Consider the following 56,073-nt stretch of genomic DNA (forward strand, 5'->3'; position numbering starts at 1 on the left):
GAAGAGCACCACCTGGCGCCACTGGCTGTCGGCGGCCTTGTCCAGCAGCAGGTCGGCGCCGTCCGGCAGCTTGCGCAGCTCCTCCGCGGCGAGATGCTCCTGGATCGACCGGTGCGCGAAGACGAACCGGCCCGTCTCGGTCACGTCGGTCAGCAGGCCCGAACGGCCGATGACCTCGTCGACCAGCGCCCGGGGCTCGGGCGGCGCGTCGAGGTCGGGCGCCAGCGCGGTGGCGAAGTCGACGAGCGCGCGCCGGTCGAACTCGTCGAACCCGGCCGGCGAGCGCGCGGTGGCCAGTGCGAACTCGCGCAGCAGGCGGTACTTGTCGCCGACCGGGAAGCGCAGCGCGCCGCCGCCGGGGTCGCGCTTGAACCGGTGCCGGTCGAGCATCTCCTCGATCATCGTCTGGTACAGCTTCGCGATCGAGCTGGGGATCTCGTAGTAGTCCTTGCGGGCGTACAGGCCGACGGACATCGCGAGCACCAGTGGCGTGCGGTGCAGGTCGAGCGTGCCCGAGGCGCGTACCGCCTGGAGGAAGCTCTCCGGCCCGCTCGCCGCCTTGAACTTGGGGCGCAGCGCGTTGAGGTAGCTGAAGATCTCCGAGTCGCGCAGCGGGGCGAGCGTGCACACCCGGCGGGCGATGGCCGGCACCCACTCGTCCTCGATCATCCGGAAGTTCTGCCGCCGGCAGGTGACCACCACGCGGGCCAGGTGGGTGGGGCGTTCGCGGTCGTGGTCGCGCAGAAACCGGTGGACCGCCTCCAGCACCGCGTCGTACCGGTCGGCCGTGACCTCGTCGAGGCCGTCGAGCATGACCAGGACCCGCTGGCGTTCCAGCAGGTAGGCGAGCAGCCGCACCGCGTCCGCCCGGGTCATGCCGCAGTCGGACACCAGGATGTCGTCGACCAGGAAGTCGGCGAGGCCGCCACCGCGCCCGAGGTAGCGGGCGAGCTTGCGGAGCGGCACGAGGAACGGCACCTCCGCCCGGCCCGGCCGCCGGCCGCGCAGCCAGTGCCGGGCGCGCAGCGCGCCGACGCCGTACGCCTTGAGCAATGTGGACTTGCCGGAGCCGGGCTCGCCCTCGATCACCATGTTGCCGGCGGCCCGGTCGGCGAGCACCTCGGTGGCGACCGCGCGTACCTCCCGGTCGCCCTCCGGTTCGTGGAAGGAGAGCGACACGAACGTGCGGGTGAGGTCAAGATCCTCCTTGTCGTCCAGGTAGGGGTTGTCGTAGACGCCCCAGGTGCGGACGAACCACGCCGCGTACCTGCGCTCTGGCCGCCCGGCCCGGAGCAGCGCGCCCCGCCAGGCCCGCCCGATCGCCCGCCGGACCGGCCCGACCATGGCCACCACGATCGTCGCGACGACGCCCAGCAACGCCAGAATCTCGCTGGCACCCCATTTCGACACGGTCCACGTGCTATCGGATCCTGTCGTCACTGGCAACCAACTGTCGGCCTTGTGTCAGGCCGGCGTTCGTACGGCGGAAGTAAATATGCCCTAACCTCCGGAATCGATGAGCCCCAAGACCCTGCTGGCTGGCAAGCGGGGGCTGCCCGCCCACGTCACCGTGTACCTGTTCGTCATCGTCCCGTTCCTCGCCCTGCTCGCGGCCGTGCCGATCGCGTGGGGCTGGGGACTGTCCTGGGTGGACGTCGCGCTCGCCGCCGCCTGGTACACCTTCACCTGCCTCGGTGTCACCGTGGGCTTCCACCGGTACTTCACGCACGGCGCCTTCAAGGCTGGCCGCCCGATGCGGGTGGCGCTCGCGGTCGCCGGCAGCCTCGCCGTGCAGGGGCCGATCCTGCACTGGGTGGCCGACCACCGGCGGCACCACGCGTTCTCCGACAAGGAGGGCGACCCGCACTCGCCGTGGCTGTTCGGCACGTCGGCGGGGGCGCTGGCCCGCGGCTTCTGGCACGCCCACCTCGGCTGGATCCTCGACCGCGACCTGACCAACCAGGAACGCTTCGCGCCCGACCTGCTCGCCGATCGCGACCTCCGCCTGGTACACCGCCTCTTCGGCCCGCTGACGGTGGTCACGCTGATCGCGCCCGCGGTGATGGGCGGGCTGATCACGTGGTCGTGGTGGGGCGCGGTGACCGCGTTCTTCTGGGCCGGCCTGGTGCGGGTGACGCTGCTGCACCACGTCACCTGGTCGGTCAACTCGGTGTGCCACATGATCGGCGAGCGCCCCTTCGCCGCCCGCGACCGCTCGGCCAACTTCTGGCCGCTCGCGATCCTCAGCATGGGCGAGTCGTGGCACAACCTCCACCACGCCGACCCGACCTGCGCCCGCCACGGCGTACGCCCCTGGGAGATCGACATCTCCGCGCGGGTGATCTGGCTCTTCGAGAAGGTGGGCTGGGTCCGCGACGTCCGCTGGCCGTCCCGCCCCCGCCTGGCGCGGATCCGCCGGGGCGCGGCCACGCCGGCCTAGCGGAGGCCCGCCGCGGCCAGGCGCTCCGGGAGGGTGGCCAGGCGGTCGACCGGCTCGGCGCTGAAGACGAAGCGGATGTGCCGTGCCGCCACCGCGTCGCCCCAGCCGGTCATCGCGGTCGCGGCCACCGCGCCGTCGCGGAGCAGCCGGCGCGAGGCCTCGGCCGGGTCGACGCCCATCGCCACGGTGTCGAGCAGCAGCGACCAGCCGCCCGCCGGGCGTACCAGAGGAAGACCCGCAAGGCCGGTGAGGATGGTGTCGCGACGGCGCTGGAGCTCGGCGGCGGCCGCCGTCACGTGGGTGTGGTCGCCGCGGAGGACGGCGGTCGCGGCCGCGCGGGCGATGCCCACCGGGGTGGTGGTGTTGTAGACGTGAGCCCAGCCGACGTGCTCCACAAGGGAGCGTGGGCCGGCGACCCAGCCGACTCGCCAGCCGATCATGCGGAACTCCTTCGACAGCGACCCGATCACCAGCGTGCGCTCGGCCATGCCCGGCTCGCGCACCGGGTGGACGAACGGGCGCCCGTCGAAGAGCAGCCGCTCCATCGCGCCGTCGTAGACGAGCAGCAGGTCGCGCTCGCGGCAGAGGTCGCACACCGCCCGCCACTCCTCCTCGTCGAGCACCGCGCCGGAGGGCATCGAGGGGCTCATCAGGAGCAGCGCGCGGGTGGCCGGCCCGACCGCCGCGCGCAGCGCGTCGAGGTCGAGGCGCCACTCGCCGCCCACCACCCGGTACGGCGCGAAGCGCGGCACCCCGCCGACCAGCCGCACCCGGTTGACCAGGCCGGCGTAGGTGGGGTCGCCGAGCACCACCTCGTCGCCCGGGTCGATGGTGGCCAGCAGGCAGTCGAGCGCCGCCTCGGTGCCGCCGCTGGTCACGACGATCTCCTCGGCCGGGTCGTAGTGGTGGCCGGTGCGGTCGACGAGCAGGTCGGCGATCGCCGCCCGCAGGTCGAGGTCACCGGTGAACGGAAGCCACGAGTTCGCCGGCGGGGTGGAGAGCGCCGCCGCGGTGACCGGCACCGCCTCGGGCGGCAGGGGCAGGTCGGTGTCGAGGTTTTCCAGGCGCAGCACCGGCCACCGGGCGGTCACCCGGTCGGCGTTGCGCGCGACCCGGTCGATCCCGAACCCCACGATGTCCGTCATCCGGCGCGCCGGTCTGACTCCTGTACTAGTCACAGTGACTACTATAGTGCGCATGAACGACACGCCCGCAAGCCGGATCGCGGCAAATATCCGCATCCTCCGTGAGTCGCGTGGCCTGTCGGTTGTCGCGCTGGCCGAGCGGAGCGGCGTCGGCCGGGCCACGCTGACCAACCTGGAGGCCGGGCGCGGCAACCCCACGATCGACACGCTCTACGCGCTCGCCGACGCGCTCGGCGCCGCGCTGGGCGACCTCATCGGCGAGCCGGCGCGCACGCGGGTCGAGGTGGTCCGCGCCGGTCACGGCACCCGCGTGGAGGGTGCGGTCTCCGCCCGCCTCCTCGATCGGGTACGCGGCCAGCGGCTCGCCGAGCTCTACGAGGTGGAGTTCGCCACCACCGCCCGCCACGCCGACCCCCACCCGGCCGGCGTGACCGAGTCGCTGCTCGTGGTGGCGGGGCGCCTGCGCGTCGGCCCGGTGGCCGAGCCGGCGGAGCTGGGGCCGGGCGACTTCATCCGGTTTCCCGGCGACGTCCCCCACGTGTACCAGGCGATCGGCGGCCCGGCGCACGGCGTTCTTGTCATGGCGCACCCGTAGCCTGTGGGCGTGAGCGCCATCGCCGACCGTCGCATGAGGAGCGCCCTGCTGACCTCCTTCGCGGCGCCCGCCGACGTCGTCCGGTGGTTCGGGGCGGTGCAGGCGCAGGACTTCGGGCTGGCCAAGTGGTCGCTGGGCGAGCGCCTGCCCGGGGTCACCGACGCGGAGGTGCAGCGCTCCTTCGACGCGGGCGAGTTCCTGCGCACCCACGTGCTGCGGCCGACGTGGCACTTCGTGGCGCCGGAGGACATCCGGTGGCTGCTGCGCCTGACCGCCCCGCGGGTGCACGCCACCAACGCGCACGTCTACCGCCAGGTCGGCCTCGACGCGGGCGCCTTCGCCACGGCACACGGGCTGCTCACCGAGGCGCTCGCCGGCGGCGGCTACCGCACGCGCAAGGAGCTGGCCGGCGTCGTCGGCGCGGCGGGCCTGCCGAGCACCGGCTTCGGGCTCGGATACCTGCTGATGCACGCCGAGCTCGACGGCCTCGTTTGCAGCGGCCCGGCGCGCGGCAAGGAGCAGACCTACGCGCTGCTGGAGGAGCGCGTGCCGCCCGCGCCCGAGCGCGACCCGGACGAGGCGCTGGCCGACCTCGTCACCCGCTACTTCACCAGCCACGGCCCGGCCACCACCAGAGACCTCATGTGGTGGTCCAGCCTCACCCGCGCCGACATCGCGCGGGGCGTGGCGCTGGCCGGCGACCGCCTGCGCCACGAGGTCGTCGACGGCGTGTCCTACTGGTCCGGCTGGCACGAGACCGCGCCGCCCGGGTCACCCACCGTCCACTTGGTACAGGGCTACGACGAGTACCTCGTGGCGTTCACCGAGAGCAAGCACGTGGTCCGCCCGCTCCCGCCGGCCACCTCCGTGCCCAATAGCGTGCTGCTGCTCGACGGGCTCGTAGCCGGCCACTGGCGGCGCACCTCCACAAAGGACACCCTGCAGATCGAGGCGCTGCTCCACCGCGCGCTCACCCCGGCCGAGTCGGCGGCACTCGACGCCGCCGCGGCCCGGCAGGCGGCCTACCTCGACCTCCTTCCGAGCGTCGCCACCCGGTTGCTTGACGAGCCTGGCTAATAGGGTTAGCTTTGCCGCTATGAAGCGTAGTCACCGGGCCGGGCTCTCCACCGCGGCCGTGGTCGAGGCCGCGCGCACCATCATCGACGAGCAGGGCGCGGACGCGCTCACCCTGGCGGCGGTGGCCCAGCGCACCGGCGTCGCCGCCCCCTCGCTGTACAAGCACGTGGGCAGCCTCGCCGAGCTGCGTACCCTGGTCGGCGCGCGCGTGCTGGAGGAGATGACCGAACGCTTCACCCGCGCCGTGCTCGGCCGCTCCGGCGACGACGCGGTCGAGGCGCTGATGCACGCCTACCGCGACTACGTGCGGGAGCACCCCGCCCGCTACGCCACCGCCCCCGCCGACGCCCTGCACGACCCCCGCACCGCCGCGCCGGGGCGGCGGCTGCTGGAGGTGTTTCTGGCCGTGCTGCGCGGCTACGGCCTGACCGACTCGGCCGCGATACACACGACCCGCTGCCTGCGCGCGGTGGTGCACGGCTTCGCGTCGATCGAGGCGAGCGGTGGCTTCGGCCTCCCGGAAGACCTGGACGAGACGTACGCCCAGCTGATCCGCATGACGGTCGCCAGCCTGCCCCGCTGAGCCAGGCCGGCGCCGCCGGCCAACGTCCGTGGCCACCGCGTCAGGCCGGCACGGGCACCGGCCTGGGCAGGCGCGTAGCCAGCGCGGCCCCGATCCCAGCCACCGCCGCCAGCAGCAGAAACGCCCCCGCCATGCCGTGATCCATCAACGCCGCCGCGGCCGCGATGCCGGCCACCGGTCCGGTGTTCATCGCGGTCTGCTGTAGGCCGCCCACCACGCCGGCCGCCTCCACCGGCGCGTGCCCCACGACGGTCGCGGTCGCCACCACCATCACGGCGCCCAGCCCCGCGCCGAGCAACACCAGGCCGGCGCCCACCAGGACCGCCCGTTCCGCGCGGGCCAGCGACGCGATGCCCGCCGCCGCGGTGAGCAGCGCCCCCACCGCGACCGGCCGTGCCCCGTGCCGCCGCATCAGCCGGCTCGCCGCGGGCGAGGCCACGATCATCGCGGCGGTCAGGCCGAGCCCAAGCAGTCCACTGTGGAGCGGGTCGAGGCCGAGCCCGTCCTGGACCAGATACGTGGCCGCGAACAGTGTCCCGAAGGCCGCCCCGGACGCGCACGCCAGCACCCCGAGCGCGACCGGCACCGCCGGCACCCGCAGCACGGCCGGCGGCACGAGTGGATTGGCCGAGCGCCGCTCGTGCCGCCCGAACGCCACCGCGCATCCGAGCCCCGCCGCCAGCGCCGGCCACCGCAGCGGCGGGTGGACGATCGCGAGCACCAGCCCGGCGAGCGTAGCCGCGTAGAGGGCGGCGCCCAGGACGTCGGGGCCGCCACGCCCGGTCGGGGACGCGGCCGGCACCGCGAGCGCGAGCGCCGCCACCACCGCCGCCGGCACCACGCCGAGCAGGAAGACCGCGCGCCAGCCGAGCAGGCCGACCACCGCGCCGCCGAGCACCGGTCCGGCGGCGCCCGCGGCCGCGATCGCGCTGGTACGCAGCGCGATGGCCGAGCCGAGCCGCGCCGCGGGGTAGGCCGTGCGGAGCAGGCCGAGCGTCGCCGGCTGGAGCAGCGCGCCGAACGCACCCTGCGCCACCCGCAGCGCCACCACCCACCCGATGCCCGGCGCGAGGCCGATGGCGGCGGACGAGGCGGCGAAGCCGAGGATGCCGGTGAGCAGGAGGCGGCGGTGCCCGTACAGGTCGCCGAGGCGGCCGCCGACCACCAGCAGGCCGGCGACCGCGATGAGGTACCCGGTGCTGCTCCACTGCACCTGCGCGAACGTGGCGTCCAGGTCGCGCCGCAGCGTGGGGTACGCGACGGTGAGCACGGTGCCGTCCAGCGCGACGAGCATCGCGCCCGCGACGCTGACCGCGAGCGTGACCCTCGGCCGGCTCACCGCGGCGCCGGCCCGACGTGGGCGTCGACCGCCGCGCGCAGCAGCGGATCCACGTCGTCGAGGCCGGTGGCGAGCTGGAGGCTCCCCCAGGTCGAGAGCTGGGCGAGGCCGTGCAGGTTGGCCCACAGCGCGCCCGCCGCCACCCGCGCCGCGGCCCCGCTCTCGCCGCGCGCCTGCCCGACCAGCTCCACCAGCACGTCGAAGAGCGGCAGCCTCGTCTCCCGCAGGCCCAGCCGGTTGCTCTCCAGCAGGTCGTGCCGGAACATCAGCTCGAACATGCCGCGGTTCGTCGACGCGTACTCCAGGTAGGCCCGCCCGAGCGCCAGCAGCCGCGCGTGCGGCGTGCCGCCACCCGCCAGCAGGCGGGCGACCCGCTCCCCCAGCTCCTGGAACCCTTGGCGGGCGATCGCGGACAGCAGCGACAGGTGAGTGGGGAAGTAACGCCGCGGCGCGCCGTGCGACACCCCCGCCCGGCGAGCGATCTCGCGCAGCCGGAGCACCGAACTCCCCTCGCGACTGACCATCTCCACCCCGGCCGCGACAAGCCGCGCGCGCAGGTCCTCCTCCGTCATAGACACTGTCTACCAGCCTAGGTAGACAGTGTCTACAGCCGGCCTTCGTGCGCGTCTCTGGGATCGCTGTCCTGTATCGCCCGCAATCGAGCGGGCGATCACTAGATGCTTCCGGTTTGCGCGCGCTCAGTGCATTCCAGTCATGACGGCCTCACGGGATGAACGCGGTCCGGACGTCGGGCCGGACCCGGCCCTTGATTGATGATCTTGTGAAAACTAGCGGTAAGGCTGGTCAGAGTGCATGCAGCGTGGTCGGCCGGTTGTCAGGGCGCCTATTGGCCCGGTGCGCGGGCTGCTGCGGCGGTCAACCGGTCGGTGTAGATCCGGTATGCCTTGCGGTCGGCGGAGGTCGCGCCGTCGGTGTCGAGCATGGCCGCGGTGCGGATCGCGCCACGGCTGACGCCGTGTTCGCGGGCCAGAGCGGCGATGCTGGCACCGGCGCGGAAGGCGTCGCGTGCCTGGTCAGTCGCGCCGAGTTGGGCAAGGCGAGGGCGTCGGCCGGGCATGCTGCCGTTGACCCAGGCGGCGAGGCCGTCGCGGGTGAGTTCGTTCCGCGGTGATGGATCGGAGCTCCGGTGCAGAGGGCCGCGCGACGGTCCGTGGGCGTTGCTATGCGGAGGCTCTCAGGGGCTCGAGGGCGGCCAGGATGAGGTCGAGGCCGAAGATGAACTCCTCTGCCGGGTCGTAGCCGGCAGCGACGAGCGCCGCGGCGGACTCGTTGAGGTAGGGGAACTCGTCAGGAGGAAGCTGGGGCAGGAAGACGTCCTCGGTCATGTCCGCGAGCTCATCGGCGGTGTCGAACGGCAGGCTGGCTTCTTGCAGGGCGAAACCGTAGACATAGCAGTCGAGCAACCAGTTGGCGTGCGTCGCCATCAAGACCGAGAAGCCAGCCCTCCGCAGGCAGGCGGTGACCGCTTCGCGGTGGCGGAGGTTCGCGGGCCCCGGCGATGTCCGCGACTCCATCAGGCCGATCGCCCACGGGTGGCGTGCGAGAACCTGTCGGGCGGATACCGCCCGCCGTCGCATCGCTGACTGCCAGTCGGTCTCTTCGGGCGGGAGTTCGATCTCCTCGAACACGATGTCGATCATGGCGTCCAGCAACTCCCCCTTGTTCGCCACGTAGTGGTAGAGCGACATCGCGCCCGCGCCGAGCGCGCCAGCCAGCCGGCGCATGCTCAGCCCGTCGACCCCCTCGCGGTCGGCGAGCCGGATCGCCTCGACCACCACCCGTTGCTTGCTCAGCCCCGCGTCTGACGCGACCTGGCGTTGTTCCCTCGCAGACAAGGGTCTCCTCGCTCCCTCGAACGGCTTGACAATCGTACAGCGTACGCCCATAGTACAGTGTACGACGTACGGTGTACGAGGCGGCGAGAGTCGCAGCTCGGACGCGGGGAGGCGTCTGTGGAAACCGAACAGCGATCGAATGCCGGAGCACGCCTGGCGCCGGGAGCCGAGTCCGGCCGGGGCGGCGACGATGCGGGCCGCCGTAGCTGAAGCCTCTGGTGTCGGTCGCGAAGCGCCAGGACCTGCTCACCCCGGCCGACCTCCTCGCGACCGGGCAGGTCACGCCGGTCATCGACCGCACCTACCCCCTCGACGAAGCAGCCGACGCCCTCCGCTACGTCGGGGCCGGCCACACCCGAGGGAAGGTCGTCGTCACCGTCTGACAACCGGACCGACGAGAACGACCCAACCCGTGCGTATGCACGCCCAGACCTGCCGGCACTCCGGCGGACGGACCGCTCCTCTCGAAAGAAGAACCGATGACCATCTGAACGAACACCCCGAACCTGCTCGACAACCCGCCATCCGACTGAAACGAAGGAGTAAAAGATGAGATCACCGCAGAACACCGCCACCCCGCTAGCCCGCAGTTGGTTCGTTCGAGGCCGGCTCGTCGGCGCCGCGGCGATCGCGTTCGCGGTGTCGGTGGCGATAGAGAACGCGGTGCTGGCGGGAACGGGCGCGCCGACCTTCGGCGCTCCGATCGAGGAAGTGCTGGCATACTACGCGGCCAACCGCGACTCGGTCGCGATCGCGTCCGGTCTGGTGGCCCTGTACCTGCCGCTGCTGCTCGTGTTCGTGACGGGCCTGCACGGTCTCGTGGAGCGGCGCGGCGGAGCGGGCGCCGACGGGTCGCGGCTCGCCTTGGCCGCTGGCGCGGCGCTGTCGGCCATCTTCGTGCTTGTCAACGTCCTACAGATCGGGCTCGCGCTCTCCGCCGGCGGGCTCGCCGAGCCGACGCCCGCGTTCGAGCTCGTCTGGCAGGTTCACGCGGCGGCGTTCGCGCTGGCGCTGCCGACGCTCGGCACCACCTTCATCGGCGCGGCCCTCGCCGCGCACGCGAGCGGGCTGACTCCGGCTTGGCAGCGCCTGCTGGGCCTGGTGGGCGGGAGCCTGCTGCTCGCCGTGGGGCTCGGCAACCTCGCGATCGCCGACGGCTCGGCGCTGATCTTCGTTGGGCTCCTAGGGTTCGCCGCCTGGCTCGTCTGGCTGCTCGCGACCGGCGTGCGCCTCGTCCGATCGTGACCGAGATGAGGGCGGCGCCGAGGTCGCGCACGCGGGCGAGGACTCCGTGGAGGGCTGAGATGTGTTGGATCGGACATCCGCCACCGACCGCGGACGCGTCAGTCAAGGTCGCCGGGGCGGAGGCGGAAGACCTGGAGGCGGAGGCCGTAGTACTTCTCCGTCTCGCCGACCCACTGCATGCCGATGCGGCGGGCTGTCGCGCCGGCCCGTTCGTTGGCGGGGCGGGCGACCGCGAAGACCTCGTCGGAGCCCTCGTCGAACGCCCACTGGGCGAGGCGGCGGCCGGCCTCGGCCGCGTAGCCCTGGCCCCACGCGTCGGGGCGCAGGGTCCAGCCCATCTCCAGGTCTTCGCCGCCGGGCGGGAGCGGGAGCAGGACGGCGCCGCCGATCACCTGCTTGTCCTCGACGCGCTCGATCGCCCACCGGCCGGCCGGGGTGAACAGGCGCTGGTCCTCGGCCATCCACTGCTGGAGGATCAGCCGCATCGCGCCGAGGTCGCTGACCGTGTCCATGGCCGGGCTGAGCCAGCGCGCCACCCCGCCCTCGCCGTAGACGGCCAGCGCCGCCTCGGCGTCGTCGACCTCCCAGGGGCGCAGGGTCAGTCGCTCGGTTGACATCAGACGTCCGGCCACCTGGCAACTCTATCCACGGCGCGGCACACCGTGACACGGCGGCAGCGGAGCGCACCGAGCGTTCACCGGAGCGTCGCACGAACACTACGAAGGGGGCAGAAGATGTCCGGTTTATCTAGTTGCTTCGTGCCGCTGTCGCACATCACGAATGGATAACGCAGAAACACGGCCTACGCTAGGGCGTCATGGCCAACCGCGACTCCCACAACCTCCGCTCCGTTCTCGCCGTCCGCGGGTTCCGGAGACTCCTGGGTGTGCGGCTCTCCAGCCAGCTCGCGGATGGCCTCTTCCAGGCTGCCCTCGCCGGCAGCGTGCTCTTCAACCCGGACAAGCAGACCAGCGCGATGGCGATCGCCGCCGGGTCGGCGCTGCTCGTCACGCCGTACTCGCTGATCGGTCCGTTCGTCGGCGTCTTCCTCGACCGGTGGAGCCGCCGCCAACTGGTGGTCTTCACCAACCTGCTCCGGGCCGCTTTGGTGCTGCCCGCGGCGTACCTGATCCACGGGGGTAACAACGGCATCGCGTTCGTGGTGGTGGCGTTCGCGATCATCGGGCTCAACCGCTTCCTGCTGGCCGGCCTCTCCGCGGCGGTACCGCATGTCGTCGAGGATCGACGCCTGGTCACCGCCAACTCGCTCTCCGGCACACTCGGGTCGATCTGCTTCTCCGCCGGCCTCGGCATCGCGTTCGTCCTGCTCAACTTCTTGCTCTCCGCCGGAGACTCCGGCTACGCGGCGATGGCGCTGGTCGCACCCATCGGGTACGTGGCGTCCTCGGTGCTCGCGTGGCGCTCGTTCCGCGTCGACGCGCTCGGGCCCGACCATGCCACCGCCCCCGCGCGGGCGCCGGTGCACTCGGCGATCGGCGACGTGCTGAGCGGCATGCGCGACGGCCTCGTGCACCTGGCGAGCCGACGCGGCGCGGCCTACACGATGGCCGCCAAGGCGGGTTTCCGGGTGCTCTTCGGCGTGCTGACGCTCGCCATGCTGCTGCTCTACCGCCACTACTTCGTCACCGACGACGACGTGCACGACTCGATCACCGGGCTGGCGTTCGTGGTGGTGGCCGGCACCTTGGGCGTATTGGTCGCCGCGCTGATCACGCCGCCGGTGACGCGGCGCATCGGCGGGTGGCGCTGGGTGGCGGGCCTGATCGCGGCGATCGCGATCGCGCTGCCGCTGACCGTGTCGTCGTTCACCCAGCCGCTGCTGGTGGTGGCCGTCTTCTGGATCAACATCGCCGCGCAGGGCACCAAGATCGTGGTGGACACGTCGATCCAGCACGAGTGCGACGACGACTACCGCGGCCGGGTCTTCGCGGTCAACGACACGACCTACAACCTGAGCTACGTGCTGGGCCTCTTCATCGCCGCGCTCACGCTGCCCGGCGACGGGCACTCGCCGACAGCCGTGTTCGTGGTCGCGGCCGGGTTCGCGGTGATCGCCGGCTGGTACGCCGTGGTGGCCGGCCGGTGGGCGCGCCGGGTCGGCGACGACATCGCCCAGCCCGAGCCCGCCCCCGTGCCCACGCCGATCGGCTAGTGCGGCGCCGGTCGGCCGCCGCACACCCGGGCCGGCTTCGCCGGCCCGGGTGTGCGGCACCGCACTAGGCGGTGAACATCGCCGCGTGCTCACGCACCCAGTCGGCGAACGTGCGCGCCGGACGGCCCGTCACCTTCTCGACCGTGGGCAGCACCGTGTAGCCGGCCTCCGGCGGGTTGGTCCGCATCGCGAGGAAGAACGCGATGTCCTCCTCCCCGAAGCCGGCCTCCCGCCACCCCGCGACGACCTCGTCGGTGCTCAGCTCCACGTACCGGATCTCCCGTCCCAGCACCTCGCCGACCACCCGCACCTTCTCCGCCGTGGTGAACACCTCCGGTCCGGTCAGCCAGTAGTCCTGGCCGCCGTGGCCATCGCCGGTCAGCGCGACCGCGGCGACCGCGGCGATGTCCGCGTCGTGCACCATCGCGCTCCGCGCGTCCGGAAAGCCCTCGCGGACCACGCCCTCGGTGCGGACGGAGTCGGCCCACTCGAGCGTGTTCGACATGAACTCGACCGGCGACAGCCACGTCCACGCCACCCCACTGGCCTCGATCGCCTCCTCGAGCGGGCTCTTGGCGACGTCGCCGCGTAACACGGTGACCTTGGGGATCCCCGCCTCCCGCAGCGCGTCCACGATCGGGGCGGGGTCCGCCCCGTACACGTTGATCAGGTGGGCGGCCCGCACCCCCTGGAACGCCGCGGGCAGGGTGGCGGGCTGGGTGAGGTCGCCGGCGACCGCCTCGGCGCCGGCCGGGAGCTGGGCCTTCGCGGGGTCGCGGGTGAGCGCGCGGACCTTCTCCCCGGCGGCGAGGAGCTGCTCGACCAGGGGCTTGCCGACATTGCCGGTCGCACCGGCCACGAGAATCGTCATGCACCGACGCTAGAAACAATCGCGGCCAACTCCTGTCCGCGATCGGTGGCAGGATCGAAAACATGTTGGAGACGTCGGCCCGCCTGCTGCGCCTGCTCGGGCTGCTCCAGGCGCACCGCGACTGGTCGGGCACCGCGCTTGCCGAGCGCCTCCGCGTCAGCCCACGGACCGTGCGGCGCGACGTCGACAAGCTGCGCCTGCTGGGATACCCGATAAACGCGACGGGCGGGGTGGGCGGCGGCTACCAGCTGGCCGCCGGCGCGACCCTGCCGCCCCTGCTCCTCGACGACGAGGAGGCGATCGCCGTGGCGGTGGGGCTGCGCACGGCGGCGGCCAGCGGGGTGACCGGCATCGCCGAGACGTCGGTGCGCGCGCTGGCCAAGCTCGACCAGGTGCTCCCGTCGCGGCTGCGCCACAAGGTCGGCACGCTCGGCGCCGCCGTGGTCACCACGCCCACGCTCGGCCCCACCGCCGATCCCGCGGTGCTGACCGCGGTGGCCGCGGCGATCCGCGACCACCTGCGTGTCCGCTTCGACTACAAGGGCGCGGTCCGCGACGTGGAGCCCTACCGCCTCGTCCACAATGGACCCCGGTGGTACCTGGTGGCGTGGGACACGGAGCGGGCCGACTGGCGCACGTTTCGGGTGGACCGGCTCACGCCGCGGGTGCCCACCGGCCCGCGCTTCACGCCGCGCCCGCTGCCCGCCGACGACCTCGCCCGCTACCTCTCGCTCGGCGTCACCACCAGCCCATACCGGTGGCAGGCCGTGCTCGTCATGCACGCGCCGGTCGGCGAGGTCGCCGACGAGGTGCCACCGTCGATCGGCGTGGTGGAGCCGATCGACGGCGACACGTGCACTGTGCGGATCGGGTCGGACGACCTCGACCAGCTGGCGGTGTGGACGGCGGCGTTCGGGTTCGAGTTCGAGGTACGCGAGCCGCCCGAGCTCGCCGCACACCTGGCGCGGCTCACCGGCCGTCTCGACCGGGCGGCGCGGCGGTCCGGTCAGGAGCCGGTGTAGAGGACCGCGTCGACCTCGATGTCGAACCCGCTGAGCGCCACCGGCAGGGTCGTGCGCACCGGCGGCACCGGGCCCTTGAAGTACTGGGCGAAGATCGTGTTCATCTCGGCGAAGTCGTTCCACTCGCGCAGGTAGACGCCGACCCGCACGGCGTGGTCGAGGTCGCTGCCGGCCGCCTCCGCCACCCGTGCCAGGTTGCCGAACGCGGCGTGCGCCTGCTCCGCGAACGCCCCGCGCACCCAGCTGCCGTCCGGGAGGCGGGGCACCGCACCGGCGAGGTACACGAAATCTCCGGCGACGACCGCCTGGGAGAAGGGGCCGCCGGACGGCGCCGCGTTGTCGGTCGAGATCGCGCGCATGGTCTCATCCCTCATTCCTGGTTCGCGGAAACTGCTCGGTCAGGCCCTCCGGACCGACCAAGGGCTGGCCGAGGAGGTCGCGCAGGGCCTTGTCGCGCCGGTCCAGCGCCGCCCGCTGCGCCTCGGTCAGGGGTACCCACGGGGGCGGCGGCTCGGGCAGCGACGGCGGGAGGAGCCGGCCGGCGACGTAGGTGGCGACGCACCGCAGCCGCTCCGGCGCCCGGCGCACCTGCCCGTTCGCGTCGACCACCGGAAACGGTCCCTCGTCCACCGCGAACACCGCCACGTCCGCCGGCGCGCCCACGGCGAGGGTCCCCACGCCGCCGGGCAGCCGCAGCGCCGCGGCCGGGGCGGCGGTGGCGGCCTCGACGACGTCGTGCAGCGGCACGCCGACCGCGCGCAGCTTCGCCATCGTGGTGGGCAGGTCGAACACCGGCCCGTACCGGCACCGGGTGTGCAGGTCCGTCGACACGGTGTGCGGGGCCAGACCGGCGGCCAGCTGCTCCTCCAGCACGTCGAAGGCGAACCCACCCGCCCCGTGCCCGACGTCGAACAGCACACCCCGCGCGTACGCCTCGCGGACCACCGGCCCGGCGCCGACCGCGGCCGTGCCGCTGGCGCAGTGGGTGAGGATGTCGCCGGGCCGCAGCAGTGGGAGCACGTCCTCGGGGCCCGGTGGACCGGCGGCGACGTGCACCATCACCGGCGGGCCGACGGCGAGCGCGCGTTCGAGGGGGCGTAGCCCGTTGGCGCCCACGGTCTCGCGGTCGATCCGCACCTTGACGCCCACGACGAAGTCTGGGTGCCGGGCGACCGCGTCCCGCGCCGCGTCGACGTCCACGTGCGCCAGGTCGGTGGACTCCCCGGTGCGGCCGGTCAGGCCCAGCCCGGAGATGTTCAGCAGCGCCGGCACCCGTACCCGGTAGGACGAGACCGCGGTCCGCAGCGCGTCGATCCCCCAGGCCCCCGCGGAGCCGGCGTCCACCCAGGTGGTGACGCCGGAGTGCCAGGCGACCGGATCGGGGTGGACGCCCCAGTAGGTGGCACCCGGGTGTACGTGCGTGTGCAGGTCGACCAGCCCCGGCGTGACGAGGTGGCCGGTCACGTCGACGACCTCGCGGGCCTCGTGCGGCGCCAACCCGGGCGCGACGGCGGCGATCCGCCCGCCCCGGACCGCCACGTCGTAGCGGCCGACGTGCCCGCCGCCCACGTCGACGACGTGCCCTCCGGTCAGCAGCAGATCCTGGATGGCCGGCCCCCTAAGATCAGTCCGGGGATCTTATCGGAGGTGCGGGTGCCACTCGACAAGGGTTTCTGGGAATCCGACAGTCCCGTTGGTCAGTCCCTCTTCGGCGGTACGTTCGGGTGGCCGCTGCTCGTGGCCCGGTCCGGCACGGTCGACCGCAACATCGCCACCATCGCCGCCTACACGCGGCGGCACGGCGTCGCGCACGCCCCGCACGGCAAGACGACGATGGCGCCCACGCTCTGGCGGGCCCAACTGGACGCCGGCGCGTGGGGCATCACGGTGGCGACCGCGGACCAGGCGCGGGTGTGCCGCGAGTTCGGGGTGCCGCGGGTCCTGCTCGCCAACCAGCTCCTCGACCCCGCCGCGCTGCGCTGGGCCGCCGCCGAGACCGACGCCGGCTTCGACCTCTACTTCCAGGTGGACTCCCTGGAGGGCGTCGCGGCCGCCGCCGCCACGCGCGGCACCCGGCCGCTCCAGGTCCTCGTCGAGATCGGGTACCAGGGCGGCCGGACCGGTTGCCGCACCGAGTCGGCGGCCCTGGCGGTGGCCGGCGCGGTCGCCGCCTCGCCCCGCCTCACGCTGGCGGGGGTGACCGGCTACGAGGGCGGCCTGCCGGACCCGGCGGCGGTCGCCGCGTTCGTCGACCTGCTCCGGACCGCCGCGGTCGCGCTCGCCCACCTGCTGCCGCCGTCGGTGATCGTGTCCGCCGGCGGCAGCGTCTGGTTCGACGTGGTCGCCGAACGCCTACCCGGCGACTGGCTGCCCGGCCACGAGGTGGTGCCGGTGCTGCGCAGCGGCGCCTACGTCACCCACGACGACGGCTACTACCGGGAGCACACACCGTTCAACCGGGTGCCCGGCGAAGGCGGGCTGGAGGCGGCGCTGGAGCTGTGGGCCCAGGTCATCTCGACGCCCGAGCCCGGTCTGGCCATCGTCGGGATGGGCAAGCGCGACGCCCCGTTCGACGAAGGGCTGCCGGTGCCCCTCGCGGTGCGCCGCGCGGGCGGCGCCGCGCCACCGGCCGCCGGCCTGACCGTGACCCGGCTGATGGACCAGCACGCGTTCCTCGCCGTGGACGGCGCCGCGCTGGCGCCGGGCGACCTGGTCCGCTTCGGCATCTCCCACCCGTGCACCGCGTTCGACAAATGGCGCGCGATCCCCCTCATCGACGACGCCGACGTGGTCGTCGACGTCATGCGGACGTACTTCTGACGCCCGCCTTCGCGGTCTCCCGGTGCGTGGCCAGGATCGAGCCGGCCAGGATCAGCGCGAACGCCACACCGGTGAGTGGCGTGATCTCCTCGCCGAGTACCGCCGCGCCGAGGACCACGGCCACGGCCGGGTTGACGAAGGTGATGACCGTGGCGCGTACGCCGCCGACCTCCGCGATCAGCGCGAAGAACAGCACGAACGCCAGCGCGGTGCAGGCGACCGCCAGCGCCAGCACGGCCAGTACCGGGCCCAGGGTCACCGTGCGCGCCAGGTCGGGCAGATCCGGGGCGGCCACCGGCGCGAACATGAGCGCGCCGATCGCCAGCGACATCGCCGCGACGCCGTACGGGGGCGCGTCGCCGAGCCAGCGTTCGACGATGAGCGGCCCGGTGGCGTAGCAGACGACCACGCCGATCAGCTCCACCATCGGGAAGACGCCGCCGGCGCCGACCTGGAAGCCGAGCAGGAGCGCGACCCCCGCGAAGCCGGCGAGCAGGCCGCCGACCCGGCTCGGGGTCAGGTGCTCGTCGCGGTTGGTGGCCCGGGCGAGGACCGCGGCGACCAGCGGCACGCCCGCGATGACCAGGCCGGTGAACGCGCTGTCCACGTGCCGCTCGGCGTCGGAGAGCAACAGCCACGGCAGGGCGACCTCGATGACCGTGTAGGCCAGCAGCGGCAGCCAGGGGCGCAGCGACGCGCGGATCTCCTTGCGGGCGAGCGCGACGGGCAGCAGCAGTAGCGCGCCGAGCCCGGTGCGGAGAAAGACGAGCTCGGCGGGGCCGATCTCGCGGACCGCGACCTTGATCAGCAGATAGGGGACACCCCAGATCACGCACATGGCCGCGAAGAGGACCCACCCACGACGACTCATGGCACGAGAATCAGGCCAGGCGGCGCACCGGGTCTTGAACGCTGTTGCGGTACGCGGCCGGAGTAACCCCCGTCACGCGCTTGAACCAGCGGGTCAGGTGGGCCTGGTCGGCGAAGCCGACGGCGCCCGCGACCTGTGCCGGGCTCACGCCGGCGGCGAGCAGGTCGCGAGCCGCGCAGACGCGTTCGAGCACGAGCCAGGTGTGCGGCGGAAACCCGGTCGCCTCCCGGAAGACGCGCAGCATGTGGAACGGCGACAGCTCCACACCCGCCGCCAGCTCCCGGAGCGTGGGCGGGCAGCGCAGGTCGGCGGCGAGCCGGTCGCGGATCGCGGCGATCTTCCGCGCGGCGGCCGGGTCCGAGGCGCGGACCGGCTTCGGCCCGGCGCGTTCCCGGCCGTGCCGCCGGATGACGGCCTCGAACGCCCACGCGAGCTTCGACTGGGCGGCGAGCGGGTCGGCGCCGGCCGTGAGCGCCTCGTGCGCGGCGCGGATCAGGTGCACGGCGCGCGCGTCGTGGACGACCGCGTCGGGAAACGCGGGCCGGGTCGCCCGGCCGTCGAGCAGCATGGCCTCGCTGGGGTACAGCACCCGGTAGGACCAGCCACCCTCCGCGGCGGCGCGGCCGTCGTGCGGCTCGTCCGGCTCGAGGATGGCCAGGCTCCCCACGCCCGCGCGGTGCGTCTCGCCGCGGTAACGGAACTGCTCCACGCCGGCGACCGCCACCCCGATGGCGAACGTGGCGTGGGTGTGCCGGGTGAACACGTGGCGCCGGTATGACGCGGTGAGCAGGTCGAGCGCGAAGCGGCCGTCGTCGACCCTCGTCCAGGTGGCCGACTCCGTCATGCCGCGACGCTATACCCGGGTGGTGAGCACCGCCGCGCGGCTGACCGCGGCGCCAGCCGACCACTCCGTTCCGTCAGGACGGTTGAGGACGCCGCGGGTGACCCGCTTGGCGATCGCGGTGACGAGGCGGCGGGGGCGGCGCGGGCTGAGGTGGGCACCGAGCGCAGCGCCAGGCTGAAGTTGAGCACGAACGTCTTGGCGGCCGCGTAGGACGCGAAGTAGGGCGACGGCTGGAAGCCGGCCGTGGAGCCCACGTTGATCACCCCACCGTCGCCGCGGGCCAGCATCGCCGGCACGAGCAGCCGGGTGAGGGCGACGACGGACACCACATTGACCATCAGCTGGTCGGTGTCGCGGCCGGCCGGGATCTCCTCGAACCGCCCGGCCGTGCCGATTTCATCGGCCGCCGGTTGACGTCGCATCGCGATTAGCGGTCCTTCATCCAGGCATTTCCGCAAGGCTGCGGGAAAAGCGCGGATCCCGCGCCGAAATACGTATTTCGACCCCGCTGGTTCGACCCTCTCATGCGGCCACTGAGGCAGCTCTCATCCCTAGCCCGCCTCCGTGGGGTGAGCGTGGCCCGCCGTTCCGGCCGATCGGGCCCCCAGGCGGTCCGCCGTGCGTACGTTGGCGGGATGTCTGACGCCGCACCACCGATCGTCGTCGGCTTCGACGAGTCCGACGGTGCCCGCGCGGCCCTGCGTTGGGCGATGGACGAGGGTGCCCGCGGCGGCGCGCCCGTCGACCTGGTGTACGCGTTCGACTGGCCGGTGATGGACGGTGCCGCGAGCCTGGCCCCGGCGGTCTGGCCCGACTACGGCGCCCGTGACGAGGCGGGCAAGGCCGTCACCGCCGCCGTGGCGCAGACGCACGAGCGCCACCCCGACGTGGCGGTGACCGGCGCGGTGGTGGCCGGCGCCGCCACCGCCGTGCTGGTGGAACGCTCGCACCGGGCCCGCCTCGTGGTGCTCGGCGGGCGCGGCGCCGGCGGGTTCGCCGGGCAGTTGGTCGGTTCGACGAGCGTCAGCGTTTCGGCGCACGCGCGCTGCCCGGTCGTCGTCGTACGCGGGCGGGAGCCGGCCGCCGGCGCCCCGGTCGTGGTCGGTGTCGACGGGTCCGACCAGGCGCTGCTGGCGGTGGAGTTCGCGTTCGCCGCCGCGGCCGGCCGGGGCACGAGCCTCCAGGTGGTGCGCGCCGGAGATCAGCCCGCCCACGTCGACGCCGCACGGGCGGAGACCGCGGGGCTCGTCAGCGCCTGGCGGGACACGTACCCCCAGGTCCCGGCGAGCGTCCACGTCGTGGCCGGCTCGGCCGCGGCGGCGCTGGTCGAGGCGAGCGGCGGCGCGCAGCTCGTCGCGGTCGGGTCGCGGGGCCGGGGTGGCTTCCGCGGCCTGCTGCTGGGCTCGGTGAGCCAGCAGCTGCTGTACCACGCCGACTGCCCGGTCGCCGTCGTCCGCGCACTGCCGACCTGAGCCGACCCCGACACCTCCGGCAACGCGCCACAGCCGTGTCCGCGCGCTGCCGACCTGAGGGCACGCGCCGCGGCTCAGGTGTTGCGGCGACGCAGGGTGAGGTATCCGGCGAGGGCGACCACCGCCCACACCGCCGCCACCGCCGTCTGGAGCGTCAGGGCCCCGGGCGCCAGCCCGTCGACCGTCGCCCGTGCGGTGGGCAGCAGCGGCGGGGCCAGCCACGGCACCGGCGAGTCCTTCGTGCCCACGACGAAGGCGAGCGCCGTGCAGCCGGTCAGCACCGCTAGCCCGCGGGCGGCGTTGCCCACCGCGGCCCGGCTGGCCAGCGCGCCCAGCAGCACCGCGGGCGGCACCAGCAGCAGGTGCGCCCACACACCCGTGACCACGCCGGACGCCACCGAAGGGCCGGTGATGCCGCCGAGCGGCCACGGCAGCGCCAGCGCGATCGCGACCAGGACGAGCGCCGGCACCAGCGCGGCGAGCAGGCCCGCGGCGGTCTCCCGGGCCAGCCCTCGGGCGGCCACTGTGGACAGCTGGCGCTGGGTGTCCGGCTCGACGTTGAAGAGGATCTGGGTCTGCCAGGCCACCACCGGGAAGAGGACCGCGGCGGAGAACCCGTACGCCTCGGCGGCCTGCGCCTTCCCGCCGCCGTAGATGACGCCGAGCACGACCAGGAGGATGAGCAGCGGGGCGAGGGCGCGGCCGGTGCGCAGGAACGCGGCGAGCCGCAGGCGGACGAGAGCGCTCATGACGGCGTACGCACCCCCAGCACCCGGTGGCCGGCGGCGCGCAGGTCGACCAGGGCGGCGTCGACGTCGGCGACCGCGACGGCCACCTCGATGACGCACTCGACGGCGTCCACAATGGGCGACGAGAGCACGCCGTCGGCCAGCTCCCACGTCCGCACGTCGGGCAGGGAGGAGACCTCGCCGAGGTGGTCGCTGATCAGCACCCGCCCGCCGCGCGCCAGCACCTCCGTCACGACCATCGGGATCTCCAGCCGGGTGGCCGCGTCCAGCCCCTCCCACGGCTCGTCCAGGATCAGCAGGTCGGGCCGGTGCACAAGGCCCTGGATCAGGCCGACCTTCTGCGCGGAGCCCTTGGACAGCTCGGCCAGCGGGTGGTCGAGCAACCCGTCGAGGTGCAGCCTGGCCGACCAGTCACCCACCGCGCGGAGAGCGTCGGCCGGCGCCAGGCCGTGGACCGCGGCCATCCCCATCAGGTACCGGCGGGCGGTGAACGGCTGGTCGGCCGGGAACCGCTCCGGCACGTACCCGACGCGGGGCGGCCGGTCGCGGACCGCGCCCCGCTGCGGGCGCAGCAGCCCGGCGGCGAGCTTGAGCAGCGTCGACTTGCCCACGCCGTTGCGGCCGACCACCGCGACCGCCTCGCCCGCCGCCACCGACGCCTCGACGCCGCGCAACACCCACGGCTCACCCCGGCGGTATCGGAGCCACACTCCGTCCAGTCGCACCGCTCGATGGTGCCACGAGCAAGACGATCTTGCCCCGACCGTGGCCCTTCTCCAGTTCGCGATGGGCTTGGGCCGCCTGTTCCAGTGGATACGTATGCCGGACGTGGAAGCGCAGCTCGCCCTTGGCGTAGAGCTCCGCGAGCGACGCGAGCCGCTCCGCGGACCGCACCCCCTCGACCACCCGGACGCCCAGCTCGGCGGCCCGGCCGTGCTCGACCAGCGTGATGATCCGCCGGCGGTCGGCCACCAGCGCCAGCGACGCCTCCAGCGCCTCCCCGCCCGCGCCGTCGAGCGCCGCGGTCGCACCGCCGAGCGCGCGCAGCCGCTCGACCAGGCCGTCGCCGTACGCGACCGGCGTCGCCCCCAGCTCGCGCAGGTAGTCGTGGTTGTCCGGCGCCGCCGTGCCGATCACCCGCGCGCCGGCCCGCACCGCGAGCTGCACCGCCATCGTGCCGACCGCGCCGGCCGCTCCGTGTACCACCAGGGTGTCGTCTTGGGAAAGGGCGAGCGCCTCGAGCGCGAGTGACGCGGTCTGCGCGCCCGCCGTGAAGCCGCCGGCCACCTCCCACGGCATCGTCTCCGGCTTGGGCGTCACGTGGCCGGCCGGCACCACCACGTACTCCGCGTAGGCCTGCACCTGGCCGAAGCCCAGCACCTCGTCGCCGGCGGACACCCCCGTGGCGCCCGCCCCGACCTCGTCGACCACACCGGCGAACTCGTTGCCCGGGATCCGCGGCAGCGGCGACGTCACGCCGGGTGGCGTCCAGCCAGCCCGCACCGCCAGGTCGTAGGGCTGCACGCCGGCCGCCCGCACGCGCACCCGCACCTCGCCGGCACCCGGCCGCGGAGTGTCCACCTCGGACACCCGCAGCACCTCGGGCCCACCGAACTCACTGAATATCGCCGCTCTCATGGGATCGAGTCTCGAACCTCAACCCCGCTAGAGGTCAATCACCCGCGCTCTATGAGGTGGCCCACAACGGCCGGGCCGAACATCGCGGCGCCGGACGCGTCGCGCCGCGGGTCGACCTCGGGCAGCGTCACCGGCTCGCCGCTCCCGCTGGCCGCCGCCGGCCGCGGCCCCACCCAGGCGAGGGCGAGCCGCCGCTCACCCTTGAGGAACCGCTGGGCGCGCACGCCGCCGGTCGCCCTTCCCTTGGTGGGGTACGCCGAGAGCGGAGTGACCTTCACGCTGCCGCCCGCGGACGTGACCACCATCGGGTCGCCGTGGTCGGGGTCGTCGGTGCGCACCGCGCCGAAGAACACCGCGTGCGAGCCGGCCGTGAGGTTGATGCCCGCCATGCCGCCGCCCTTGAGGCCCTGCGGCCGGACGAGGCTCGCCGGGTAGTAGAGCAGCGAGGCGTCGGAGCTGACGAACGCGAGCACCTCGGCCCCGTCGGTGAGCCAGGTGGCGCCGACCACCTCGTCTTCCTCGCGGAGCGTGATCACCTCGAACTCGTCGGAGCGCACCGGCCACTCCGGCGCGCACACCTTCACCACGCCCTGCTTGGTGCCGAGCGCGAGGCCCGGCGAGCCCTCACCGGTCAGCGGGGCGAGGCCGATCACCGTCTCCCCCGCGCGCAGCGGCACGAGCTCCGAGGCGGACATGCCGCCGCTCAGCGAGACCGTGCCGGTCTGCTCGGGCAGCACCGGCAGCGGCAACACGTCGGTCTTGAACGCCCGCCCGTGGCTGGTCACCAGCAGCACGAGGCCGCGGGCGGTGGTGTGCACCACCGCCCGCACGCTGTCGTGCTTGACCCGGCCGCGGCGGCTGCGCCCCTCGGGCGCCTCCTCCGACTCGACCGCGGTGCGGGCCACCAGGCCGCTCGCCGACAGGATCACCTGGCACGGGTCGTCGCCGACCTCCAGGGGCCCGGACGGCACCGACGCGGCGAGCGTCTCCTTCAGGTCGCCGTCGATCAGCGTGGTGCGCCGCTCGGCGGTGAACTCCTTCGCCACCGCGGCGAGCTCGTCGGAGACGACCTTCTTGAGCACCTGGTCGTCGTCGAGGATCGCGGACAGCTCGGCGATCTCGGCGCGCAGCTTCTCTCCCTCGGCCTCCAGCTCGATCCGGTCGAACTTGGTGAGCCGGCGCAGCGGGGTGTCCAGGATGTACGTCGCCTGGATCTCGGAGAGCTTGAACTGGCTCATCAGCGCGTCCTTGGCCGCCTGCGCGTTTTCGCTCGCCCGGATCAGCCGCACCACCTTGTCGATGTCGATCAGCGCGATGAGCAGGCCGTCGACGAGGTGGAGGCGCTCCTGCCGCTTGCGCCGCCGGTATGTCGTGCGCCGCGTGACCACCTCGTACCGGTGGGCGAGGAACACCTCCAGCAGCGCCTTGAGGCCCAGCGTCTGCGGCTGGCCGTCGACGAGCACGAGGTTGTTGACGCCGAACGACGACTCCAGCGGCGTCAGCCGGTAGAGGTCGGCGAGCAGCGCCTGCGGGTTGACGCCCACCTTGCACTCGATGACCAGCCGGGTGCCGGCCTCGCGGTCGGTGAGGTCTTTGACGTCGGCGATGCCCTGAAGCCGCTTGGTGCGGTTGACCTCCTCGGTGATCCGCTCGATCACCTTCTCGGCGCCCACACCGTACGGCAGCTCGGTCACCGTGATCGCCTGCCGCCCGCGGCTCCCCTCGAGCGGCCCGATCTCCACCTTGCCGCGCATGCGCACCACACCGCGGCCGGTCTCGTACGCCTTGCGCACCTCGTCGAGGCCGAGCAGCAGCCCGCCGGTCGGCAGGTCGGGCCCGGGCACGAACGTCATCAGCTTGTCGAGCGTCGCGTCCGGATGCTTGATCAGCCACCGCGCGGCCGCGACCACCTCACCCAGGTTGTGCGGGATCATGTTGGTGGCCATGCCGACCGCGATGCCCGAGGTGCCGTTGACGAGCAGGTTGGGGAAGGCAGCCGGCAGCACGGTGGGCTGCTCCAGCGAGCCGTCGTAGTTGGGGTAGAAGTCGACCGTGCCCTCGCCGAGCTCCCCGACGAGCAGCATCGCCTCCCGCGACATCCGCGCCTCGGTGTACCGCGAGGCGGCCGGGCCGTCGTCCGGGCTCCCGAAGTTTCCGTGCCCGTCGACGAGGGGGGCGTTGAGCGAGAAGTCCTGCGCCATCCGCACCAGGGCGTCGTAGATCGCCCCGTCGCCGTGAGGATGGTACTTTCCCATGACATCGCCGACAATTCGTGCACTCTTCACATGAGGCCGCTCGGGGCGGTGGCCCTGCTCGTACATCGAGTAGAGGATGCGGCGGTGCACCGGCTTGAGGCCGTCGCGGGCGTCCGGGAGGGCGCGGGAGTGGATGACCGAGACCGCGTACTCCAGATAGGAGTCTTCGACCTCCTGGACCAGCGGGTTGTCCAGGACGTTCGCGCCGGCCTGGTCGAACGCGGACAGGTCCACAGTGGACCCTTTGTCCTTGCGGCGTGCCATGTGCTTGCGTCTCCCTCTACGCGTCGATGGCGTCGCGGTCGACGCGCGCCGCCTGGTCGATCAGCCACGCGCGGCGCGGCGGCACCGCGTCGCCCATCAGCAGGTCGAGCACCCGCTCGGCCGCGTCGACGTCTTGCATCGTGATGCGGCGGACCGAGCGGGTGGCCGGGTTCATCGTGGTGTCCCACAGCTCGTCGGCGTCCATCTCGCCGAGGCCCTTGAACCGGGGCACCGGCGTGACCACCTGCTTGCCGGCCTTCTCCAGCTTGGCGACCGTGCTCTCCATCTCCGCCTGCGTGTACGTGTAGATCGTCTTCGGGTCGCGGCCCTTGGTGGTCACCTTGTGCAGGGGCGGCATGGCGGCGAAGAGACGGCCGGCCTCGATGGCCGGGCGCATGTAGCGGGCGAAGAGCGTGATCAGCAGCGTGCGGATGTGTGAGCCGTCGACGTCGGCGTCGGCCATGATGAGGATGCGGCCGTAGCGCAGCGAGCCGAGGTCGAAGGTGCGGCCCGAGCCGGCGCCGAGCACCTGCACGATCGCCGAGCACTCCGCGTTGTCGAGCACCTGCTGGAGGTTGGCCTTCTGCACGTTGAGGATCTTGCCGCGGATCGGGAGCAGCGCCTGGTACTCGGACGAACGGGCCAGCCGGGCGGTGCCGAGCGCGCTGTCGCCCTCGACGATGAACAGCTCGCTGCGTGCGACGCCGCTGGAGCGGCAGTCGACCAGCTTCGCCGGCATGGACGCGCCTTCCAGGGCGGTCTTGCGGCGGGCGGCGTCCTTCTGCTGCTTTTGGGTGAGGCGCACCCGGGCGGCGTCGACGATCTTTTGCAGGACGGTGCGCGCCTCGGCCTTGGTCTTGCGCGCGTCGACCCAGCCCTTCAGGTGTTGCTCGACCACGCCCTGGATGACCCGGGTGATGCCGGCGGTGGAGAGCTCGTCCTTGGTCTGCGAGGTGAACTGCGGCTCGGGGATGCGCACGTGCACGACCGCGGTCATGCCTTCGAGCACGTCGTCGAGGACCGGCGGCTCCTCCTTGGGCTTGAGCAGGCCGCGGGTATTGCGCACGGCCTCGACCAGCGCGCGAGTGGCGGCCCGCTCGAAGCCCTTGCGGTGGGTGCCGCCGTGCACGTTGCGGATGGTGTTGGTGAAGCACTCGACCGTGCGCTCGTAACCGGTGCCCCAGCGCAGCGCGACCTCGACCTCGGCCTTGCGCTCCACGTTGGACTGCATCACGCCGTTTTCGTCGGCGGCGTTCTCCCGGTACGAGCCTGAGCCGTGGATCAGGACGGTGCCGCAGACCGGGCGGTCGCCGGCCGGCGCGAGGAACTCCACCATGTCGGAGAGCCCGTTGGGGAAGTGGTAGGTGTCCTTGCCGCCGGCGTGCTTGAGCACGTACGTCACGGTGGGCACCAGGAACGCGGTGTGGCGCACCTTGGCGCGCACCGCCTCCACGTCGAGCGCCGCGCCGGTCTCGAAGTAGCGCGGGTCGTGCCAGTAGCGGATGGACGTGCCGGTGGGCTTGCCGGCGCGCAGCCGGCCGGTGACCCGCAGCCCGCTCTCCGGGGTGAACGGCGCGTCCGGGCCGTCGCCGTCGAAGACGCCGGGCTCGCCGTAGCGGAACGACATCTCGTGCACCTTGCCGTCGCGGCGGACGGTGACGTCGAAGCGGCTGGCCAGCGCGTTGACCGCGGAGGCGCCGACGCCGTGCAGGCCGCCGGAGGTCTTGTAGCCCGAGCCGCCGAACTTGCCACCCGCGTGCAGCCGGGTCAGGACGAGCTCGACGCCGGACAGGCCGGAGCGGGCGTGGACGTCGGTGGGGATGCCCCGCCCGTCGTCGTCGACCTGCACCGACCCGTCCTCGTGCAGCGTCACCTCCACCTTGGTGGCGTGGCCGGCCACGCCCTCGTCGGTGGAGTTGTCGAGGATCTCGTTGACCAGGTGGTTGACCCCGCGGCTGTCGGTCGAGCCGATGTACATGCCGGGGCGCTTACGGACGGCGTCGAGCCCCTCGAGGTGCGTGAGGTCGTCCGCGCCATAGAGGGTCTCGGTCACCTTGCTGCTCCCGGATCGTGCGGCTATGTCGCGGCCAGCGTAACGGCCGGCCCCGACAACACCCGTCACGAACCGCCAGTGACGGCCACCACCTGCCCGTTGACCCCGGTGTTCGCGGCCGAGCCGAGGTACACCACGGCGTTGGCGACCTCGGCCGCGTCCAGCAGCCGCCCCAGCGGGCTCAGCGCCGCGTAGGCCTCACCCACCGCGTCCACGATGTGCGTATTCGTCTCGGTACGTATCAGGCCGAGCATGGCCACATTGGACAGGATGTCGCCGTCCCGGCCCAGGTTGAACGCGACCGAGCGGCTGAACCCGTGCAGGGCCGCCTTGGCCGCGCCGTAGTACTCGCCGCCGGCCATGCCGTCGGTGGCGATGCTGGAGGAGACGTGCACCAACCGGCCGAACCGGCGCTCCCGCATCGCCGGTGCGACCGCCCGGGTGAGCCGGATGGCGCCCTCGATGTTGGACCGCACCATGGCCAGCCAGCCGTCGTCGGCCAGCCCTTCGAACGGGCCTTCCCACAGCGTGTCGCCGCCCCAGTGGACGGCGTTGTTGACCAGCACGTCGATCCGCCCGGTGCGGTCCAGCACCGCGCGGACCAGGTCGGTCGCCGAGTCCGGCTCGTCCAGCGCGTACCGGACCGCCTCCGCGCCGGTCTCCTTGGCCAGCTCCTCGGCCGCCGCTTTCGCCGAGTGGTAGGTCAGCACCACGTCCGCGCCCTCGGCGGCGAAGCCGCGGGCGACGTACCGCCCGATGCCTCCGGTGGCGCCCGTCACGACGACGGTGCGCCCAGCGAGTCCCAGATCCATGTCGTTTCCCCTTTCGGTCTCCCCCCAACCTCGCCGCCGCCGGACGCGGTAGGGAGGCCGGCGTGAGGGTGGCCCCGCGGGGGACACCCTCCGCCCGCCGGCCGTCGATAGGCTCGAAGGCATGAGTGAGCTGGGCGATTACCTCCGCGGCCGCCGCGAAGCCGTCACCCCGGCCGAGGTCGGGCTTCCGGAAGGACCCCGCCGCCGGACCCCGGGCCTGCGCCGGGCCGAGCTCGCCACGCTGGCCGGGGTGAGCATCGAGTACCTGACGCGGCTGGAGCAGGGGCGTGACCGCCACCCGTCGCCGCAGGTGCTGGGCGCGCTCGCGGACGCGCTCCGGCTCGACGTCGACGAGCGCTTCCACCTGCACCTGCTGGCCAAGCCCGGCGGCGGGCCGATCTGCTCCGCACGGGCCACGCCGGCGAGCACGGTGCGGCCGACCGTGCGGGCGCTGCTCGACCGGCTGGAGCCGGCGCCGGCCTACGTCGTCAACCGGCTCGGCACGCTCATCGCCCACACCGAGGGGTACCGGCGGCTGGCCGGCCCGGTCGGGCTGCTCGACGGCGACCCGCCCAGCCTGCACCGCTTCCTGTTCACCGACCCGCGGGCCCGCACCGCGTACCCGGACTGGGAGCGCCGGGCCGACGAGGCCGCGGCGGCGCTGCGCTTCGAGTCACGCGGCGGCGGCGACGAGCACACGCGGGAGCTGGTCGACTGGCTGAGTGTGGCGGCGGGCGCGGCGTTCATCCAGCGGCTGGAGCGGCCGCCGGCGCTGGCCCGCAGCCGCGGGGTCCACCACCTGGTCCACCCGGACGGCGGCGAGCTGCGCTTGGCGTACGAGACGCTCGACCTCCCGGCCGGCGACTACCAGCAGCTCGTCGTGTACCTGCCGGCGGACGAGGCGACGGAGGCCGCACTCGACAAGATCACCGGCCGCCGGCCGGGGGCACTCCGACCCGTGGCGTGACAGCGACCACTTTTTGGTAGCAGCTTGTTTTTGGGAGTTACTCTCATTTCATGGCTTCTATCAAGTCACGCTGGTGGGCGCTGGCCGCGCTCGCCCTCGCCACGCTCGCGATCGGGCTCGACGCCACCGTGCTGAGCGTGGCGCTGCCGACCCTGTCCCGCGACCTCGACGCGTCGACCGGCGACCTACAGTGGTTCACCAACGCGTACCTGCTGGTCATGGCGGCCGCCCTGCTGCCGGCCGGCATGCTCGGCGACCGGTTCGGGCGCAAGCGGATGCTGCTCGGCGCGCTCGTGCTCTTCGGCGCCGCCTCGGCCGCGTGCGCATACGCCACCTCGACCGGCCAGCTCGTCGCCGCGCGGGCGTTCCTCGGCCTCGGCGCGGCGGTGCTCATGCCGCTCACCGCGGCCGTGCTGACCGTGCTCTTCACGCCGGACGAACGCCCCCGCGCGCTGACCGTGTGGGTCACCGCGAACGCGCTGGGCATCCCGCTCGGCCCGCTGGTCGGCGGCTGGCTGCTGGACAACTTCTGGTGGGGGTCGGTCTTCCTGATCAACCTGCCGCTCGTGGCGGTCGCGCTGCTCGCGGTCGGCACGCTGGTCCCCGAGTCGCGGGCCGACGAACGCCGCCGCTTCGACCTCGCCGGCGTGGCGCTCTCCACGGTCGGGCTCGTCACGCTCGTCTACGGCGTGATCGAGGCCGGCGAGCGCGGCTGGGGCGACACCCGCTCGCTGCTCATGATGGTCACCGGCGCCGTGGTGCTGGTGGCGTTCGGAGTCTGGCAGCGCCGCGCCCGCCAGCCGCTCGTCGACCTCGCGCTGTTCCGTTCGCGCGGCTTCACCTGGGGCGCGATCCTCGCCACGGTCGCGACGTTCACGATGTTCGGGCTGCTGTTCACGCTCCCCCAGTTCTTCGGCACGGTGTACGGCACGGACGCGTTCGGCACCGGCCTGCGCCTGCTCCCGGTCATCGGCGGGCTCATGGTCGGCGCCCGGGTGGCCGGCCGGGTCGCCGAGCGTGCCGGCGCCAAGGCGGTGGTCGCGGCCGGCCTCGCCGTGATGGCCGTCGCGCTCGCCGCCGGCGCCACCACGAGCGCGGACACCGGGTACGGCTACGTCGCCGCGTGGGTGTCCGTGGCCGGCCTGGGCCTCGGCTTCGCGATGCCGCCCGCCATGAACGCCGCCCTCGGCGCGCTCGAGGCCGACCGCAGCGGCGTCGGCTCCGGCCTCATCCAGGCGATGCGGCAGGTCGGCAGCGCGATCGGGGTCGCGGTGCTCGGCACCGTGCTCAACGCGGCCTACCGCGACGGGCTGCCCGCCGGCACCGAGGACGCGGTGCGCAAGAGCGCCGCCGGCGGCGTCGAGGTGGCCAGCCGGCTCGGCTCGCCCACGCTGCTGGAATCGGTGCGCACGGCGTTCGTTCACGGGATGGACGCCACGCTCGCCCTCTCCGCGGCACTGGCGGCGGCCGGCGCGGTGCTCGCGCTCGTCTTCCTGCCGGCGCGGCCCGCGCCAGGAGCGCCCCGCGACGGCGAGGCGGCCCGGGAGCCGGCAGAATCGACGGCATGACGGCTGCTTCCGACCTAGGCGACCGTAGGAATCCCGGCCTGCGCGAACGCAAGAAGGCCAAGACGCGTGCCGCCATCCAGCGGCACGCGTTGCGGCTCTTCCAGGAGAAGGGGTACGCGGCGACGACCGTCGACCAGATCGCCGAGGCGGCCGAGATCTCGCCGAGCACGTTCTTCCGCTACTTCCCCACCAAGGAAGACGTCGTCCTGCTCGACGGCTGGGACCCGATGTTCGTCGCGTCCGTCCTCGCCCAGCCACCCGAGATGGGCCCGGTGGCCGCCATCCGCGCCGCGATCCGCGAGGTCGTCGCGCGCATGTCCGCCGAGGAATGGGAGGCCGAGCGGGGGCGCCAGGAGCTGGTCCGCATGGTGCCCGAGCTGCGGACCCGGCTGCTACAGCAGTACGTGGACGCGATCGACCTGCTGGCCGGCGCCATCGCCGAACGGGCCGGCCTGCCGGCCGACGACTTCGCGGTGCGCGCCATGGCCGGCGCGGTGATCGGCGTGTCGCTGGCCGCCGTCCCGCACGTGCTGGGCGGCACCCACGATCTGATCGACTACGACCGCGTCGACGAGGCGCTCGCCCTGCTGGAGGCCGGGCTGCCGCTGCCGGGCAAGGCGTAGCCGGCGCGGCTTGTCGCTAGGACGCCTGGCGGACGGGCATGTCGGCCAGCCACACGCCGGCCAGGTCGCTGAGGGGCACGTCGAGGGCCTGGCTGAGGCAGACCACGGTGCCGAACGCCGGCGCGGGAAGGCGGCCCGCCTCGATCTTGCGCAGGGTCTCAGGGGAGATGCCGGCCGCCACGGCCACCTCGGCGAGGCTGCGGCTGGCCCGCGCGGCGCGGAGGGCGGCGCCGAGGCGCTGGCCGGCTGCGATCTGTGCGGCCGTGAGCGGTTGGCGAACCATGGCAGCAGGATAGCCCCCCGTAGCCGCCCCGACCGGGCGTGGTATAAAAATACCGCACAGGGGAGAGGGAGGTTGTCGTGATCGAGCTCAAGTCCGCCGAGGAGATCGGCCGGATGGCGGTGGCCGGCCAGTTCGTCGGCGAGCTGCTCGCCGAGCTGAGCGGCGTCGCCGCGGTCGGCGTCAACCTGATGGACCTCGAACACCACGCCCGCCGCCGGATCAAGGAGCGCGGCGCCGAGTCCTGCTACTGGGACTACGCCCCTTCGTTCGGCCGCGGCCCGTTCCGCAACGTGCTGTGCCTGTCGGTCAACGACGCGGTGCTGCACGGCCTGCCGCACGACTACGTCCTGCGGGACGGCGACCTGCTCAGCATCGACATGGCGGCCGGCATCGACGGCTGGGTCGCCGACTCCGCGCTCTCCGTCGTCGTCGGCACCCCCGACCCGGCCGACCTGAAGCTGATCGAGGCCACCGAGGTCGCGCTGGCGGCCGGCATCGCCGCCGCCCGGCCCGGCGGCCGGCTCGGCGACGTCTCCGCCGCGATCGGCGAGGTCGCCCATTCGTACGGCTACCGCGTCAACGCCGAGTTCGGCGGCCACGGCATCGGCCGCACCATGCACGAGGCCCCGCACGTCGCCAACGACGGCCGACCCCACCGCGGCATGAAGCTCGAACCCGGCCTCACCATCGCCATCGAGCCCTGGTTCTGCCGCTCCACCGACAAGATCAGGTACGACCGCGACGGCTGGACGATCCGCTCCGCCGACGGCTCCCGCACCGCCCACTCCGAGCACACGGTCGCCGTCACCGCCTCCGGGCCCCAGGTGCTGACCCGACGCCCCGATCACGGCGCCACGGCGGCCGACCCCACCAAGAAGCCCGCGACAGCGTCCTGAGCTGCGCCGTATGCGAAGTTCGCCTGGTGGCCGCCCGCTGGATCGGTGGTGTCCGCTGGCGTGACAGTCGGGCCGGATCCACCCGTGGCAGGGCATCCTCGCCGGGCTGGCGCTCGCCTTCGGCCTCACGCTGCTCATCGAGCTCGGCCGCTACCTGATGGGTCGCCGCGCGCGCACCAGGGCCAAGCAGACCGCCTAGAGGGCGGATCGGGTCTTGACGAGTGTGCGGTGGGGCCGCAATAGTTAATCAACTTGCCTAACGGTTGGACGACGGAGGGGTTGATGACGCGGCTGGCCGGCTCCTCCAAGCTGCTCCGGGCGATGAACGAGAGCGCCACGCTCGCGCTCCTGCTCGACCGGGGCACGCTCACCCGGGGCGACCTGCGCGAGCTCACCGGCCTCTCCAAACCCACGACGTCCGAGGTCATGCGGCGCCTCACCGACGCCGGCCTGGCCGTCGTGGTCGGCCACACGAGCGGTGGGCCGGGCCCGAGCGCCGAGATCTACGCGGCCAACCCGGCCGCCGGCCACGCCATCGCGATCTCGGTACGGGAGACGCAGCGCCCCCACCTCGCCGCCGTCCTCTGTGACCTGGCCGGCGCCGAGGTGGCCCGGTCCGAGGTCGCCGTGCCGACCGACCCGCTGCCGGCGGTGGCGGGGCTCGTCGACGACCTGGCCCGCCAGGCGGGTCTCGTGCCGGGCAGCGTGCGGCTCGTCCAGCTCGCCCTCCCCGGCTCGTACGACGCGGCCGCCGGCGTCATCCGGCACATCGACGTGCCCGGGTGGGACCGCCCGGGGCTGGTCGCCGACCTCGCCATCCGGCTCGGCGCCACCGTGGCGGCGGACAACGACGTCAACCTGGCCGCCATCGCCGAGCGCCACCACGGGGTGGCCGGCGACGCGGAGAGCTTCGCGCTGGTGTGGTTCTCCGGCGGCCTCGGCCTCGCCATCGACCTGGGCGGCACGCTGCTGCGCGGATCGCGTGGCGGGGCCGGTGAGATCGGGTACATGCCGGTCGGCCTCGGCCGCGGTGCCGACCGCACCGACCTGACCGACCTGGTCGGCGGCCCGGCGGTGCTCGCGCTCGCCGCGGCACACGGCATCGACGCACCGACCCCGGAGGCGGCGGTGGCCGCGGCTTCCGCTCCGTTCCTCGACGCGCTCGCCGAGCGCATCGCCTACGGGCTCGCCGCCGTCGCGGCCGTGCTCGACCCGCCCCTCATCGTGCTCGCCGGCGACGTCGGGCGGGCCGGCGGCGCGGCGCTCGCCGACCGGGTCACCGCCGCGCTGCACGCCAACACGCCGCTCGACACCGCGATCGCCGTCACCGGTGTCGCCGACGACCCCGTGCTGCTCGGCGCCCAGGTCGCCGCGCAGCAGGCCCTCCGCGAACAGATCATCACCACCCTCCGGGACACCGCCCCGGCCGCATAGAAATCCCCCCATCCCGCCGGATCACCCCCACCGGAAGGAGCGCTCCACCATGCCCTCATTTAGTCGAAAAATGATGGTAATTGCCGCCATAACGCTTGTCTCCGCCTGCACACCGGGCGAGACCGAGAAGCCGGTCGCCTCTCCCGGCACCGAGGCCTCCGGCACCGTCGAGTTCTGGCACTTCTTCACCGACCGCGAGGCCAAGGCGATCGACACGATCGTGGCCGACTTCAAGGCCGCCCACCCGAAGATCGAGGTCGTGGTCAAGTCCGGCCAGGACGACACCAAGATGCTCCAGGCCATCGGCGCCGGCCAGGGCCCCGACGTCGGCCTGTCCTACTCCACCGACACGGTCGGCAAGTTCTGCGCCAGCGGCGCCTGGCTCGACCTCAAGCAGTACATCGAGCGCGACGGCGTCGACCTCGGCAAGCTCCCGCCGACGGTGCGCAGCTACACCGAGTTCAAGGGCCGGCGGTGCGCGATGCCGTTCCTCGCCGACACCTACGGCTTCTACTACAACAGGACGCTCCTCACCGAGGCCGGCATCGCCGCCCCGCCCAAGACGCTGACCGAGCTCACCGACGCGGCCAAGAAGCTCACCAAGCGCAAGCCGGACGGCACGATCGAACGGGCCGGCTTCCTGCCGCTGTTCGGCTTCTACGAACACTCCCCCTCGCACCTCGGGCCGGCGGTCGGCGCCAAGTGGCTCAACGACGACGGCACCAGCGCGATCGGCTCCGACCCGGCCTGGCTCGAGCTGCTCAAGTGGCAGAAGGACCTCGTCGACTGGTACGGCTACGACAAGCTGGAAAAGTTCCGGGCGAGCCTGGGCGACGAGTGGTCCGCCGACAACGCGTTCCACAAAGGACAGGTCGCGATGATGGTCGACGGCGAGTACCGGATCGCCTTCCTGCGCGACCAGGCCAAGGACGTCAAGTTCGGCACCGCGCCGCTGCCGGTCAGCGACGCCCACCCGGACTGGTACGGCGGCGGCTACGTCACCGGCAACGTCATCGGCGTCTCCAAGACGGCCAAGAACCCGGAGGCCGCGTGGGAGCTGATCCGCTACCTCACCACCGACACCGGCGCGATCGTCAAGCTGGCCAACCTCATCAAGAACGTGCCGAGCACCACCGACGCGCTCGCCGCACCCGGGGACCTGGGCAACGACCCGGACTTCAAGGTGTTCCTCGACATCTTCGCCCACCCGCACACGTCGACCACCCCGCCCAGCGCGGTCGGCCCCGCCTACGAGGAGGCGCTGTCCACGTTCCTCCAGAAGTACCAGGCCGGTAAGGGCGGCGACCCCGGCCCGGGTCTCAAGGACGTCGACAAGCAGATCAACCAGCTCGTCCAGCTCGCCGGCTGAGATGACGACCCTCGCTCGACGCCGCAGGCGGGACCGGCTCACCGTGCTGAGCTTCATGGCGCCGGTCCTGCTCGGCTTGCTCGTCTTCCTGGTGTACCCGCTCGTCGCCAGCGTGTACTTCTCGTTCACCACGTTCGACCTGGTGAACGCGCCGCGCTGGGTGGGGCTGCGCAACTGGGAGCACCTCTTCCAGGACCCCAACGTGCGCACGGCGGCGGGCAACACGCTGTGGCTCGTCGCGGTGCTCGTGCCGGCGCGGATGCTCGGCGCGCTCACCACCGGCATGCTGCTGGCCCGGTTCAAGCGCGGCGCCGGCCTGTACCGGACGCTCTTCTACCTGCCCGCGCTCGCCCCGCCGGTGGCGGCGACGCTCGCGTTCGTCTTCCTCTTCAAACCCGGCACCGGCCCGGTCAACTCGCTGCTGGCCGACATCGGCGTCCAGGGTCCACTGTGGTTCAACTCGCCGGATTGGGCCAAGCCGTCGCTCGTCCTGTTGGGGCTGTGGGGGATCGGCGACCTGATGATCATTTTCCTGGCCGCGCTGCTCGACGTGCCGAAGGAGCAGTACGAGGCCGCCTCGCTCGACGGCGCCAACGCGGCGCACCAGTTCCGGTACGTGACGCTGCCGAACATCGCGCCGGTGGTGCTCTTCGCCGCGGTGACCGGGGTGATCCAGACGTTGCAGTACTTCACCCAGGCGGCCGTGGCGGCCAGCGTCGCCTCCGGGCAGGCCACCACCGGCGGCGGGATCTCCTCCACGTTCGGCTACCCGGAAGGGTCCACATTCACCTATCCACTGTGGCTGTACGTGGCCGGCTTCCGGTACGGCGCGCTCGGCTACGCCAACACCCTCGCGGTCGTGCTCTTCGTCGTCGCGGCCGCCGTGACGGTGGTGCTGCTGCGCCGGTTCCGGAGCTTCCTATGAGGCTGGCTTTCGTAGCCCGGCACTCGATCGCGATCGCGCTCGGCGCGATGTTCCTCTGCCCGATCGTGTTCCTCGCATTGACGTCCTTCATGTCCAGCGACCAGTCGCTCACCTCGAACCTCTGGCCCACGTCGTGGCATCCGGGAAACTACGTCGAGGTGTTCCAGCGCACCCCGCTCCCCCGCTACCTGCTCAACACCGCGCTCTACGCCACCGGCGCCACGCTCTTAATGCTGCTGGCCAGCGTGCCGGCCGCGTACGCGCTCGCCAAGCTGCGGTGGCGCGGCCGGACGACGGTCTTCGTGGCGATCGTGTGCATGATGATGCTGCCACCGCAGGTGACCACCGTCCCGCTGTACCTGATGTGGGCCGACTACGGGCTCACCGGCTCGCTGTGGCCGCTGGTGCTGCCGATGCTGCTCGGCGACGCGTTCTCCATCTTCCTGCTGCGGCAGTTTCTGCTCACGATCCCGGACGAGTACCTCGACGCGGCCCGGGTGGACGGCTGCGGCGAGTGGCGGACGCTGCTGCGCGTGGTGCTGCCGATGGCCCGGCCCGGCATCGCCGCCGCGGCCATGTTCCAGTTCTTCTACGCCTGGAACGACTACTACGGCCCGCTCCTCTACACCAGCGAGAACGAGTCCGCGTGGACGCTCTCGCTGGGGCTGGCCTCGTTTCGCACGCTCCACGCCGTCCAGTGGAACATCGTCTCGGCGGCCACACTGCTCACCATGGTGCCCATCGTCGTCGTCTTCTTCTTCGCGCAGAAGGCGTTCGTACAGGGCGTGACACTCACGGGGGTCAAGGGATGAAGATCGCGGTCGTCGGCGGCGGCTCCACGTACACGCCGGAGCTGGTCGAGGGGTTCGCCCGGCTGCTGCCGGACGCGTCGCTCCACCTCGTCGACCCGGCGGCGGAGCGGCTCGCGGTCGTCGGGCCGTTCGCGCGGCGGCTCAACCCCCGCGTCTCCTGGACCACCGACCTGGGCGAGGGGCTCGACGGCGCCGACATCGTGGTGATCCAGCTGCGGGTCGGCGGGCAGAAAGCCCGGATCCACGACGAGACGTTCCCGCTGGCGTGCGGCTGCGTCGGGCAGGAGACCACCGGCGCGGGCGGGCTGGCCAAGGCCGTGCGCACCGTGCCGGTGGTGCTCGACATCGCGTCGCGGGTCGCGCCCGGCACGTGGATCGTCAACTTCACCAACCCGGTCGGCATCGTCACCCGCGCGCTGCTCGACGCCGGCCACCGCGCGGTCGGGCTGTGCAACGTGGCGATCGGCTTCCAGCGCCGCTTCGCCGGGCTGCTCGGCGTGCCGCCCGAGGCGGTCGACCTCGACCACGTCGGGCTCAACCACCTCACCTGGGAGCGGGCCGCCTATGTGGACGGTGTCGACCGGCTGCCCGCGCTGCTGTCCTCGTTCGGGGCGGAGCTCGCCGCCGAGGTGCGGCTCCCGCCGGAGGTGCTCGCCACGCTCGGCAACGTCCCCTCGTACTACCTGCGCTACTTCTACGCCCACGACGAGGTGGTGCGGGAGGAGACCGGCCGGCCCACCCGCGCGCACGAGGTGGCCCGGATCGAGGCCGAGCTGCTCCGGCTCTACGCCGACCCGGCGCTCGACGAAAAGCCGCCACTGCTGGGCCAGCGCGGTGGCGCCTTCTACTCCGAGGCCGCGGTCGGCCTGATCCACTCGCTGACCACCGGCGACGGCGCGCACCACTCGGCCAACGTCCGCAACAACGGCACCCTCCCCTTCCTGCCCGACGAGTCGGTCATCGAGGTGACGTGCGCGGTGTCCACGGACGGCCCGGTGCCCAGGCCGGTGACGCCGGTAGGCCCGGCGCTTTCCGGGCTCATCGGCGCGGTCGCGGCCTACGAGGAGCTGGCCGTCGCCGCCGCCATCCACGGTGGACGGTCCCGGGTGTACTCCGCGCTGCTCGCCCACCCGCTCGTCGGCCAGCACGCGCTCGCCGACGCCCTGGCCGACGAGGTGCTCGCGTGACGCGGCTCTACGTGGCCGTCGACGGCGGCGCGACGAAGACCGACGTGGTGCTCGGCACCTCGGCCGGCGAGGTGCTCGCCTCGGTACGCGGCCCCGCCTCCAGCCCGCACTACGTCGGCGTGCCCGGCTGCGTCGCGATCGTCGACGCGCTCGTCGACGAGGCACGCGCGGTGGCGCGGCTGGACAGGGACACGACGCTCGACCGCGCCGAGGTGTACCTCGCCGGCGCCGACCTGCCGGTCGAGGTGGACGTGCTGCACAAGGCGGTCGGCGAGGCCGGCTGGGCACGCGAGCACCGGGTCGACAACGACACGTTCGCGCTGCTGCGGGCCGGCACCGACGCCCGCGACGCGATCGCGGTGGTGTGCGGCACCGGCATCAACTGCCTCGGCCGCGACGCCGCAGGCCGCACCGCCCGCTTCCCCTCGCTGGGGCAGATCAGCGGCGACTGGGGCGGCGGCGAACACCTGGCCGCGCTCGCCCTCTACCGGGCCGCGCGCGGCGAGGACGGCCGGGACGGCCCCACCGCGCTGAGCGCCGCGGTCGCCGCCCACTTCGGACGGTCCACGGTGGAGGAGGTCGCCGCCGGCCTGCACCTCGACGAGATCCCCAAGGAGCGGATCGCCGAGCTGTCGCCGGTGCTCTTCGCGGTCGCCGGCGCCGGTGACCCCACCGCCCGCCGGATCGTCGCCCGGCAGGCCGGCGAGATCGTGGCGCTGGTCCGGGTGGCGGCGACCCGGCTCGACCTGCGCGACGTCCCGTACGCGGTGGTGCTCGGCGGCGGCGTGCTCGCCGCCCGGCACCCGTTGCTGATGGACGCGGTCGAGGAGGGCATCGCCGCCCACTCTCCACACGCGACACTGACGCTGCTCGCCGCCCCGCCGGTGACCGGCGCCGCCCTGCTGGCACTGGACGCCTTCGGCGCACCGCCGCCGGCGGGCCGGTCCCTGCGGGCGGCGCTCAGCACCGCGCCGTAAACCCGCCGCCGGCGGGCCGACGGCCCGCGGGCGGCGCCGAGCGCCACGACGTGAGCGGAGACCCTGGGCCGCTCTCTCCGGGGGGTGAGCGAGCGGCCCAGGGCCGTCTCTAGGGGCGCCCGAGCGCCCGGTACTCCCAGCCCGCGGCCCGCCAGGCCGCGGCGTCGAGCGCGTGCCGGCCGTCGACGATCCGGGGGTGCGCCACCGCGCCGGCCAGCGCCACCGGGTCGATCTCGCGAAACTCGGCCCACTCGGTCAGCAGCACCACCACGTCCGCCTCCCGGGCCACGTCCAGGGTGCTTTCGCCGTAGGACAGCTCGGGATGCGTGCGGCGGGCGTTGTCCATCGCGGCCGGGTCGAAGACGCGCACCGCCGCGCCCGCCTTCTGGAGCGTGCTGGCCACGTCGAGCGCCGGCGCGTCCCGCACGTCGTCCGAGTTGGGCTTGAAGGCGGCGCCGAGCGCGGCCACCCGTACCCCGGAAAGGTCACCGCCGACGACCTCGCGCACCAGGTCGACGGTGCGCGCCCGGCGGCGCTTGTTGATGTCGTCGACCTCGCGCAGGAACGACACCGCCTGCCCCACACCCAGCTCCTCGGCCCGGTGCAGGAACGCCCGGATGTCCTTGGGCAGGCACCCGCCGCCGAACCCCAGACCCGGCTTGAGGAAACGCCCGCCGATCCGGTTGTCGTAGGCGAGCGCCTCGGCGAGGTCGTGCACGTCGGCGCCGGTCCCCTCGCACACCTCGGCCATCGCGTTGATATACGAGATCTTGGTGGCCAGGAACGCGTTGGCCGCCACCTTGACCAGCTCCGCGGTGGCGAGGTCGGTGACCACCGCCGGCGTACCCTGCGCGAGCACCGGGGCGTAGGCGGCGCGCAGCCGCTCCTCCGCCCACGGCGACGCGACACCGAAGACGAGCCGGTCGGGCCGCATCGTGTCGTCGACCGCGTACCCCTCGCGGAGGAACTCCGGGTTCCACGCCAGCTCCACGGCCGCACCGGCCGGCGCGAGCCCTTGCAGTAACGACGTGAGCCGCGCGGCGGTGCCGATCGGCACGGTCGACTTGCCCACGACGAGCGCCCGCCGGTGCAGGTGGTGCGAAAGCTCGCTGACGGCGGCGTCCACGAACCGCATGTCGGCCGCGTACGACCCCGGCCGCTGCGGCGTCCCCACGCACACGAAGTGCACGTCGCCGAAGTCACCCGCCTCCGCGAACGACGTCGTGAACCGCAGCCGCCCCGACTCCAGCGCCTTGGCGAGCAGCTCGGGCAGACCAGGCTCGAAGAACGGCACCTCACCCGAGGCGAGCCGCCCCACCTTCGCGGCGTCCACGTCGACGCCGAGCACCTCGTAACCCAGCACCGCCATGCAGATGGCGTGCGTGGCGCCGAGGTAGCCCGTGCCGATCACGGTCAGCCGCGGCATGCTCCGATCCATGGCTGACCAGGCTATGAGCGGTTTCGGCGCCCGCCACGCCACTGTCCGGTTGCCGACCGTCACTCCACACTGACGGCCGGATCACCTCATCCGGTGAGCTGAGTTATCCACAGATCGATCATGGCCCTGTTGCCCGATCTCATGCGGATGGGCGACCGTCGCCCCCGTGAACGAGGAACTGCGCGCCCTGCTCGGACGTCGCGACGGCGTAGTGCGGCGAGACGAGGTGGCGCCCGGGGCACTGAAGTGGGCGGCCCACGCCGGCCAGGTCGGCGGCTCCTGCCAGGCGTCTGGGTGGACGCCACGGCGGCCGACCAGGTCGCGGTGCTGCGGCACGCCGCGGTGCGCTACGCCGCTGGACGCGGGGCGCTCAGCCACACCACGGCTCTGGAGGTGTGGGGTCTGCGTCCCGCCGAACCGGCCGAGCCGGTGCACCTCAGCGTCCCCGCCGACGTGCGGCTGCGTCCTCACCCGCCGGTCGTCGTGCACCAGCGCCGAGATCTGCGGATCGAGCCGCCGGACGTCCTCGTCCGAGACGGCCTGCCCGTCACCCGACTGGAAACCACACTCGTGGACGCCTGGCCCCTCCTGTCGCCGGAGCAGCGCCCGGCGCCGCTGATCAGAGCTGTCGGCGACCGCAGGACGACGCCGGAGCGGATCCTCGCGGCGCTGGAGGCGACGCCCCGACTCAGCGACCGAGCAGCCATCCGCGTCCTGCTGGACCGACTGGCCGGCGGCTGCCACAGCGCCCTGGAGATCTGGGATCACGACCACGTGTTCACCGGACCGGCTATGCCACCCTTCGAACGCCAGGTGCGGGTCCGGCTCGGCGGGCGAACCTACTACCTCGACGTCTTCGCGCGCGAGGAACGCGTCGACTTCGAACTGGACGGCGCGGCCTCACACGGGGCACCGCAGCAGCGCGAAGCGGATCTGCGACGCGATGCCCGGCTCGCGGCGCACGGGATCCAGGTGGTCCGGTTCACTCACCGCCGCTTGTATCGCGAAACGGACGCGGTGCGGCGTGAGATCCTCGACATCCTCGCCGCGGCTCGCAGCAGGTCCTGGCCCGTGTGGGGGGCCAGGCCCAGGTGGTACAGCGCGACGCCGCTCGCGCCGGCGGCCAGCAGGCGGTCGACGTGTCCGGGTAGGTCGGAGGGCTGAGCCGGGGGCAGCACCGTTACGTATGCGTCGACTGGTGTGCCGGTCGACGCCGCGGACGCGACCGCGGCCGCCGAAGACGGTGACGTGGGCCAGGCGGGGACCAGCAGGCGGTCGACGTCCTTGGCCGCGCGGGGCGTCAGCCCTGGCGATGGGCCGGTCGCCCAGGGGTCCGGCTGGGCGTGAAGTGTCAGGACAGCGTCCGGCGCGCTGGCTCGTACCCCGTCGAGGGTCTGGGCCCGGAGGAGGTCGGTGGTCTCGTGCCGGGCGGCGAGCAGCGCCGCGGCGACGGCGGCGGAAACGAACGAGCCCGGCGCCTGCGCGCGGACCGCGCCGCGCAGCGTGGTCAGCACGTCGCCGGGGTCGAGGCCGCGGGCCGACCAGGCCGCCTGGCAGGCCGCGCAGCAGCACACCGACAGCCAGCGTGCCGCGTCGGGCGTCCAGGCGCCGTCGGTCTTCTCGTGGGTGCCGGCGTGTGCGACGCCGAGCTGGCCGCAGGCTTCGAGGGAGACGCCGTCGACGGGCGCGTCGCGCACCGCCTCGGTGGCGAGCGTGGCCGCGTAGTCGCGGACCTCCTCGTGGGCGGGGCACAGCGCGTAGGGGTAGGGCTCGCCGAAGCAGTTGACGACCGCGAGGTCGGGGCAGGCACGGCCGAGCCGGCTGTCGTGGGTGAGCACGAGCCATGCGTCGACCCGCAGGCCGGCAGCGTGCAGCGCGGCGGCGGCCTGGCGGTACGGGTCCGGCGCGTCCATCCACTCCGGACCGATCGGGCGCAGCCGCCGGCCGGCCCACACCGGCTCGCGGATCGGGCGGTAGAGCGCGGTGTGGCGGGCGTCGACGATCTGGTGCCGCGGGTGCAGCGGGGTGGCCGCGCGGGTGGCGTGGTAGGCGGCCGCGAGCGTGACCGAGTCGACGCCCAGGTCGCGGGCTCGCGCGGGGAAGTCGGCGTCGCCGACCACGTCCCACGGGTAGGCGTGGCCGGTGACCCTCACCACCGCGGCCGCCGGCTCGGGAAGTCGGGCTGGACCGCGCGCATGTAGGTGGTGTCGTCCCGCTCGCGGATGTCGGTGCGCAGGTAGTCCTCGTGCATGCGGGCGAGCTTGTCGGGGTCGAGCGCCACGCCGAGGCCGGGCCCGTCCGGCACCGGCACCGCGCCGTCCACGAAGGACAGTGGAGTGTGGAGCACGTCGGCGCCGAGCTGCCACGGGGTGTGGGTGTCGGCCGCGTACGTGAGGTTGGGCAGCGCCGCGCCCAGGTGGGTCATCGCGGCGAGGCTGATGCCGAGGTGGCTGTTGGAGTGCATGGACAGGCCGATCCCCCAGGTCTCGCAGATGCCGGCCATCAGCGCGGAGGCGCGCAGCCCGCCCCAGTAGTGGTGGTCGGCGAGCACCACGCCGACCGCGCCCTGGGCGACCGCCTCGGGCACGTCCGCGAAGTTGACGACGCACATGTTCGTGGCGAGCGGCATCGTGGCCTTGGCGGCGACCGCGGCCATGCCGGGGATGGTGGCGGTCGGGTCCTCCAGGTACTCCAGCAGCCCTTCGGTCTCCTCGGCCACCTTCAACGAGGTCTCGACCGTCCAGTTGCAGTTAGGGTCGAGGCGCAGCGGGTGGTCGGGGAAGGCGGCGCGCAGTGCCCGGATCGCCGCGATCTCCTCGGCGGGCGGGAAGACGCCGCCCTTGAGCTTGACGGAGCGGAAGCCGTAGCGGTCGACGAGCGCCCGTGCCTGCGCCACGATGCCGTCGGGGTCGAGCGCCGCGCCGTACTCGTCCGGCTCGCCGCCCGGGTGCGCGGCCCACTTGTAGAACAGGTACGCGGAGAAGGGCACGGCGTCGCGCACCCGCCCGCCGAGGACGTCGCAGACCGGGCGGCCGGCGATGCGGCCTTGGAGGTCGAGGCAGGCGACCTCGAACGGCGCGTACACGCGCAGGAGCGTCTTGGCGGGTGTCGAGCCGCCGGTCAGGCCGTGGCGGTCGGGCGCGTCGACGGCGCCGATCGCGGCCGCCACGGCGCGGCGCACGCCGGCGAGGTCGAACGGGTCCACTCCGGACAGTGCGGCGGCGGCCCGCTCGACGAGGGCGAGGTGTGGCGCGTCGCCGTAGGTCTCACCGAGCCCGACCAGGTCGTCTCCACAGTGGACCTGGACGATCGTACGCAGCGCCCACGGCTGGTGTACCCCGGCCGCGTTGAGCAGCGGCGGGTCGGCGAAGGCTACGGGGGTGACGGTGACGCGGGTGACGGGGTTCATGCTTCGTCCCGCTTGAGGGCGGCCCGGCCACTGGCGATGATCTCCTCCAGTGCTTCGACGTGCGCCGGTGTGGCGTCGACGAGCGGCGGCCGCACCGGCCCCATCCGCAGCCCGGCCAGGCGCGCCCCGGCCTTGACCAGGGCCACCTGGTAGCCGGGCACGCGGTCGCGCAGCGTGGCGAAGGGCAGGTAGAACTCCGCGATCAGCACCCGCACCGTCACATCGTCGCCTTCCCGCACCGCGCGGTGGAAGGCCGTGGCGATGTCCGGCGCGAAGCAGAGCACCGCGCTGGAGTAGCTGCCCACCCCGATCGCCCGGTAGGCCAGCGCGGACAGCTCGGCGGTCGGCAGTCCGTTGAGGAAGCCGAACTCCGCCGCCCGCGGGTCGCGGCTCGACCGCACCGCCGTCACCAGGCGCAGCATCGCGTCGACGTCGCCGCGGCCGTCCTTGACCGCGACCACCGTGGGCACGCCGAGCAGCGCCACCGCCGCGTCCGGGTCGAGGACGGCGTTGGCCCGCTGGTAGACGACCGTGGGCAGCGCGGCGGCCTCGGCGACGTAGCGGACGTGGCTCACCAGGCCGGCCGGGGTGCTCGCGACCAGGTAGGGCGGCAGGAGCAGCAGCCCGTCGGCGCCGGCGTCGTGGGCGGCCGCCGCGAACTCCCGCGCCACGCGCGGCCCGCCGCCGGCGCCCGCGTACACCGGCAGGCGGTCGCCGGCCACCCGCACGGCGGTGGCGACGACCGTCCGGTACTCGTCGAGGGAGAGCGCGCTGAACTCCCCCGTGCCGCAGGCGACGAAGAGCGCGGCGGGCCCGGCGAGGACCTGCTCGTCGACGTGCTCGGCGAACGCGTCGAGGTCGACCTCGTCATCGGCCGTGAACGGCGTCAGCGGGAAGGAGAGGAGCGCGTCGGCCTCTGCTGGCATCCACATATATGTACAGCTTCTCTCATCCTGTCGCCCACACACCCACAAACTAACGTCCGGTAGCATGACGGTCAACCGGTCCCGGGTGGGGGTTGTCATGTCGGAAGCTGTGAAGTCCGCGGAGCGCACGGTCCGCATCCTCGAGGTGCTCGCCGGCTCCCCCACCCGCCTCACGATCTCCCAGCTCCAGGAGCGGATGGGCTACCCGCGGTCGAGCCTGCACGCGCTGGTGCGCACACTGCGTGAGCTCAAGTGGGTGGAGGCCGACGAGACCGGCACCGCGTTCGGCGTGGGGCCGCACGCGCTGCTGTCCGGCACCGCCTACCTCGACCGCGACCCCGCCCTGCGATACGCGCTGGAGTGCCTGGAAGACCTGCGCGCCGAGATCGGGTACACGATGCACTACGCCCGCCGCGACGATGCGCACATCATCTACCTGGCCAGCCGCGAGTCCCGCGACTCGGTGCGGCTGATCTCCCGGGTCGGCCGCCGCCTGCCGGTGCACCTCACCGCGCTCGGCCAGGCGCTGCTGGCCGGCCTGACCCGCGACGAGGTCGAGACGATGCTCTCGGCCGACCTGGAGTCGTACACGCCGCACACCATCACCTCCCGCGACGCGCTGATGGCCGAACTCGACGAGGTGCGCACGCGTGGGTGGGCGTTCGAGCGCGAGCAGGGCACCACCGGCGTGGCGTGCGTGGCGACCGCGGTCGACTACCGCATCCCCGCCACCGACGCGATCTCCTGCTCGATGCCCGCCCACCTGGCCGAGGGCGAGGAGCTCGACCGCGTGGCCAAGGCGGTCGTGACACACACGCAGCGCCTCGCCGCCACGCTCCGCCGCGAGGGCATCAGGTAGCCGCCTGCGGCTCGCCCGGCTCGAAGAGTGTCCACAGTGGCGCGACGAGCGCCTCGTGGTGGAGGTCCGCCAGCTCCACGATGCGCTTGAGCGATCCCCGTTCCCGCGGGTGCCGCTGGGCCAGCTCGACGAGCGCCGGCCGGCGCCGCATGTCGGTCAGCTCGACGGTGAGGCGCTCCGCGACGGCCGGCATCTGCGCGTAGGCGAACTGCATGAACGGAAGCATCGTCTCGAAGCCGACCATCGACGTGTCGACGATCCGCCTGGCCATCACCGGCTCGTCGAGCATGGCTTCGAGCCGCGCCGCGAGGGCCGGCATCTTCCGATGCGCGAACTCCAGGAAGGCCGCCGCGTTGCCGGGATTGTTGGGCACGGCCTCGGCGATCCGCGCGCACCGCACCGGATCCCCGAGCAACGAGGTGAGCGCCGCGGCCAGCTCGGGAAGGCGCTCGTCCGCGTAGACGAGGACCTCGGTGGCGTTGCCGAGGTTGTTGGGCACGGCCTCGGCGATCGCGGCGCACCGCACCGGATCCGTCAACAACGACCTGAGTGCCGAGGCCACCTCGGGGAGGCAGTCGTCGGCGTACACCAGGAACTCGGTCGCGTTGCCCAGGTTGTTCGGCACGGCGTCGGCGATCCGCGCGCACCGCACCGGATCCCCGAGCAGCGGGGTGAGGGCCGACGTCACATGCGGCAGGCGGTCGGCCGCGTACACGAGGAACTCGGTGGCGTTGCCGAGGTTTCGCGGCATGGCGTCGGCGATCCGCACGCACCGCGCCGGATCGCCGAGCAGCGAGGTGAGCGCCGCGGCCACCTCGGGGAGGCGCTCCTTCGCGTACACCAGGAACTCGGTCGCGTTGCCCAGGTTGTTGGGCATGGCGTCGGCGATCCGGGCACACCGCGCCGGGTCCCGCAACAACGACTCGATCGTCGACGCCACCGCGGGGAGCCGCTCGTCCGCGTAGGTGATGAACCTGATCGCACCGCCGAGGTCGTAGGCCAGGGCGTCCGCGACGCGCGCGCACCGCTCCGGATCCGCCAGCAGCGGCGCGAGCACCGCGGTCAGCCCGCGCGGGCGCCCGTCCAGGTAGGCGAGGAACCGTACCGAGCTGCCCAGCTGTTTGGGCAACGCGTCGGCGATCCGGGCGGCCCGCTCCGGATCCCGCAACAGAGGTACGACCGCCGCCGCGACGGCACGGTGGCGCTTGTCCGCGTACTCCAGGAACCGCACCGCGTTGCCGAGGTGGCTGGCCACGCTGTCCGCGATCCGCGCGCACCGCTCCGGATCCGCCAGCAGCGGCGCGAGCACGCCGGCCAGGTCGCCGTGGTACCGGTCCACGTAGGTGAGGAACTCCACCGCGTTGCTGAGGTCGTTGGGCACGGCGTCCGCGATGTCGGCGCGCCGCCCCGGCTCGGCGAGCGCTTCGCACAGGCGCTGGCAGTACGCCGGCATCCGGTCCTTCACGAAGTGCAGGAACCGCTTCGCGGTGCCCAGATGGATCGGCACCGAGTCCAGCAGCGCACCCGGCACGCCGATCGGCGTGAGCGCGTTGTCCATCCCCTCGTACGTGCGCACGCCGCGGTCGGCGACGAGCCGGAGGATCGAGACGGCGATCTGCGTGCCGGACAGCGCCTTGGCCATGTGGCGCGGATCGGCGCTGAGCTCCCGCAGGATCCGCAGGGCCTCGTCCCGCTGGCCCACCCGGTCGAGTCGCCAGGCGAGCGCGAAGCCGAACGCCGGGCTGCTGACGGCGAGCGCGCTGAGGCTCGCGATCCCGTCGGCGGTCCGGTTGGCTTCCATGATCAGATGGCCGAGGCCGAGATGCGCCAGCGTGTACCGCCGGTACGCCGCGCTCCCGTGCGTCGTCACGTAGACGATGCCCGCGGCGACCAGGTCGTTCATCACCCCCGGCGGCACCGTCTCCTCCGGCAGCGAGAGCTCGAAGGTGCTGGCGGTCGCCAGGTGCAGCAGGTACGGCCGGGCGTCGGGGTAGGGATCGAGGTACTTCTCGGTCACGTAGCTGATGGCGTCGTTGGCGGCCAGCGCCGCTCCGGAGCCGAGCCAGCGCCGGGCGTCGCGGCTCTCCAGGTGACGCGTCAGTGCCAGCGCGAAGGCGATCCGGTCGCCGGCGAAGAGTGCCTGCCACGCGGCCAGCGTCGTGGCCGGCACGGTCGGCCCCGCGTCGCCGAGCCCGTGGATGCGCGCCAGCCTCTGGTAGGTGAGCAGCAGGTCGTCGTCGGTGACCTCGAGGGTCACCGCGTCGGGCGCCAGCCGGGACAGCCCCGCGCCCTCGACGCCCGACTTGACCGTCCGGTAGATGGTCCTTCCGACGAGGAGCAAACGGCTGCCGGCTCCGTGCCGCTGCCAGTGCCGGTACAGCTGGTGTGCCAGCCGCTCGTTGACGTGGACGTTGTCGACGACGAAGAGCGTCGAGTCGTCGACCAGCGCCGACATGCTGTCGATCAGCACGGCCGGGTCCTGGAACGTCCCGTCGCCGAAGTCCATGTAGTACGCGGTGCCGCCCGTGCTGTTGTGCTGGAGGCCGACGAACAGCGCCAGGGTCGTCTTGCCGACGGTGCCCCGGCCGAGCAGCAGGCACCAGCCCGACCGCAGGCGCTCGGTGACGTCCCGCAACAGCTGGCCGGGCACCTGGATCTCGCCCCGGGTGAACTCCCACAGGGTCGGCCGGTACTGCGACCGGTGCTCGTCGCCGAAAGCCGACGACCATTCGTCGAGCGGCTCGAACGGGTTGTAGCCGGCCGCCGGCCGCGCGCTCGGCGCGGGTGCCGCGGCATGCGCCCGGGACGGCTCCGGCGCGGTGAACAGCCCGGCGTGCGGGCCCGCGCGCAGCAGCCGCGCTATCGCGGAAATGGGCACACCCTGATTTCGGCGGTTTCCGAAATAGTGGTGGATGGCGACCAGGTTGCCGTCGTGGTCGACGATCGGCCCGCCGGACGATCCCTGGAGGGTATTGCTGTCGTATCGGATCCGGGTGCGATCCATGTCCCACCGCGGCGACTTCACTTCGGACATTTTTTGGCCGGCGCCGAGCGGATGGTGCACGACGACGAGCTCCGCTCCGCGAATGTCGTACTCGACGGCCTTCAGCTCGTAGAAACTCCGGAACGTCGCGTGACCATAGGTGTCGGTGCCCGGTGGTGCGGGAGAGATGAGCCGCAGGACGGCGAAGTCGAGATGGTCCGCGGCGGCTGAGGTCGACGCCGATCCCAGCTCGGCCGGCGCCGGCGGGCTTTCCGCGACGATCTCGACGACCGGCACCCTCGTCCCGGTCTCCGCGGGGCTGGCCAGCGGGCTCTCGTCGTAATCGAAGACCGCGACGATCTCCGGTTTTCCTTTCGCGCCGGATTTGGAGCGCACCACATGCTGCGCGGTCAGGATGAGGTCTTTTCCGATCAGCACGCCGGATCCGCTCCGGCGGCCGTCGACTTCGATCAGAGCGGTGCGCAGACCCGCGTCCAGGATCGCTTTCGCGCCGGTGCCCGGACTCCGCCAGCCGGCCGACGAAATGGTGATGCCCTGCAACTCGGCGGAGTCGGTCACGGGACCTCCTGCCGGACGAGTCGGGTCAGCGTCGCGCCATGCTAACAAGCGGTGAAAACGCCAGCCGGACACGGCCGAAAGGGCCGGCTGGTTGAATGGGCGGTGTGACACGCGTATGTGTGGTGGGCGCCGGTGCCGTCGGCGGCGTCATCGGTGCCCGGCTGGCCGCCAGCGGGCACACCACCACCGCCCTCGCCCGCGGTCGCACCCTCGATGCGCTCCGGACGCACGGCTGGCGGCTGCGCACCGCGGACGGGATCGTCGGCGGGCCGGTCGAGGCGAGCGACGACCCCGCCGCGCTCGGGCCGCAGGACGTGGTGCTGCTGACCGTCAAGGCGCACGCGCTGCCCGCCCTCGCTCCCACGCTCGGGCCGCTGCTCGGGCCGCGGACGGTGGTCGTACCGGCGATCAACGGGGTGCCGTGGTGGTTCTTCGACGGCGCCGGCGGCGAGTTCGAGGGGCTGCGGCTGCGCGCGGTCGACCCGGACGGCGCCATCGCCGCGGCGATCCCGACCGCGCGGGTGGTGGGCTGCGTCGTCCACCTCAGCGCCAGCGTCGAGGAGCCCGGCCTGGCCCGCCACCACGCCGGCGACGGCCTGATCCTCGGCGAGCCCGCGGGCGGCACGACGGAGCGCCTGGAGAGCCTGGCCGCCGTCGCGGGCAAGGCCGGCTTCACGGTCACCCTCTCGCCCCGGATCCAGCAGGACATCTGGTACAAGCTGTGGGGCAACATGACGATGAACCCGATCTCCGCCCTCGCCGGGGTGACCGCCGACCTGATCCTCGACGACGAGCTCGTCAACGGCTTCGTCCGCGCGGTCATGGCCGAGGCGGCCGCGATCGGCGAGCGGATCGGCTGCCCGATCGCGCAGAGCGCCGAAGACCGCAACGAGGTGACCCGCCGGCTGGGGGCGTTCAAGACGTCGATGCTCCAGGACGCGGAGGCCGGCCGCCCCCTGGAGCTCGACGCGATGGTCACGGTGGTCCGGGAGATCGCCCAGGCCACGGGCACGCCGACGCCGCACATGGACGCGCTGCTCGGCCTGACCCGGTTGGCCGCCCGGCAGCGCGGCCTCTACCGGCCGACCTCCCCCGCGGGCGGCGTGTAGGTCGCGTTGCTGGTGATGCCGAGCCAGTGCAGCGCCGGGGTGCGGCCCGCGCGTACCGCGGTCAGCTCGACCCGGTACTGGACGTAGCGGGAGCTTGCCTCGACCCGGCCGCCCTGGGCGACCGGGGTCCACGCCGACCACGACGCGTCCGGCGTCGACGTGCTGCCGGTGCGCACGCTGATCCGCAGCGAGCAGCCGATCGGCACGGTGGCGCCGTAGGTCAGCCGGTCCCAGGTCACCATCTGCCCGGCGTCGAGCACGCGGGAGACGCGGTTTCCGGCGCGCGTGCCGGGCGCCAGGGCCAGCGCGCCCAGCCCGTCCTTCCGCACGGCCGTGCCCACGCCGCCGCGCCCGGTGCGGAACTGCGCCGCGGTGCGGTCGGCGACCCCGAGCGCGGAGGAGACGAACCGCGCCGGCGGCTGCCCCTCCGGCGGCCAGACGACGGCCTTGCCGGCCGCGTCGGTGCTCCGGACCCGGTAGTGGTAGGTGGTGTCCGGGCGCAGGCGGGTCGCGACCACGGTGTGGCTGGTCTTCGTGCCGCTGGCCGACAGCGGCTCCAGCTTGTCCGGAGTGGACCCGATGAGCAGCGTCCCGCCGGTCTTGGTGCCGGTGCGCCAGGCGAACCCGGCGGTGCCGTCCGGCAGCGGGCTCACCTCCACAGTGGACACCGTCGGCGCGGTGGCCGGGGCCGGCGGGCCGAGCCTCGGTGCCACCGGCGCGGTGCGGGCCGCCGCCGCGCCGCCGCCGGCCGCGTACGTCGCGGTGTAGGTGCCCGGCGCGGCGGCGAACATCGCGTACTCGACGCCCTTGACGGTGGTGCGGGTGAACGTCACCGGGCTGCCGCCGAGCCTCAGGGTGCTCAACGTGGTGCCGCCCGTGCCGGCGGTCGGCACCATGCCGGTCAGACCGTTGGCGCCGGCGCCGACGTTGACCGCGAACGTGAGCGTGTTGCCGCTGCGCGAGATCCCGGAGAACGACGAGGCGTTGCGGCCGTTGAGCCAGGTGAGCAGCTGCCGCGCGCTGATGACCGGCACGCCGCGCTCCTGCGCCGAGGCGAGCAGCTGGTCGCTCTGGAACGTGGTGGCCTGGTCGGTGTGCATGTTCGCGGTGAACGCGCCGTAGTAGCCCAGCGGGCCGAGCGCCCGGTCGAGCAGCGTGTCCGGCGTGAACGGGTAGCTCTGGCCAGACTCGTCGGTCATCTGGGTCGCGGCCTGGTACACGTCGATCAGCGCGCCGGCCTTGCCGACAAAGCGCATCGGCATGCCGGAGCCGGTCATGAAGCCCGGCCGGTCGGCCACCCATGTTCCCGGCCAGTAGTAGTAGTTGGTGTCCAGCCGGATCCCGTTGGCGGCCGCGGTGGTCGCCTGCGAAGACCAGTCCGACCACACGATGCAGTGGGTACGGTTGGTCGCCGGCGCCGGCACGCCGCTGTACTTCTGCGTGAACTGGCTCAGCTGCGTGGAGTAGGTCGAGGCGATGGAGCTCGCCGTGTAGTTACCGCAGTTCGTGCTGACGTGCAGCCCCACCTCGAAGCCACTGGCGCTGTACGAGGCGGCCTGGCCGTTGCTCATCGGCGTGTTCGTGTAGATGTAAGACGTGAAGCGCGGGCACTGCCAGTTGTCCACGACACATCCCGGCGGGCTGTTCGCGAGGTACTGGTCGAAGCGGCCGCCGGTGCCACCGTTGCCGTGGTCGTCACCGGTGGCCACGACGACCGCCTTGAGGCCGCGCGGAAAGTACCAGAATCGGGGCAGCGGCTTGCGGTCGAGGTTCATCGTGCCGATCAGGTTGGCCAGGAGGCGCTGCTGCTCGTCGGCCTGCGGGATGGCGACCTTGTCGAGGTTGACCCAGTCGGGGCTGGAGCCGCCGAAATAGAGATCGTCGGAGCGGATCGGGGCGGCGCCGTCACGCTCCTGCCCATCCCACGCCGGGTTGCCCTGCCTCGTGTGGACAAGCGACTGCGGCAGGTCGTACGTGAACGCCGCCGCCTGCCCGCCGTTGAGGCCCACGCTCACCAGCGTGACGGCGGGGTTGGTGGTCGCGGCCGTGGGGCTGGAGTAGAGCGTCGCCACCGCCCGCGCGGTCAGCGCCGTGTACCGGTCGGCGGTGCCGTGGAACTGGATGGTCTGGTCGGTGATGCCGGCCCCGGGCGCGCTCGCGGTGTCCACCTTGAGGTAGCCGTTGGCCAGCGTGCCCGTCGTACTGACCAGGCCCAGGAGAGTGGCGAGTTGCTTGTCCGGCCGGAAGGCGATGAGGTTTCCGCCGCCGGTCACCCAGGTCGTGAACATGCTGACCTGCGCCACGGTCAGCGTCGTCGACCCGAGCAGGACCACGTCGTACTGGCTGAGGACCGCGCTGTTCACCGTGGACAGATCGGCGGTGACGAACTCGTTGAGGCCCTCGGCCCGCAACACCTCCGCCGCGAAGCTGGTGAACCCGGTGGCGCCCTTGATGACCAGCACCGGCCCGCCCGGGCCCTGGTCCGGCGGTGGCGGGGGCGGCGCCGCGGTGGTGAAGGACCAGGTGACCGGCGACATCACGTTGCCGGCCGGGTCCCGCGCCCCGCTGACCGAGGCCGTGTAGGAGGTGGAGTTGGCCAGGGCCGCCGCCGGTGTGAAGGTGGCGGTGTTCGTCGCCGTGTCGTACGCGGCAGCGCCGGCGACCGCCCCGCCCGGCCCGGCCAGCGACATCACGACGCTGGATCCGGTCACCGGTTCGCTGAAGGTCGCGGTGACCCGCGCCGTCGTCGCGACCCCGGACGCTCCGGCCGCGGGTACCCGGGCCGTGAGCGTGGGCGGGGTGTTGTCGGCCGCGGTCTGGTTGAAGACCACGTCGACCCAGTAGTTGGTGGCCTGGAAGGTGTTGCTCGGGAAGCCACCGGTCCCGTACGCGTAGACGCCGTTGCCGCCCGAGCCGCCGCTGGCCACGGCGGTCAGCGGGCCGCGGGTCACCGCCGACGCGAACCCGTTGTTCGTGGCCGAGTAGAAGCCGGTGGTCGTGTGGTACGACGCGACGTACATGGTGTTGGCGCTGACCGGCACCGGCGATGGCAGCGTCGCGGTCTGCCACCCGGACGCGCTCTCCCCGGTGAAGGTGACCGTGCCGAGTCGCGTGCCGGTGCTCGACCACAGCGATCCGGTGTGTGTGCCGGTGTTGCCGCTGCCCTTGTAGAACCTCAGCCCGGTGATGTACCCCGCCTGGTTGGTGCGGAACTTGACGCCGACCTCCACGGCCGAGTTGTCGTTGACGCTCGGCGTCGCCGGTGTCGCGGTGTCCGCCCAGATGGTGCACGGGCAGCCGGCCGTCACCGCACCCGTCGTGAACGACCAGCTGAACGGGGACATCGTGTTGCCGCTCGGATCTCGCGCGCCGCTGACGGTGGCGGTGTGCGCGGTCGACGCCGCCAGGGCCGCCGAGGGCGTGAAGGTAACCGTGCGGCTCGCCGCGTCGTACGCGGTGCTGCCGGCCACCGGGGTGCCGCCAGCGGTCAGCGTCAGGCTCGCGGTGCCCGCCTCGACGGCCTCGTTCAGCGTCGCGCTGATCGCCGTCCCGACCGGCACACCGGTGGCGTTCGCGGCCGGGTTCGTCGAGGCAACCGCCGGCGGCGTGGTGTCTGCGACGGAGGTGTCGAAGACGACGTCGACCCAGTAGTTCGCCGACTGCCACGAGTTCGTCGGGAAGCCGCCGCCGGTGCCGTACCGGTAGAGGCCGTTGGCGCCGTCCACCCCGTCCCGCAGGGCGTGCAGCGGTGCGTTGTCCACGCCCGTGTTCGCGAAGTAGTTGACGTCGCCCGCGTATCGCCCGTTGGGCGCGTAGTACGACACGACGTACGTGGTGTTGGCGGTGATCGACACCGGTGCGGCGAACGTAGCCTGCTGCCAGCCGCTCGCCGTCTCGGCCGTGAACGTCACCGTAGCCAGCAGCGTGCCCGAGCTCGTCCACAGGTGACCGACGTGCGTGCCGGTGTTTCCCATGCCCTTGTAGAAGCGGACGCCGGTGACGGCACCGTCCACATCGGAGCGGAACTTCGTGCCGAGCTCCACCGGATCGGTGTCCGGATCGGACGGTGACGCCGGTGTGGCTGTGGCGGGCCAGATCGAGCACGGGCACGGTGCGGCCGCCGCGGCGGTGGCCGGCCGGAGCACGGTCAGCGCCGTCAGTGCGAGCACGAGGCAAAGGGCTGGCGCGAACAGCCGACGCCAACGGTTGGTGCCGGGCATGGAAGGCTCCTCAGCTGGTGACGAATACTAGGTCGACCCAGTAGTTGCTCGACTCCCATGTGTTGGTCGGGAACCCCCCGCCCGAGCCGTAGCGGTAGACGCCGTTGCCGCCGTCCACACCGTTCTGCAACGCCTGTAGCGGTCCGTTGGTGACGCCTGATCCCCCGAAGTAGTTGTTGTCGGCAGAGTACCGGCCGTTCGGCGCGTAGTACGACACGACGTACGTGGTGTTCGCACTGATGGAGACCGGTGTGGCGAACGTGGCCTGCTGCCAGCCGCTCGCGGTCTCACCCGTGAACGTCACCGTCGCCAGCAGCGTGCCCGAGCTGGTCCACAAGTGACCGACGTGCGTGCCGGTGTTGCCCGAACCCTTGTAGAAGCGGACGCCGGTGACCTGGCCGCCCACAGTGGAGCGGAACTTGACGCCGAGCTCGACCGGGTCGGTGTCGGGATCCGAGAGCGTCCCCGGCGTCGCCGACGCGGACCAGATCGAACACGGGCACCCGGACGGCGGTGGCGTCGCCGCCGTCGTGAACGTCCACGAGAGCGGCGCCATCACGTTGCCGCTCGGGTCGGCCGCGCCGCTCACGCCGGCGGTGTACGTCGTCGAGGCCGCGAGTGCCGCGGACGGCGTGAACGTTGCCCGGCGCGTGGCGCCGTCGTAGGTCACGGCGCCCGGCACGGTCACCCCGCCCGGGTCGCGCAGCGTCATGGCGATCGTGCCGCTCTGCACGGCCTCGCTGAACGTCGCCGTCACCGCCGTGTTGGTCGCGACACCCGTGGCACCGGCCGCCGGTGTCCTGGCCGTCACCGTCGGCGGCGTGGTGTCGGGCGCGCCACCCGAGGGGCTGAACACCACGTCGACCCAGTAGTTCGCCGACTCCCAGGCGAGGGTCGGGAAGCCCATCCCGATGCGGTAGACGCCGTTGGGACCGTCGGCCCCGTCGCGCGGGGCGTGCAGCGGCGCCGCGTCCCAGCCCGACTGTGCGAAGTAGCCCGGGTCGCCGGCGTAGTGGCCGTTCGGCGCGAAGTACGACGCGACGTACGTGGTGTTGGCGCTGATGGAGACCGGTGTGGAGAACGTGGCGGTCTGCCAGCCGCTCGCCGACTCGCCGGTGAAGGTGACGCTGGCCAGCTGGGTGCCGCTCGCCGTCCAGAGGTGCCCGACGTGGGTACCCGTGTTGGCGGTGCTCTTGTAGAACCGCAGCGCCGACACGTGACCGGCCACATCGGAGCGAAACTTGACCCCCACCTCGGTCGGCGAGGAATCCGGGTCGGACGGCGTCGCCGGGACGGCCGACGTGCCCCACATGTCGCACGGGCAGGTCCGCGCGCCGATGGTCACCGACCCGGGGCCGTCGGCGCCGACGTTGCCACTGTCGTCG

The 56,073-nt window shown here is 73.0% G+C and carries 49 protein-coding genes (2 of these 49 running past the window's edge); 23 read left to right on the top strand and 26 right to left on the bottom strand.

Annotated features, from left to right (window positions below; all coding sequences use genetic code 11):
- A protein-coding gene (locus ACTMTJ_RS03350; RefSeq protein ID WP_441214545.1) for an NACHT domain-containing protein crosses the window boundary here: on the bottom strand, positions 1-1,410 show its 5' portion. The gene continues 1,248 nt to the left of window position 1, outside the view; 1,410 of the gene's 2,658 nt are visible here — the first part of the coding sequence; it begins with the start codon at positions 1,408-1,410; its stop codon lies off the left edge, out of view.
- Between the two features lie 106 nt (positions 1,411-1,516).
- Here ACTMTJ_RS03350 and ACTMTJ_RS03355 point away from each other — a divergent pair, with 106 nt between their 5' ends.
- Positions 1,517-2,440, top strand: coding sequence for an acyl-CoA desaturase (locus ACTMTJ_RS03355; protein ID WP_441214546.1), 924 nt, complete (start codon positions 1,517-1,519; stop codon positions 2,438-2,440).
- Here the strand turns inward: ACTMTJ_RS03355 and ACTMTJ_RS03360 are convergent.
- Positions 2,437-3,585, bottom strand: a complete 1,149-nt coding sequence (locus tag ACTMTJ_RS03360) for a pyridoxal phosphate-dependent aminotransferase (RefSeq protein ID WP_441214547.1) — start codon at positions 3,583-3,585, stop codon at positions 2,437-2,439. The genes ACTMTJ_RS03355 and ACTMTJ_RS03360 overlap by 4 nt on opposite strands.
- Positions 3,586-3,637: 52 nt before the next feature.
- On the opposite strand from ACTMTJ_RS03360, the gene ACTMTJ_RS03365 reads away from it, so the two are divergent.
- From ACTMTJ_RS03365 to ACTMTJ_RS03375, 3 genes are read left to right on the top strand one after another with little or no spacing between them, the layout of a single operon-like run.
- Entirely contained in the window at positions 3,638-4,180 is a 543-nt protein-coding gene (locus ACTMTJ_RS03365) for a helix-turn-helix domain-containing protein (RefSeq protein WP_441214548.1), read from the top strand.
- 9 nt (positions 4,181-4,189) lie between these two features.
- Positions 4,190-5,257 carry a winged helix DNA-binding domain-containing protein gene (locus ACTMTJ_RS03370; protein WP_441214549.1) on the top strand — a complete coding sequence of 356 codons (1,068 nt, stop codon included), beginning with the start codon at positions 4,190-4,192 and terminating at the stop codon, positions 5,255-5,257.
- A 19-nt stretch (positions 5,258-5,276) separates the two neighbouring features.
- Positions 5,277-5,840, top strand: a complete 564-nt coding sequence (locus ACTMTJ_RS03375; protein WP_441214550.1) for a TetR/AcrR family transcriptional regulator — start codon at positions 5,277-5,279, stop codon at positions 5,838-5,840.
- 40 nt (positions 5,841-5,880) lie between these two features.
- Here the strand turns inward: ACTMTJ_RS03375 and ACTMTJ_RS03380 are convergent, their stop codons facing one another.
- From ACTMTJ_RS03380 to ACTMTJ_RS03395, 4 genes are all read right to left on the bottom strand, one after another.
- Positions 5,881-7,179 carry an MFS transporter gene (locus ACTMTJ_RS03380; RefSeq protein ID WP_441214551.1) on the bottom strand — a complete coding sequence of 433 codons (1,299 nt, stop codon included), beginning with the start codon at positions 7,177-7,179 and terminating at the stop codon, positions 5,881-5,883.
- Positions 7,176-7,751 carry a TetR/AcrR family transcriptional regulator gene (locus ACTMTJ_RS03385; protein WP_441214552.1) on the bottom strand — a complete coding sequence of 192 codons (576 nt, stop codon included), beginning with the start codon at positions 7,749-7,751 and terminating at the stop codon, positions 7,176-7,178. Before ACTMTJ_RS03385 ends, ACTMTJ_RS03380 begins: the two co-directional genes overlap by 4 nt.
- 272 nt (positions 7,752-8,023) lie before the next feature.
- Complete coding sequence (locus tag ACTMTJ_RS03390) at positions 8,024-8,257, bottom strand: hypothetical protein (RefSeq protein ID WP_441214553.1); 234 nt, start codon at positions 8,255-8,257, stop codon at positions 8,024-8,026.
- Between the two features lie 103 nt (positions 8,258-8,360).
- Positions 8,361-9,035 carry a TetR/AcrR family transcriptional regulator gene (locus ACTMTJ_RS03395; protein ID WP_441214946.1) on the bottom strand — a complete coding sequence of 225 codons (675 nt, stop codon included), beginning with the start codon at positions 9,033-9,035 and terminating at the stop codon, positions 8,361-8,363.
- Positions 9,036-9,253: 218 nt separating this feature from the next.
- On the opposite strand from ACTMTJ_RS03395, the gene ACTMTJ_RS03400 reads away from it, so the two are divergent.
- Positions 9,254-9,418, top strand: a complete 165-nt coding sequence (locus tag ACTMTJ_RS03400) for a zinc-binding dehydrogenase (protein WP_441214554.1) — start codon at positions 9,254-9,256, stop codon at positions 9,416-9,418.
- 166 nt (positions 9,419-9,584) lie between these two features.
- The gene (locus tag ACTMTJ_RS03405; protein ID WP_441214555.1) at positions 9,585-10,280 is read left to right on the top strand and encodes a hypothetical protein; all 696 of its coding nucleotides are present in this window, start codon (positions 9,585-9,587) and stop codon (positions 10,278-10,280) included.
- A 98-nt stretch (positions 10,281-10,378) separates the two neighbouring features.
- Here the strand turns inward: ACTMTJ_RS03405 and ACTMTJ_RS03410 are convergent, their stop codons facing one another.
- Complete coding sequence (locus ACTMTJ_RS03410; RefSeq protein ID WP_441214556.1) at positions 10,379-10,897, bottom strand: GNAT family N-acetyltransferase; 519 nt, start codon at positions 10,895-10,897, stop codon at positions 10,379-10,381.
- A 200-nt stretch (positions 10,898-11,097) separates the two neighbouring features.
- Between ACTMTJ_RS03410 and ACTMTJ_RS03415 the strand changes: the two genes are divergently transcribed.
- Positions 11,098-12,453 (top strand): MFS transporter, encoded by a 1,356-nt coding sequence (locus ACTMTJ_RS03415; protein ID WP_441214557.1) that lies wholly within the window; start codon positions 11,098-11,100, stop codon positions 12,451-12,453.
- Between the two features lie 64 nt (positions 12,454-12,517).
- On the opposite strand, the gene ACTMTJ_RS03420 is transcribed toward ACTMTJ_RS03415, so the two are convergent.
- The gene (locus tag ACTMTJ_RS03420; protein ID WP_441214558.1) at positions 12,518-13,324 is read right to left on the bottom strand and encodes an NAD(P)H-binding protein; all 807 of its coding nucleotides are present in this window, start codon (positions 13,322-13,324) and stop codon (positions 12,518-12,520) included.
- 62 nt (positions 13,325-13,386) lie between these two features.
- On the opposite strand from ACTMTJ_RS03420, the gene ACTMTJ_RS03425 reads away from it, so the two are divergent.
- Positions 13,387-14,346, top strand: a complete 960-nt coding sequence (locus ACTMTJ_RS03425; RefSeq protein WP_441214559.1) for a helix-turn-helix transcriptional regulator — start codon at positions 13,387-13,389, stop codon at positions 14,344-14,346.
- On the opposite strand, the gene ACTMTJ_RS03430 is transcribed toward ACTMTJ_RS03425, so the two are convergent.
- The gene (locus ACTMTJ_RS03430; RefSeq protein ID WP_441214560.1) at positions 14,331-14,705 is read right to left on the bottom strand and encodes a RidA family protein; all 375 of its coding nucleotides are present in this window, start codon (positions 14,703-14,705) and stop codon (positions 14,331-14,333) included. The two genes, ACTMTJ_RS03425 and ACTMTJ_RS03430, sit on opposite strands and share 16 nt — an antisense overlap.
- Before the next feature lie 4 nt (positions 14,706-14,709).
- Positions 14,710-15,954 carry an amidohydrolase/deacetylase family metallohydrolase gene (locus ACTMTJ_RS03435; protein ID WP_441214947.1) on the bottom strand — a complete coding sequence of 415 codons (1,245 nt, stop codon included), beginning with the start codon at positions 15,952-15,954 and terminating at the stop codon, positions 14,710-14,712.
- A 39-nt stretch (positions 15,955-15,993) separates the two neighbouring features.
- On the opposite strand from ACTMTJ_RS03435, the gene ACTMTJ_RS03440 reads away from it, so the two are divergent.
- A complete protein-coding gene (locus ACTMTJ_RS03440; protein ID WP_441214561.1) occupies positions 15,994-17,166 on the top strand; it encodes an alanine racemase in 1,173 nt (390 codons plus the stop codon).
- Here ACTMTJ_RS03440 and ACTMTJ_RS03445 read toward each other — a convergent pair.
- From ACTMTJ_RS03445 to ACTMTJ_RS03455, 3 genes are read right to left on the bottom strand one after another with little or no spacing between them, the layout of a single operon-like run.
- Positions 17,147-18,037: a DMT family transporter gene (locus ACTMTJ_RS03445; RefSeq protein ID WP_441214562.1), complete on the bottom strand. Its 891-nt coding sequence runs from the start codon at positions 18,035-18,037 to the stop codon at positions 17,147-17,149. The genes ACTMTJ_RS03440 and ACTMTJ_RS03445 overlap by 20 nt on opposite strands.
- A 10-nt stretch (positions 18,038-18,047) precedes the next feature.
- Positions 18,048-18,881, bottom strand: coding sequence for an AraC family transcriptional regulator (locus tag ACTMTJ_RS03450; RefSeq protein WP_441214563.1), 834 nt, complete (start codon positions 18,879-18,881; stop codon positions 18,048-18,050).
- Positions 18,878-19,303 carry an SDR family NAD(P)-dependent oxidoreductase gene (locus ACTMTJ_RS03455; protein ID WP_441214564.1) on the bottom strand — a complete coding sequence of 142 codons (426 nt, stop codon included), beginning with the start codon at positions 19,301-19,303 and terminating at the stop codon, positions 18,878-18,880. Before ACTMTJ_RS03455 ends, ACTMTJ_RS03450 begins: the two co-directional genes overlap by 4 nt.
- Positions 19,304-19,516: 213 nt before the next feature.
- Between ACTMTJ_RS03455 and ACTMTJ_RS03460 the strand changes: the two genes are divergently transcribed.
- Complete coding sequence (locus ACTMTJ_RS03460; RefSeq protein ID WP_441214565.1) at positions 19,517-20,353, top strand: universal stress protein; 837 nt, start codon at positions 19,517-19,519, stop codon at positions 20,351-20,353.
- 74 nt (positions 20,354-20,427) lie between these two features.
- On the opposite strand, the gene ACTMTJ_RS03465 is transcribed toward ACTMTJ_RS03460, so the two are convergent.
- The 6 genes from ACTMTJ_RS03465 to ACTMTJ_RS03490 all read right to left on the bottom strand — a co-directional run bounded on the left by ACTMTJ_RS03465 (position 20,428) and on the right by ACTMTJ_RS03490 (position 28,124).
- Positions 20,428-21,102 carry a hypothetical protein gene (locus tag ACTMTJ_RS03465; protein WP_441214566.1) on the bottom strand — a complete coding sequence of 225 codons (675 nt, stop codon included), beginning with the start codon at positions 21,100-21,102 and terminating at the stop codon, positions 20,428-20,430.
- Entirely contained in the window at positions 21,099-21,827 is a 729-nt protein-coding gene (locus ACTMTJ_RS03470) for an ATP-binding cassette domain-containing protein (RefSeq protein ID WP_441214567.1), read from the bottom strand. Before ACTMTJ_RS03470 ends, ACTMTJ_RS03465 begins: the two co-directional genes overlap by 4 nt.
- Complete coding sequence (locus tag ACTMTJ_RS03475) at positions 21,787-22,740, bottom strand: NADP-dependent oxidoreductase (RefSeq protein ID WP_441214568.1); 954 nt, start codon at positions 22,738-22,740, stop codon at positions 21,787-21,789. Before ACTMTJ_RS03475 ends, ACTMTJ_RS03470 begins: the two co-directional genes overlap by 41 nt.
- 38 nt (positions 22,741-22,778) lie before the next feature.
- Positions 22,779-25,259 (bottom strand): DNA gyrase/topoisomerase IV subunit A, encoded by a 2,481-nt coding sequence (locus ACTMTJ_RS03480; RefSeq protein ID WP_441214569.1) that lies wholly within the window; start codon positions 25,257-25,259, stop codon positions 22,779-22,781.
- Positions 25,260-25,275: 16 nt separating this feature from the next.
- The gene (locus ACTMTJ_RS03485) at positions 25,276-27,312 is read right to left on the bottom strand and encodes a DNA gyrase/topoisomerase IV subunit B (RefSeq protein ID WP_441214570.1); all 2,037 of its coding nucleotides are present in this window, start codon (positions 27,310-27,312) and stop codon (positions 25,276-25,278) included.
- 65 nt (positions 27,313-27,377) lie between these two features.
- The gene (locus ACTMTJ_RS03490) at positions 27,378-28,124 is read right to left on the bottom strand and encodes an SDR family NAD(P)-dependent oxidoreductase (protein ID WP_441214571.1); all 747 of its coding nucleotides are present in this window, start codon (positions 28,122-28,124) and stop codon (positions 27,378-27,380) included.
- 121 nt (positions 28,125-28,245) lie between these two features.
- Between ACTMTJ_RS03490 and ACTMTJ_RS03495 the strand changes: the two genes are divergently transcribed.
- From ACTMTJ_RS03495 to ACTMTJ_RS03505, 3 genes are read left to right on the top strand one after another with little or no spacing between them, the layout of a single operon-like run.
- Positions 28,246-29,091: a helix-turn-helix domain-containing protein gene (locus ACTMTJ_RS03495; protein WP_441214572.1), complete on the top strand. Its 846-nt coding sequence runs from the start codon at positions 28,246-28,248 to the stop codon at positions 29,089-29,091.
- Positions 29,092-29,141: 50 nt separating this feature from the next.
- On the top strand, positions 29,142-30,659 hold the full coding sequence (locus ACTMTJ_RS03500; RefSeq protein ID WP_441214573.1) for a DHA2 family efflux MFS transporter permease subunit: 1,518 nt from the start codon (positions 29,142-29,144) through the stop codon (positions 30,657-30,659).
- Positions 30,656-31,282: an acyl-CoA-like ligand-binding transcription factor gene (locus ACTMTJ_RS03505; RefSeq protein WP_441214574.1), complete on the top strand. Its 627-nt coding sequence runs from the start codon at positions 30,656-30,658 to the stop codon at positions 31,280-31,282. The genes ACTMTJ_RS03500 and ACTMTJ_RS03505 overlap by 4 nt, the downstream gene beginning before the upstream one ends.
- Positions 31,283-31,298: 16 nt before the next feature.
- On the opposite strand, the gene ACTMTJ_RS03510 is transcribed toward ACTMTJ_RS03505, so the two are convergent.
- A complete protein-coding gene (locus ACTMTJ_RS03510) occupies positions 31,299-31,565 on the bottom strand; it encodes a helix-turn-helix domain-containing protein (RefSeq protein WP_441214575.1) in 267 nt (88 codons plus the stop codon).
- 77 nt (positions 31,566-31,642) lie between these two features.
- Here ACTMTJ_RS03510 and map point away from each other — a divergent pair, with 77 nt between their 5' ends.
- The 7 genes from map (at position 31,643) to ACTMTJ_RS03545 (ending at position 39,165) form a co-directional block, all read left to right on the top strand.
- Positions 31,643-32,461, top strand: coding sequence for a type I methionyl aminopeptidase (gene map / locus ACTMTJ_RS03515; RefSeq protein WP_441214576.1), 819 nt, complete (start codon positions 31,643-31,645; stop codon positions 32,459-32,461).
- Between the two features lie 282 nt (positions 32,462-32,743).
- Positions 32,744-33,895, top strand: coding sequence for an ROK family transcriptional regulator (locus tag ACTMTJ_RS03520; protein ID WP_441214577.1), 1,152 nt, complete (start codon positions 32,744-32,746; stop codon positions 33,893-33,895).
- A gap of 70 nt (positions 33,896-33,965) precedes the next feature.
- A complete protein-coding gene (locus ACTMTJ_RS03525; RefSeq protein ID WP_441214578.1) occupies positions 33,966-35,264 on the top strand; it encodes an ABC transporter substrate-binding protein in 1,299 nt (432 codons plus the stop codon).
- A gap of 1 nt (position 35,265) precedes the next feature.
- Positions 35,266-36,189, top strand: coding sequence for a carbohydrate ABC transporter permease (locus ACTMTJ_RS03530; RefSeq protein ID WP_441214579.1), 924 nt, complete (start codon positions 35,266-35,268; stop codon positions 36,187-36,189).
- On the top strand, positions 36,186-37,001 hold the full coding sequence (locus ACTMTJ_RS03535; protein ID WP_441214580.1) for a carbohydrate ABC transporter permease: 816 nt from the start codon (positions 36,186-36,188) through the stop codon (positions 36,999-37,001). Before ACTMTJ_RS03530 ends, ACTMTJ_RS03535 begins: the two co-directional genes overlap by 4 nt.
- Positions 36,998-38,188, top strand: a complete 1,191-nt coding sequence (locus tag ACTMTJ_RS03540) for a family 4 glycosyl hydrolase (protein WP_441214581.1) — start codon at positions 36,998-37,000, stop codon at positions 38,186-38,188. Before ACTMTJ_RS03535 ends, ACTMTJ_RS03540 begins: the two co-directional genes overlap by 4 nt.
- Positions 38,185-39,165 carry an N-acetylglucosamine kinase gene (locus ACTMTJ_RS03545; RefSeq protein WP_441214582.1) on the top strand — a complete coding sequence of 327 codons (981 nt, stop codon included), beginning with the start codon at positions 38,185-38,187 and terminating at the stop codon, positions 39,163-39,165. Before ACTMTJ_RS03540 ends, ACTMTJ_RS03545 begins: the two co-directional genes overlap by 4 nt.
- A 109-nt stretch (positions 39,166-39,274) precedes the next feature.
- Here ACTMTJ_RS03545 and ACTMTJ_RS03550 read toward each other — a convergent pair whose 3' ends face one another.
- On the bottom strand, positions 39,275-40,603 hold the full coding sequence (locus ACTMTJ_RS03550) for a UDP-glucose dehydrogenase family protein (RefSeq protein WP_441214583.1): 1,329 nt from the start codon (positions 40,601-40,603) through the stop codon (positions 39,275-39,277).
- A gap of 294 nt (positions 40,604-40,897) precedes the next feature.
- Here ACTMTJ_RS03550 and ACTMTJ_RS03555 point away from each other — a divergent pair, with 294 nt between their 5' ends.
- Positions 40,898-41,767 (top strand): DUF559 domain-containing protein, encoded by an 870-nt coding sequence (locus ACTMTJ_RS03555; protein WP_441214584.1) that lies wholly within the window; start codon positions 40,898-40,900, stop codon positions 41,765-41,767.
- A 985-nt stretch (positions 41,768-42,752) separates the two neighbouring features.
- On the opposite strand, the gene ACTMTJ_RS03560 is transcribed toward ACTMTJ_RS03555, so the two are convergent.
- Both ACTMTJ_RS03560 and ACTMTJ_RS03565 read right to left on the bottom strand, forming a co-directional pair.
- Positions 42,753-44,012: an enolase C-terminal domain-like protein gene (locus ACTMTJ_RS03560; protein ID WP_441214585.1), complete on the bottom strand. Its 1,260-nt coding sequence runs from the start codon at positions 44,010-44,012 to the stop codon at positions 42,753-42,755.
- Positions 44,009-44,938: a 5-dehydro-4-deoxyglucarate dehydratase gene (locus ACTMTJ_RS03565; protein ID WP_441214586.1), complete on the bottom strand. Its 930-nt coding sequence runs from the start codon at positions 44,936-44,938 to the stop codon at positions 44,009-44,011. The genes ACTMTJ_RS03560 and ACTMTJ_RS03565 overlap by 4 nt, the downstream gene beginning before the upstream one ends.
- A 97-nt stretch (positions 44,939-45,035) precedes the next feature.
- Here ACTMTJ_RS03565 and ACTMTJ_RS03570 point away from each other — a divergent pair, with 97 nt between their 5' ends.
- Entirely contained in the window at positions 45,036-45,797 is a 762-nt protein-coding gene (locus ACTMTJ_RS03570) for an IclR family transcriptional regulator (protein ID WP_441214587.1), read from the top strand.
- Here ACTMTJ_RS03570 and ACTMTJ_RS03575 read toward each other — a convergent pair.
- Positions 45,790-49,359: a trypsin-like serine peptidase gene (locus ACTMTJ_RS03575; RefSeq protein ID WP_441214588.1), complete on the bottom strand. Its 3,570-nt coding sequence runs from the start codon at positions 49,357-49,359 to the stop codon at positions 45,790-45,792. The genes ACTMTJ_RS03570 and ACTMTJ_RS03575 overlap by 8 nt on opposite strands.
- A 104-nt stretch (positions 49,360-49,463) precedes the next feature.
- Here ACTMTJ_RS03575 and ACTMTJ_RS03580 point away from each other — a divergent pair, with 104 nt between their 5' ends.
- On the top strand, positions 49,464-50,468 hold the full coding sequence (locus ACTMTJ_RS03580; protein WP_441214589.1) for a 2-dehydropantoate 2-reductase: 1,005 nt from the start codon (positions 49,464-49,466) through the stop codon (positions 50,466-50,468).
- On the opposite strand, the gene ACTMTJ_RS03585 is transcribed toward ACTMTJ_RS03580, so the two are convergent.
- Positions 50,435-54,688, bottom strand: a complete 4,254-nt coding sequence (locus ACTMTJ_RS03585) for a DUF4082 domain-containing protein (RefSeq protein ID WP_441214590.1) — start codon at positions 54,686-54,688, stop codon at positions 50,435-50,437. The two genes, ACTMTJ_RS03580 and ACTMTJ_RS03585, sit on opposite strands and share 34 nt — an antisense overlap.
- Positions 54,689-54,698: 10 nt before the next feature.
- Positions 54,699-56,073, bottom strand: the end of a protein-coding gene (locus ACTMTJ_RS03590) for a DUF4082 domain-containing protein (RefSeq protein ID WP_441214591.1). The gene runs 1,832 nt beyond the window's last position; the window shows 1,375 of its 3,207 coding nt (coding positions 1,833-3,207); its start codon lies off the right edge, out of view — the gene reads right to left on this strand; its stop codon occupies positions 54,699-54,701.

This window comes from Phytohabitans sp. LJ34, from assembly GCF_052068095.1.
Taxonomy (GTDB): Bacteria; Actinomycetota; Actinomycetes; order Mycobacteriales; family Micromonosporaceae; genus Phytohabitans.

Excerpts from the sequence above, each read along its gene's own strand:
- ACTMTJ_RS03505 (WP_441214574.1), top strand. The coding sequence starts at position 30,656 with ATGACGGCTGCTTCCGACCTAGGCGACCGTAGGAATCCCGGCCTGCGC.
- ACTMTJ_RS03425 (WP_441214559.1), top strand. The coding sequence starts at position 13,387 with ATGTTGGAGACGTCGGCCCGCCTGCTGCGCCTGCTCGGGCTGCTCCAG.
- ACTMTJ_RS03405 (WP_441214555.1), top strand. The coding sequence starts at position 9,585 with ATGAGATCACCGCAGAACACCGCCACCCCGCTAGCCCGCAGTTGGTTC.
- ACTMTJ_RS03385 (WP_441214552.1), bottom strand. The coding sequence starts at position 7,751 with ATGACGGAGGAGGACCTGCGCGCGCGGCTTGTCGCGGCCGGGGTGGAG.
- ACTMTJ_RS03375 (WP_441214550.1), top strand. The coding sequence starts at position 5,277 with ATGAAGCGTAGTCACCGGGCCGGGCTCTCCACCGCGGCCGTGGTCGAG.
- ACTMTJ_RS03420 (WP_441214558.1), bottom strand. The coding sequence starts at position 13,324 with ATGACGATTCTCGTGGCCGGTGCGACCGGCAATGTCGGCAAGCCCCTG.
- ACTMTJ_RS03475 (WP_441214568.1), bottom strand. The coding sequence starts at position 22,740 with ATGAGAGCGGCGATATTCAGTGAGTTCGGTGGGCCCGAGGTGCTGCGG.
- ACTMTJ_RS03530 (WP_441214579.1), top strand. The coding sequence starts at position 35,266 with ATGACGACCCTCGCTCGACGCCGCAGGCGGGACCGGCTCACCGTGCTG.
- ACTMTJ_RS03465 (WP_441214566.1), bottom strand. The coding sequence starts at position 21,102 with ATGAGCGCTCTCGTCCGCCTGCGGCTCGCCGCGTTCCTGCGCACCGGC.
- ACTMTJ_RS03360 (WP_441214547.1), bottom strand. The coding sequence starts at position 3,585 with ATGACGGACATCGTGGGGTTCGGGATCGACCGGGTCGCGCGCAACGCC.
- ACTMTJ_RS03565 (WP_441214586.1), bottom strand. The coding sequence starts at position 44,938 with ATGCCAGCAGAGGCCGACGCGCTCCTCTCCTTCCCGCTGACGCCGTTC.
- ACTMTJ_RS03410 (WP_441214556.1), bottom strand. The coding sequence starts at position 10,897 with ATGTCAACCGAGCGACTGACCCTGCGCCCCTGGGAGGTCGACGACGCC.
- ACTMTJ_RS03355 (WP_441214546.1), top strand. The coding sequence starts at position 1,517 with ATGAGCCCCAAGACCCTGCTGGCTGGCAAGCGGGGGCTGCCCGCCCAC.
- ACTMTJ_RS03550 (WP_441214583.1), bottom strand. The coding sequence starts at position 40,603 with ATGGATCGGAGCATGCCGCGGCTGACCGTGATCGGCACGGGCTACCTC.
- ACTMTJ_RS03520 (WP_441214577.1), top strand. The coding sequence starts at position 32,744 with ATGACGCGGCTGGCCGGCTCCTCCAAGCTGCTCCGGGCGATGAACGAG.
- ACTMTJ_RS03560 (WP_441214585.1), bottom strand. The coding sequence starts at position 44,012 with ATGAACCCCGTCACCCGCGTCACCGTCACCCCCGTAGCCTTCGCCGAC.
- ACTMTJ_RS03460 (WP_441214565.1), top strand. The coding sequence starts at position 19,517 with ATGTCTGACGCCGCACCACCGATCGTCGTCGGCTTCGACGAGTCCGAC.
- ACTMTJ_RS03525 (WP_441214578.1), top strand. The coding sequence starts at position 33,966 with ATGATGGTAATTGCCGCCATAACGCTTGTCTCCGCCTGCACACCGGGC.
- ACTMTJ_RS03535 (WP_441214580.1), top strand. The coding sequence starts at position 36,186 with ATGAGGCTGGCTTTCGTAGCCCGGCACTCGATCGCGATCGCGCTCGGC.
- ACTMTJ_RS03480 (WP_441214569.1), bottom strand. The coding sequence starts at position 25,259 with ATGGCACGCCGCAAGGACAAAGGGTCCACTGTGGACCTGTCCGCGTTC.
- ACTMTJ_RS03495 (WP_441214572.1), top strand. The coding sequence starts at position 28,246 with ATGAGTGAGCTGGGCGATTACCTCCGCGGCCGCCGCGAAGCCGTCACC.
- ACTMTJ_RS03450 (WP_441214563.1), bottom strand. The coding sequence starts at position 18,881 with ATGACGGAGTCGGCCACCTGGACGAGGGTCGACGACGGCCGCTTCGCG.
- ACTMTJ_RS03455 (WP_441214564.1), bottom strand. The coding sequence starts at position 19,303 with ATGCGACGTCAACCGGCGGCCGATGAAATCGGCACGGCCGGGCGGTTC.
- ACTMTJ_RS03445 (WP_441214562.1), bottom strand. The coding sequence starts at position 18,037 with ATGAGTCGTCGTGGGTGGGTCCTCTTCGCGGCCATGTGCGTGATCTGG.
- ACTMTJ_RS03585 (WP_441214590.1), bottom strand. The coding sequence starts at position 54,688 with ATGCCCGGCACCAACCGTTGGCGTCGGCTGTTCGCGCCAGCCCTTTGC.
- ACTMTJ_RS03430 (WP_441214560.1), bottom strand. The coding sequence starts at position 14,705 with ATGCGCGCGATCTCGACCGACAACGCGGCGCCGTCCGGCGGCCCCTTC.
- ACTMTJ_RS03540 (WP_441214581.1), top strand. The coding sequence starts at position 36,998 with ATGAAGATCGCGGTCGTCGGCGGCGGCTCCACGTACACGCCGGAGCTG.
- ACTMTJ_RS03365 (WP_441214548.1), top strand. The coding sequence starts at position 3,638 with ATGAACGACACGCCCGCAAGCCGGATCGCGGCAAATATCCGCATCCTC.
- ACTMTJ_RS03500 (WP_441214573.1), top strand. The coding sequence starts at position 29,142 with ATGGCTTCTATCAAGTCACGCTGGTGGGCGCTGGCCGCGCTCGCCCTC.
- ACTMTJ_RS03510 (WP_441214575.1), bottom strand. The coding sequence starts at position 31,565 with ATGGTTCGCCAACCGCTCACGGCCGCACAGATCGCAGCCGGCCAGCGC.
- ACTMTJ_RS03490 (WP_441214571.1), bottom strand. The coding sequence starts at position 28,124 with ATGGATCTGGGACTCGCTGGGCGCACCGTCGTCGTGACGGGCGCCACC.
- ACTMTJ_RS03570 (WP_441214587.1), top strand. The coding sequence starts at position 45,036 with ATGTCGGAAGCTGTGAAGTCCGCGGAGCGCACGGTCCGCATCCTCGAG.
- ACTMTJ_RS03415 (WP_441214557.1), top strand. The coding sequence starts at position 11,098 with ATGGCCAACCGCGACTCCCACAACCTCCGCTCCGTTCTCGCCGTCCGC.
- ACTMTJ_RS03390 (WP_441214553.1), bottom strand. The coding sequence starts at position 8,257 with ATGCCCGGCCGACGCCCTCGCCTTGCCCAACTCGGCGCGACTGACCAG.